This window comes from Paraburkholderia xenovorans (assembly GCF_046030735.1).
GTDB lineage: Bacteria > Pseudomonadota > Gammaproteobacteria > Burkholderiales > Burkholderiaceae > Paraburkholderia > Paraburkholderia xenovorans_A.
The window spans coordinates 1-57,671 of sequence record NZ_JAQQBV010000024.1 but is presented as its reverse complement, the minus strand read 5'-3'; the positions used below and the strand labels follow the sequence as shown (position 1 = coordinate 57,671).

Here is a 57,671-nt window from a genome sequence, read left to right as displayed (position 1 = left end):
ATATCAATCTGAAACTGTGCTTTCCGCAGTGGAGCGAAGCGCATCGCGAAGACGTCGCGCAAAAACATTTCCGCCACGCGATCCGCAGCTACCTCGAGCGCAGCGTGCAATGGTTCGGCTCGGCGAAGAAACTCGAAAAGCTGATCCAGCTCGATAGCGCGATCGATCTGACCGATCCGGATTTGCCGCCCACGCTGTTTCTGGGTTTTCACTTCGTCGGGATTGAAGCCGGCTCGATCTTCCTGAACTATTCGTTGCAGCGCCAATGCGGCTCGCTCTATCAGCCGATGTCGAACCCGGAACTCGAAGAAGTCGCCAAAGCGGCGCGCGCGCGTTTCGGCGCGGACATGGCGAGCCGCGCCGACAGCGCGCGCATCGTGCTGCGCTGGTTGCGCGACAGGAAACCGGTGATGCTCGGCGCGGACATGGACTACGGCGCGCGCAACTCCACGTTCGTGCCGTTCTTCGGCGTACCGACCTGCACGCTGACCGCAGTGGGCCGTCTCGCGAAGGTCGGGCATGCGCAGGTGGTGCCGTTCATCGGCGAAGTGCTGCCGAACTACAAGGGTTACCGATTGAAGGTGTTCAAGCCGTGGGAGAACTACCCGAGCGGCGATGACGACGCCGACGCCCGCCGCATGAACGAGTTCCTCGAAGAACAGATCCCGTTGATGCCCGAACAGTACTATTGGGTGCACAAGCGTTTCAAGACGCGGCCGCCGGGCGAACCGAGTGTTTATTGAGCTGAGCGGTGCAGCGCGGCTCGCAAGGTTGAAAACGCCCGGCATGATCGCCAACGCGAGCGGGAAATAAATCCGCGTTGAACGACCTGCGGGCGCGTCACTTACAATAGCGTGATGAAACTGAAATTCACCAAAATGCACGGCGCGGGTAACGACTTCGTCGTGCTCGACGGCTACACCCAACCGGTCAATCTGACGCCGGCGCAGGTGCGCGCGCTCGCCGACCGGCATTTCGGCGTCGGCGCCGATCAGTTGCTGCTGGTCGAGAAGCCGGGCATCGAGGGCGTCGATTTCAGATATCGCATCTTCAATTGCGACGGCGGCGAAGTCGAACATTGCGGCAACGGCGCGCGCTGCTTCGTCAAATTCGTGCGCGACAGCGGTCTGACCGACAAGCGCAGCGTGCGCGTGCAAGTGCAGAACGGCACGATCACCTTGACCATGCAGGACAACGGCGAAGTGCTCGTCGACATGGGTGCGCCCGTGTTCGATCCGGCGCGTGTGCCGTTCGCCACCAAGGGCCTCGAAGGCCGCCGCGAAGGTGCGGACACGCTCTGGCCGCTCGATGTGAACGGCACCACGCGCTGGATCTCGGTCGTGTCGATGGGCAATCCGCATGCGGTGCAGGTGGTGGACGACGTCGACGAATTCCCCGTGCTGACAGAAGGTCCGGTGATCGAGCGGCATGCCCGTTTCCCGCAGCGGGTGAACGCGGGCTTCATGCAGATCGTCGGTCGTAGCGAGATCCGGCTGCGCGTGTACGAACGCGGCGCCGGCGAAACGCTCGCGTGCGGCACGGGTGCGTGCGCGGCGGTTGCCGCAGGCATTCGTCGCGGGTTGCTGGATGCGCCGGTGCTGGTGCACACGCATGGCGGCAAGCTCACCATCACGTGGGACAACACGCAGCAAGACTCGCCGCTGCTGATGGCAGGCCCTGCCACAACCGTGTTCCAGGGCGAGATCGAACTGGCCGACTGAGCGGCCGGCGCAAGACCCGCTTCGAGGGCCGTTCAATCGGCTTGTCGCTTGCGGATGCAGCAGCAGACGCATAGCTTCGAACCCAAGGCCCGAACCCAGGGCCGATGAACAGCGCCGCCCATCGCAGCGCATTCGCCGGCCGACCGAACTCTTTGACCGATACGCCGCCAGAAGGCGTCGTCCTGTAGTCCTTTAGCCGAAACCATGAACGATCGCGAAGTCGCCGAATATCTGCTCGCCAACCCCGAATTCTTCGCCGAACATGCGGAAACGCTCGCGACGATCCGGCTCGCGAACCCGCATGGCAAAGCCGCGGTGTCGCTGCAGGAACGGCAGATGGAAATGCTGCGCGAGAAGAACAAGCATCTCGAGCGGCGTCTCGCCGAGTTGCTGCGCTATGGTCACGAGAACGACAGCATCGCGTCGAAGTTCAATCGCTGGACCATCCGCGTGCTGGCCGAACGCGATCCGTATGCATTGCCGCGCACCGTCGCCGTCGGTCTGCGCGATATCTTCGACGTGCCGCAGGCCGCGCTGCGCGTGTGGGATGTGGCCGAGCCGTATGCTCAGGCCGACTTCGCGCGCCATGTCGGCGAAGAAGTGCGGATCTTCGCGAACAGCCTGACCACGCCGTACTGCGGCGCGAATACCGGCTTCGAGGCGGCGCAATGGCTCGCGCCGGCGGCAGCGCCCGCAGGCGACGAAGCGGCGGCAAACGGCACGGCCGCGCATGCGACCGAATCGATCGCGTTGCTCGCGCTGCGCGACCCCGAGGGCCAGGAAGAAGCGCCGACATTCGGCCTGCTGGTGATGGGCTCGGCGGACGCCCGCCGCTTCCACGAAGGCATGGCCACCGATTTCCTGACGCAGATCGGCGCGTTGGCAAGCGCGGCGCTGAGCCGTTTGCTGCCGCGTTGATTCGCGCGCCGAGCGCCAAACAAAGCCCATCGTGACCGAAGCCGCCCCGATCGCCGCCTATCTGTCGAATCTCGAACACGAGCGGCGACTCTCGGCGCACACGCTGCGCGGCTACACGCACGAACTCGAAGAACTCCGGCTGCTGGCCAAAGGGCGGCCGCTCGAAAGCCTCACCGCGGTCGACATCCGCGGTGCCGTTTCGCGCGCGCACGCAGGCGGCCTGACCGCGCGCTCGATCAGCCACCGGCTTTCGGCATGGCGCGCGTTCTACCGCTGGCTCGCGGGCCGCGTCGATCTGCCGGCCAATCCTGTCGCCACCGTGCGCGCACCGAAGCAGCCCAAAGCGCTGCCCAAGGCGCTGTCCGTCGACGACGCCACGCGGCTGATGGAAAGCCCGCCGCCCGAGTCGCTCGAAGGGCTGCGCGATCACGCGATGCTGGAGCTGTTCTATTCGTCGGGCCTGCGTCTGTCCGAACTGGTGGGCCTCGACGCCCGTTTCGCCGACGCCGACGGCTACCGCTCCGCCGGCTGGCTCAAGCTCGATTCCGCCGAAGTCGAAGTGCTCGGCAAGGGCAACCGTCGGCGGATCGTGCCGGTCGGCAGCAAGGCGCTCGACGCATTGCGCGCATGGCTCGCGGTGCGCGATCAGATGGTGAAGCACGATCCGCATCCGCTGTTTCTGTCGGTACGCGGCAATCGTCTGTCGCCGAACGTGGTGCGCGATCGGGTCAAGCGCGCGGCGCTGGTCGCCGGCATTCCCGCGAATGTGCATCCGCACGTGTTGCGGCATTCGTTCGCCACGCACGTGTTGCAATCGAGCGGCGATCTGCGCGCGGTGCAGGAACTGCTCGGCCACGCCAGCATCACAGCGACACAGGTCTATACCGCGCTCGATTTCCAGCATCTCGCGCACGTCTACGATCAGGCCCATCCACGCGCCAAAAAACGCGACTGATTCCGCTCGTTGCCGGCGGCTTCATAGTCTCCTCTTTCGCTTCACCCGCCGCGCGCTTCACAAGCCGCGCGGCCTCATGCTCCGCTGATACCCGATGAATACCGTTACGCTCAAACCGTCGAAAGAAAAGTCGCTGCTGCGCCGCCACCCGTGGGTCTACGCGAACGCGATCGATCGCGTCGACGGCAATCCCGCGCCGGGCGCGACCGTGCTGGTGCGCGCGCACGACGGCCGGTTCCTCGCGCGCGCCGCCTACAGCCCGCATTCGCAGATTCGCGCGCGCGTATGGAGCTTCGACGAAAACGAGCCGATCGATCACGCGTTCTTCAAGCGCCGCGTGCAGCGCGCGCTCGCGCATCGCCAGACGATGGTCCACGACACCGGCGCGGTGCGGCTGATTTTCGGCGAAGCGGACGGGCTGCCCGGCCTGATCGTCGATCACTACGTCGCCGAGGACGAAGGCCAGCGCAGCCAGCTCGTGTGCCAGTTCATGGCGGCGGGCGTCGAAGCATGGAAGGACGCGATCGTCGCCGCGCTGACCGGCGCGACCGGCTGCCCGAACGTGTACGAGCGCTCGGACGTGTCGATTCGTCAGAAGGAAGGGCTCGAGCAGATCACCGGCGTACTGGCCGGCGAAGCGCCGTCGGATACGCTGATCGCGAGTGAAAACGGCGTGCGTTATCACGTCGACGTGCGCAACGGCCACAAAACCGGTTTCTACGTCGACCAGCGCGACAACCGTCTGCTGGTGCAGGAACTGGCAAAAGACCGCGACGTGCTGAACTGCTTCTGCTACACCGGCGGTTTTTCGCTCGCGGCGCTGAAGGGCGGCGCGAAGCGCGTGGTGTCGATCGATTCGTCGGGCGACGCGCTGGCGATCGCGCAGCAGAACGTGGCCGCCAACGGTTTCGACGCCGAACGCGCCGCATGGCTCGATGCAGACGCGTTCAAAACGCTGCGCCGCCTGCACGAAGAGGGCGAGCGTTTCGACCTGGTCGTGCTCGATCCGCCGAAATTCGCGCCGTCGCGTGAACACGTGGACCGCGCGTCGCGCGCGTACAAGGACATCAACCTGACGGGCCTCAAGCTGCTGCGCCCCGGCGGCCTGCTGTTCACGTACTCGTGCTCCGGCGCGATCGACTCCGAGCTGTTCCAGAAGATCGTTTCCGGCGCCGCGGCGGACGCGCGCGTCGACGCGCGGATTCTCAAGCGGCTCGGCGCCGGCGTGGATCATCCGCTGCTCACCGCATTCCCCGAAGGCGAATACCTGAAGGGCCTGCTGTTGCAAATCGCCTGATCGCCCATAGTTTCGGAGCTATTTCCGGCATGCACGGCAAGCCTCGAAACGGGCGAAGCCTGGTCCACAAGCGTGGCGGCCAGCGCCGGCTTGACAGATATGTTTCAATATCCGGCTAGGTCGGGCCGCGCGCCGTCAGGCTGCCGCACCCGGCAAACCGGCTTAGCAGAAGCATTTCACAGTGGCTCGCGCCGTGGTTTTCGCGCTGCCCGTCCAATGCTTCACAACCGATCACGCACAGACTCACGTACTTACAGGCGACCAACATGATCCCAGTCACCATCCTGACCGGCTTTCTCGGCAGCGGCAAAACCACCCTGCTCAAGCGCATCCTGAACGAAAAGCACGGCATGAAGATCGCCGTGATCGAGAACGAGTTCGGCGAAGAGAACATCGACAACGAAATCCTCGTGCAGGACACGACCGAGCAGATCATCCAGATGAGCAACGGCTGCATCTGCTGCACGATTCGTGGCGACCTGTCGCGTGTGCTGGCCGATCTGGCCGAGCAGAAGCAGTCCGGCAAACTGGACTTCGATCGCGTCGTGATCGAAACCACCGGCCTCGCGAATCCGGGCCCCGTCGCGCAAACGTTCTTCATGGACGACCAGATCGCCAACGAATTCCTGCTCGACGCGATCATCACGCTGGTCGACGCGAAGCACGCGAACCATCAACTCGACGAACACGAAGTGGTGCAGCGCCAGGTCGGCTTTGCCGATCGCCTGTTCATCACGAAGTCCGATACGGTCGACGAAAAGCACCTCGACGACCTGCGCCACCGCCTGCTGCACATGAACCCGCGCGCGGCGATCAAGATCGTCAATTTCGGCGAAGCGGACATCAAGGAAATCTTCGACCTGCGCGGCTTCAACCTGAATTCGAAGCTCGAGATCGATCCGGACTTCCTCGCCGAAGACGAACACGCGCACAGCCACGCGCATGCGCACGACGAGCACGGCCACACGCACGACGACCACGACCACGCGAACTGCGATCACGACCACGGCAAGTGTGACCACGAAGGCCACGATCACGGGCATCACCATCACCACGCGCATCACGACGACAAGATCAAGTCGTTCGTCTACCGCAACGACCGTCCGTTCGACCCGAACAAGCTCGAGGACTTCCTCGGCGGCATTCTGCAGATCTACGGCGAACGCCTGCTGCGTTACAAGGGCGTGCTATATATGAAGGGCGTGGACCGCAAGGTCGTGTTCCAGGGCGTGCATCAGATGATGGGCAGCGATCTCGCCGCCAAATGGCAGCCGATCGAAAAGAAGACCAACAAGATGGTGTTCATCGGCATCGAACTGCCGCAAGACCTGATCGTCGACGGTCTGGACGCTTGCCTCGTCTGAGCTTTAACCCCGAGCGCTGCAGCGCGCGCGGCACGCGCCGTGCTGCAGCGTCCGAAAGCGGGTTTCGCACTTCAAGCGACGAACTAATCGTCTGTTTAAATTGCCGAAAGGTCGCTGAAATGTCGTGTGTGTGAAAAACGCGTGAAAACCCTGCGTCATTAAAGCGTGCACGACCATCGCTTTTTAGTCGTGCGCGCGTTATATTTTCGGGATATCTACGCGTTGAGGCGGGATTTTCACCAGTTGCGGTGACGGTTTGTGATTCAGTTACAATACGTGCCCACTGGAGAATGACAACGAAATGCCCGGTTAGCGCGCATCCCGCGCCGGGCCTGAAAGGCGCCGGAAAATCTTGTCCGGAGACACGCCGACAATGCCGGCTGGCACTGCCTGAATAAGGTACGCTGCCGGCAAGCAATGCCTCAGGAGCAATTGAGAACCGGTTTCCAGAGGAGTTCGGCCCCGCAACGGCGTAACGACGCCCGGCGCGTGGGCGTGAGGCGCTTTCGCGTCACGACAGTCCATCGTCCGTGCCCGCCTTGGCGCTCAGCGTCCTCGTGGCGCCTTTGCGGGCAATACGAAAGTGCGGGCACTATGTAAGAGTTTTGCCTCACATTGAAGAAGCAAGCCAGATGACGACGAAACGACTCTTGACTGAAGCCGAAATCCTGAAGATGAGCGACAAGGATTACATGAATGAGGATCAGCTCGCTTTCTTCAAGAACAAGCTCGAACAGCTGCAAGCGGACATTCTCCGCAATGCCGGCCAGACGACCGAAAACCTGCGCGAAACAGTAATCGTGCCGGACCCGGCGGATCGCGCAACGATCGAGGAAGAGCATGCGCTGGAACTGCGCACGCGCGACCGCGAGCGCAAGCTGCTGAAGAAGGTGCAGCAATCGATCGCGCGCATCGATTCGGGCGACTACGGCTGGTGCGAAGAAACCGGCGAGCCGATCGGCATTCCGCGTCTGCTCGCACGGCCCACGGCAACCCTGTCGCTCGAAGCGCAGGAACGCCGCGAACTGCGCCAGAAGCTGTTCGGCGACTGAACGCCTGCGGCGCGGCTTCGGCTCCGCGCCCTGTTACGCTGCTTCGTCGAGAGGCGCACGGTGATCTGTGCGCCTTTTTCTTTTGCACGGCGCTTTTCGGTGCGCCGCTCTCCATCACATCCTGCCTCTTAGTTGCGCTGATCCGCGCCGATCTGCGCCGGAATAGAAGTTCGCCGTCAGGCTACGGCAACCTCGCCGCAAGCACTCTCCTACGTTTTTTGTCTTATGCCATTTGCCGGCTCTTGATAAGACCGCGCACGCCCTAAAATAATCCGGACATGCGTTGCACGAGCGCGCGCCGGCCGGTGGGGTTTTCGCGTCGCGTCGTCCGCTTTCAGGATTCATGCGGTAGCGCAGTGCGTTGCCGCGTCCTACCCGTTTTGCAAAGAGGAACGCATATGGAGCAATTTCACGGCACGACGATCGTCTCGGTGCGCCGCGGTGACAAGGTCGCGCTCGGCGGCGACGGCCAGGTGACACTGGGCAACATCGTGATGAAAGGCGGGGCGAAAAAAGTCCGGCGCATCTATAACGGCAAGGTGCTGGTCGGCTTTGCCGGCGGCACGGCCGACGCCTTCTCGCTGCTCGACCGCTTCGAAGCGAAGCTGGAAAAACATCAGGGCAATCTGACGCGCGCGGCCGTCGAGCTTGCCAAAGACTGGCGCACCGACCGCATGCTGCGCCGTCTCGAAGCGATGCTGATCACTGCAGACGCGACCACCACGCTCGTCATCACCGGTAACGGCGACGTGCTCGATCCGGAAGGCGGCATCTGCGCGATCGGCTCGGGCGGTTCCTACGCGCAAGCCGCGGCGATCGCGCTGGCCCAGAACACCGAGATGTCGCCCCGCGAGATCGTGGAGAAGTCGCTCGAGATTGCCGGCGACATGTGCATCTACACGAACCATAACCGCGTCATCGAGACGATCGAGTAAGGACCCACGATGAGCACCATGACCCCTGCCGAGATCGTCTCGGAACTCGACAAACACATCATCGGCCAAGGCCGTGCGAAGAAAGCGGTTGCGGTGGCGCTGCGCAATCGCTGGCGCCGTCAGCAGGTTGAAGAACCGCTGCGTCAGGAAATCACGCCGAAGAACATTCTGATGATCGGACCGACCGGCGTCGGCAAAACCGAAATCGCGCGGCGTCTCGCCAAACTGGCGGACGCGCCGTTCATCAAGATCGAAGCCACCAAATTCACCGAAGTCGGTTACGTGGGCCGCGACGTGGACAGCATCGTGCGCGACCTGATCGAAATCTCGGTCAAGCAGACGCGCGAAACGGAAATGCGCAAAGTGCGAACCAAGGCCGAAGATCAGGCCGAAGACCGCATCCTCGACATCCTGTTGCCGAGCGCGCGGCCGGTCGGCTTCGGCGCGAGTTCGAGCGCCGCGGATACCGTCGACGAAGGCAGCACCACGCGTCAGACGTTCCGCAAGCGTCTGCGCGAAGGCCTGCTCGACGACAAGGAAATCGAACTCGACGTCGAACAGCCGCAAGCCGGCATGGACATCATGGGGCCGCCCGGGATGGAAGACATGACCGAGCAGATTCGTTCGATGTTCGCCAATATCGGCGGCGGCAAGAAAACGCGCCGCAAGCTGAAGGTGAAGGAAGCACTCAAGGTCCTCACCGACGAAGAAGCCGGCAAGATGCTCAACGACGAAGAGGTGAAAACCCGGGCAGTGCAGAACGTCGAGCAGAACGGCATCGTGTTTCTGGACGAAATCGACAAGATCGCGTCGCGCAATGAAGCGGGCGGCGGTGAAGTGTCGCGCCAGGGCGTGCAGCGCGATCTGCTGCCGCTCGTCGAAGGCACCACGATCAACACCAAGTACGGGATGGTGAAGACCGATCACATTCTGTTCATCGCAAGCGGCGCGTTCCATCTGGCCAAGCCGAGCGATCTGATTCCGGAACTGCAAGGCCGCTTCCCGATTCGCGTCGAACTGGATTCGCTGTCCGTGAACGATTTCGAATCGATCCTGGTGTCGACCGATGCGAGCCTCGTCAAGCAATACCAGGCGCTGCTCGCCACGGAAGACGTGCACCTCGAATTCGCCGACGACGGTATCCGCCGTCTCGCCGAAATCGCGTATTCGGTGAACGAGAAGACCGAGAACATCGGCGCGCGCCGTCTGTACACGGTGATCGAAAAGCTGCTCGAAGAAGTGTCGTTCTCGGCGGGCAACCACTCGGGCAAAACCGTGCAGATCGATGCGGCGTATGTGGATCGCGCGTTGAACGAAGTGGCCGAAGACGAGGATTTGTCGCGCTACGTGCTGTGATGGTTGATGTAGCTCACGATTGACCTATAAAAAACGGGCTGCCTCGCGCGAAGAGAATGCGCAAGGCAGCCCGTTTTGCTTTGTTTTGTTTTGCGACCGAGACAGATTCCAGCCGCGCTAATAGCGCCTACTGCTTCACCGGCCGCTTCGCCAGCTTGCGCTGCAAGGTCCGGCGGTGCATGTTCAGCGCACGCGCCGTCGCCGAAATATTGCCGCCGTGTTCGGCGAGCACGCGTTGAATGTGTTCCCACTCGAGACGCGCGACGGACAACGGCGTGGGATGTTCGATCGCTTCCTCCGCCTGCAACGCGCTCGCCTCGCTTTGCAACGCCGACAGAATGGTCTCGACATTCGCGGGCTTCGCCAGATAGTTGTCCGCGCCGTCTTTCACAGCCTGCACCGCTGTAGCGATGCTTGCATAGCCGGTCAGCACCAGCATGCGCGCGTCCGGTTGCAGATCGCGCAGCGGCGCGACGAGCGTGAGGCCGGAGTCGTTGCCGAGGTGCAGGTCGACGGTGATCTGGTTGAACTTGTGCTGGTTCGCGAACCTGATGGCCTCGTCCGCGTTGTGTGCCTCCGTCACCGTATAACCTCGCCGCGTCAGACCGCGGGCGAGGATGCCGGAGAACACCTCATCGTCGTCGATCACCAGAAAATTCTTGTCGGTCATGCCTGTTTCTCCGTGTTGGAAGGCCCAGCGCCTCGTCGGCCCGTGCCGGAAAATTTGCGCGCGGCGAGCGGCAGTTTCAGCAATGCTCGCGTGCCACGCGGTTTGATATCGCTGACATCGGTCAACTCGATCGATCCCTTCAGACGCGCCGCCGCCGAAAAAGCCAGGTAGAGACCCACGCCGTGTCCGCCCTGCGTGCTGTCGACCGGCATCGCGCCGAGCGAACCGCGCAACGTCGACGGAATGCCGGGACCCGCGTCGCATACTTCGAATTCGATCAGGTCGCCGCGCGCAGCGAGCCTGCACGCCAGCGTCACGTGATCGCGGCTCGCGCGCGCGGCGTTGTCGAGCAGGATCGTCAGAATCTGACTGACGGCAACGGTGTCGTCAAGACTGACATCCGGCGGCGGCACGCCGATCCGCTCGAACTTCACATGCGGATGACGCAGGCGCCATTGCTCGCCGAACGACTCGAGCCACTCGCCGACAGGCTGCCGGCTCGTCACGGTCGACGCCCGGCTGCGCAGACGCGCGAGCGCCGACGTGCATAGCGTCATTTGCTGTTCGAGCAATTCCAGATCCGCGCTGTACGGTGCGAGGCCCTGATCGGTGCGCGCGGCGTCGCGCAATTCTTCGGACAACATTGCAATTGTAGACAGCGGCGTGCCGATCTCGTGCGCGACCGTCGCCGCCTGGACGCCGAGCGCGACCGCCCGCTCGTCGTGCAGCAAGCGCTGCTGCGCCTCTCCGAGCGCTGCGTCACGTAGCCGCAGGGCTCGCGACATCCGCGCGACGAACCACGCGATCAGGCCGACGCTGACCATAAAGTTGACCCACATGCCGGCGCGGTAGTAGTCGAACAGATTGGCCGGGTTATCCAGATTGAGCGGCACCGAATCGAAACCGAGCACCGCGTAGCACGCCACGGCGAACACCGCGAGCCACGCCATCAAGTGCCACGGCAGCACCGCGGCGGCAATCGCGAGCGACGGCAGGTACAGCGAAACAAAAGGATTGGTGGTGCCCCCGGAGAGAAACAGCAGCGCGGAGAGCGCGCCGAGGTCGACCCAGATCTGGCCGAACAGTTCGAGATTGGATTCGGGCCGCTGTTGCGACACACGCCACCATGTGAGGCCGTTGAAGATCACTTCGAGCGCGATCACCAGCAGCATGGCGGGCAGCGGCAGATGTACGCCGATAAAAATCTGCACGGCCGCGATCGTCATCAACTGGCCGATGATGGCGAGGCTGCGCAGCCAGAACAGATGACCGAGATTGACCCGGCCGGTGTTGGTTATACGGTGCATGACATCAGTTTACCCGTTCGGAGTTGTCCGACTGCCTTCACGTGGGCGCGTCGATAACATGCAGGCTTTCGACACGCGTTCCCTCTCTCATGCCATCTTTATCAGCTTTCCTCACCTTTCTGCGGCGAGCCGTCGAAGCGCATGACAACGGTGAGTTCGGCGCGAAAGCAAGTTGCCTGGCTGCCGCCGCACAACGCCATCCATTAGACGACTTCGCGCTCGGCTCATTGACCAAAGCGTTGCTCGCGCAGCATCGCCTCGACGACGCCATCGGGCTCGCCGCCATTATTGCCCAACTCCATGCCGACAGCGCGCCGGCGCATTTTCGCTTCGGCTATGCGTTACAGATGGCGAACCGGCATGCGGAAGCAATCACGCCGTATCGACGCGCTCTCGCATTGGATCCGCGCGTGCCGCAGTTGCGCAACAACCTCGCCGGCGCGCTGACGCTCACGGGCGGCGATCTGAAGGAGACGATCGCGCTGCTGGAAAGCACGCTCGCTGAGAATCCCGACGACGGCGACGCGTGGATCAATCTGACGCATGCGTCACGCACGAGCATGAATCTGCCGCGCGCGCTCGAAGCCGGCGCGCAGGCCGTGCGGCGCTCGCCGCGTAGCCCGCTGGCGCACAACAACCATGCGCTGGCGCTACGTGAAGCGCAACGCTGGGACGACGCCGAGCGCGCGGCAAAACGTGCATGTGCGCTGGCGCCTCGCGACGCCGCCATGCAATCCAATCTCGCGATGTTGCTGCTTTTGCGCGGCAACTACATGCACGGCTGGTCTGCGCACGAAGCGCGCTGGGACGGTTCGCTCGAACTGGGCGGCAACCGGCCCGCCATGCCGGCACCGACCTGGCGCGGCGAGTCGCTCGCGGGCAAAACGCTGCTGGTGTGGGGCGAGCAGGGTATCGGAGATGTATTGCAGTTCAGCCGCTATGTCCCGTTGCTCGCAGAACGGGTGCATCGCGAGCGCGGCCGGCTCGTCTGGAATTCGTTTCCGCAAATGGGCGCGCTGCTCGTCCGCAGCGTGGGCGAGCACGTGGACCATTACTGCGCGGGCGGCGGCGTCGATTCCCTGCCGCCGTTCGACTACGAGATTCCGCTGCTGAGCCTGCCGCTCCTGTTCGACACACGCGAGGCGACAATTCCTGCCGCGACGCCGTATTTGCGCGCGGACACGGCGGCCAGCGAAATATGGCGCGCCCGCCTTGCCGACGAACCGAGGCTCAAAGTGGGACTGACCTGGACCGGGAGTGCCGGCCATCAACGAAATCGATTCCGGCGCGTGGGCTGGGAGCGCTACGCGTCGCATTTCGGCGGCATCGAGGGTATCGCGTTCTATTCGCTGCAGCCCGGTGCGGCTGCGGATGTCGCTGCTGCACGCGCCGCCGGTCTGCCGATTACCGACCACACCGCGGAATTCATCACCTTCGACGACACCGCCGCCTTCGTCTGCGCGCTCGATCTCGTGATCACCGTTTGCACGTCCGTCGCGCATCTGAGCGGCGCGCTCGGCCGGCGCACCTGGGTTCTGCTCGACGCGAATCCGCACTGGGTCTGGCTGCTCGACCGGCCAGACTCGCCGTGGTATCCGGCCGCGACCTTGTACCGGCAGCCGGGCTTCGGCCAATGGGACCCGGCGCTCGCCGCCGTCGCGCGTGATCTGGCGGCGCTCGCCGCCCAACATCGCGCGACCTGACTCATCACGCAGCACTTAAAAGGCGCCGGCTTCAGCGCAAATCCGAAGCGCCCGCTCCCGCTCCTGCGACCCGCGCAATCTCCTCGGCCAGACACTCGGGACACAGGCAGCGACCGCCCGGATCGAGCCTGTCGGCCGGCAGTGCCGGGAGCGCGCGGCACCAGCAGTCGAACGGCTGCGCATGCATGCCGCAATCGAACGCGCGACCGCATCGCGGGCAGCGCGCGTCTGGCGTACGGGAAGGGGACGGTTTCATGACGGGCCGGATGATCTCGCTTCAGCCTGATTCGGGTCATGATGCCATGACTGACGGGCAGCGGCGACTCGTCCGTTCGGCCTATTACGTCCCGCACCGGATAGCGGTACGCTGATTGTCTCCGGTCACGGCCGGCCGGCGATTGCGCGGTGCGCAATCCCTGCGCCGCCCGTCGCCGGGACTGGTGTGGAAAACCCTGTTGCAACGCGCCAGTCCTGTACAATTCGCCCTGTTTTAACTGTCCCGTGCCTGAGCCTGCCGCCATGTCCGAGCTTCCCGACCTTTCGCAGATCGCGCCCACCCTGAAGGCTGAAATCCTGGCCGAGGCGCTGCCTTACATTCGTCAGTATCACGGTAAGACCGTGGTCATCAAATACGGCGGCAACGCCATGACCGAGGAGCGCCTGAAGCAAGGCTTCGCGCGCGACGTGATTCTGCTGAAGCTGGTCGGTATCAATCCGGTCATCGTGCACGGCGGCGGTCCGCAAATCGACCAGGCGCTGAAGAAAATCGGCAAGCAGGGCACCTTCATCCAGGGCATGCGCGTTACCGACGAAGAGACGATGGAAGTCGTCGAATGGGTGCTCGGCGGCGAAGTGCAGCAAGACATCGTCACGCTGATCAATCACTTCGGCGGCCACGCGGTCGGCCTCACGGGCAAAGACGGCGGCCTGATCCACGCGCGCAAGATGCTGATGCCGGATCGCGACAATCCGGGCCAGTACGTCGATATCGGTCAAGTAGGCGAAGTCGAGGCGATCAACCCCGCGGTCGTGAAAGCGCTGCAGGACGACGCGTTCATTCCGGTGATCTCGCCGATCGGTTTCGGCGAAGACGGTCTGTCGTACAACATCAACGCGGATCTGGTCGCGGGCAAGCTGGCAGTCGTGCTGAACGCCGAAAAGCTCGTGATGATGACCAACATCCCCGGCGTGATGGACAAGGAAGGCAATCTGCTGACCGATCTGTCGGCGCGCGAAATCGACGGCCTGTTCGCCGACGGCACGATCTCCGGCGGCATGCTGCCGAAAATCTCGTCGGCGCTCGACGCGGCAAAGAGCGGCGTGCGCTCGGTGCACATCATCGACGGCCGCATCGAACACTCGGTGCTGCTGGAAATTCTCACCGAACAGCCGTTCGGCACGATGATCCGCTCGCATTGATTCATGCGTCACATCCGGCGCACGCGGTACACGAAACACGCGTGCCGTGTTTGCCGTGTTTGCCGGACTTGACGAACATGCTGGACTTGACGGGCAGCAGTACCACCGCTCGTTGCATCGCCAATCCTTCGCAGCCGTTGCAGCAAGCGGCTGCTCACGCCTGAACGGCGCCCTCTCATGCGCACTCCCACTTCCCGACGCCGTCGTCCGCAGATCGCAGCGGGCAGTCCGGTCTGGCTGTTCGATCTCGACAACACGCTGCACCGTGCGTCGCATGCGATTTTCCCGGCGATCAATCAGGGGATGACGCAGTACATCATCGACTCACTAGGTGTCGATCTAGACGAAGCCAACCGCCTGCGCACCGGCTACACGCAACGCTACGGCGCGGCGCTGCTCGGCCTCACGCGCCATCATCCGCTCGACCCGCACGACTTCCTGAAAGTCGTGCACACGTTTCCCGATCTCGGCTCGATGATCCGCCACGAGCGCGGCGTCGCGCGTCTGGTCGCGGCGTTGCCGGGCCGCAAGATCGTGCTGACCAACGCGCCGGAGACTTATGCGCGGGCCGTCCTCAAGAAATTGCGCATCGAGCGTCTGTTCGAGCAGGTGATCGCGATCGAACACATGCGCGACCGTCGCCGCTGGCGCGCCAAGCCCGACCACGCGATGCTGCGCAAGGCAATGCGCGACGCACACGTGGCGCTCAAAGACGCGATTCTTGTCGAAGATACCCGTTCGCATCTGAAGAACTACCGGCGGCTCGGCATCCGCACCGTGTGGATCACCGGCCACCTGCCGCGCAAACCGCATGCCGACGGCGTGCCCACGCGTCTACCGGGCACCGGCCGGCCGCACTATGTGGACAAGAGCATTCGTTCGTTAAAATCGCTACGACTGGGCACCCGCTCGGTTCGATTGAAGGGACAGCAGACGGGACGACAGCCATGCAGCCGATCGACAAGCCTGACGAAGCCGTAGCCGAACACGAACCCACGCCCGCCATTGCGCCACGCGCGGCACGCCTGAAACCGGGCGAGCGCCGCGTACACATTCTCCAGACGCTCGCCGCGATGCTGGAGGCGCCCAAAACCGAGAAGATCACCACGGCGGCGCTCGCCGCCCGGCTCGGCGTTTCCGAAGCCGCGCTATATCGTCATTTCGCCAGCAAGGCGCAGATGTTCGAAGGGCTGATCGAGTTCATCGAGCAGACGCTGTTCGGACTGATCAATCAGATCGCCACGCAGGAACCGAACGGTGTGCTGCAGGCGCGAGCCATCGGCTTGATGCTGCTCAATTTCCCGGCCAGGAATCCCGGCATGACTCGCGTGCTGACTTGCGAAGCGTTGGTCAATGAGCACGAACGGCTCACCGAACGCGTCAATCAGATGCTCGAAAGGATCGAAGCTTCATTGAAGCAATGCCTGAGGCTCGCTCAAACGGAAGCCTCCGCTAACCCGAACGCAGAACATGCCGACACAGCGGCGGCCGGAACCACCGCCACCGCCACCGTGCCGCTGCCCGCCGGCTACGATCCCGCGATCCGCGCGAGCCTGCTGTTGAGCTACATCATCGGCCGCTGGCATCGCTATGTACGCAGCGGCTTCGCGCGGCTGCCCGCCGAGCATGCCGACGCCCAACTGCTGCTGATTCTTCAGTAGTCCGCGTGGCCTGCGTGGCGCAACGCGGTCGTCCACGACGCTGCCGCAGCAAGTTTTCCGCTATACTTTGCGCCTGACTGCGGCGGCTCGGCTTATCAGAGGCCGCCACATCAAGAACACCACGCGCCGATTTGCTGACTCGATTGCGGGCGCGTGAACTGCCGGGAACATCGTCTCTCGCGGTTCAATATAAATGCGGCTAAAGAGGTCGTCAGCCGCGCACACCGTAGTTCCTCCGTGCTTCGCCGACGCCGTCTAGCCGCCCTGTATTTGTCAAATGGCGGAATGAATGGAATCGATCGGTATCGTCGCTCCCCAAACAATGCATTTCAGCGAGCCATTGCGCTTGCAGAACGGGACATCGCTCGCCGGTTACGACCTGATGGTCGAAACCTACGGCACGCTCAACGCCACGCGCAGCAATGCGGTGCTGGTGTGTCACGCGCTCAACGCGTCGCACCACGTGGCAGGCGTGTACGCGGACAATCCCAAAGACGTCGGCTGGTGGGACAACATGGTGGGCCCGGGCAAGCCGCTCGACACCAACAGGTTCTTCGTGATCGGCGTGAACAACCTGGGATCGTGCTTCGGCTCGACCGGGCCGATGAGCGTCGATCCGGCCACAGGCAAGCCGTACGGCGCGGCGTTTCCGGTGGTCACCGTCGAAGACTGGGTGAACGCGCAGGCGCGCGTCGCCGATGAATTCGGCATCGCGCGTTTCGCCGCGGTGATGGGCGGCAGCCTCGGCGGCATGCAGGCGCTCGCGTGGAGCATGATGTATCCGGAGCGTGTCGCGCATTGCATCGTGGTCGCATCCACGCCGAAGCTGTCGGCGCAGAACATCGCGTTCAACGAGGTGGCGCGCTCGGCGATCCTGTCGGACCCCGACTTCCACGGCGGCAACTACTACGCGCACAACGTGAAGCCGAAGCGCGGCTTGCGGGTCGCGCGCATGATCGGCCACATCACCTATCTGTCCGACGACGACATGGCCGAGAAATTCGGCCGCTCGCTGCGTCGCGCGGAAGGCGCGGTGGACGCATACAACTTCAACTTCGACGTCGAGTTCGAAGTGGAGTCGTACTTGCGCTACCAGGGCGACAAGTTCGCCGATTACTTCGATGCGAACACCTATCTGCTGATCACCCGCGCGCTCGACTACTTCGACCCGGCCAAAGCCTTCGACGGCGATCTGAGCGCCGCCGTCGCGCACACCACGGCGAAATACCTGATCGCCAGCTTCTCGACCGACTGGCGTTTCGCGCCGGCCCGCTCGCGCGAACTGGTGAAAGCGCTGCTCGACCACAAGCACACGGTGACTTACGCGGAAATCGACGCGCCGCACGGCCACGATGCCTTCCTGCTCGACGACGCGCGCTATCACAATCTGATGCGCGCCTATTACGAACGTATTGCGAACGAGGTGAACGCATGAACCAGCGAGCACTCGATTACCTGGCGCTGCGCCCGGACTTCCGCGCGATCGCCCGCTGGGTCGAACCGCGCGCTACCGTGCTCGATCTCGGCTGCGGCGACGGCTCGCTGCTGTCGCTGCTGAAAGAAGAGCTCGACGTGCTGGGCTACGGCATCGAGATCAACGACGCCGGCGTGCTGGCGTCGACGCAAAACGGCGTCAACGTGATCCAGCAGAATCTGGAAGACGGCCTGCGTCTGTTCGAGGATGCGAGCTTCGATTTCGCGATCCTGTCGCAGACACTGCAAACCATCCATCAGACCGCCGCGATCCTGCGCGAGACGGTCAGAGTGGGCAAGGAATGCATCGTGTCGTTTCCGAATTTCGGCTATTGGGCGCACCGGCTTTCGGTCCTGCAAGGGCGTATGCCGGTGTCGAAGTCGCTGCCGTTCCAGTGGCACAACACGCCGAACGTGCGGGTGCTGACGATCGAGGATTTCGAGGCGCTCGCGCCGGAAGTCGGCATCGAGATTCTCGACCGCGTCGTGCTGCACGACGGCCAGGTGGTGCGGTGGGGCGTGAACTGGCGTGGTAGTCTTGCGGTCTATCGCGTCAAGAAAAGCTAACTCCACTTATCCACATGTCGAACCCGCCGCACGAGGCGCCCGCACTTACCGCTCACGAAGAACATCCCGGCTGGCGCGCGTTCCTGAATACGCGCATGCTGATCTGCGTCTTTCTCGGTTTCACGTCGGGACTGCCGCTGTTTACGCTCGTCTACCTGGTGCAGGCGTGGCTGCGCTCCGAAGGCGTCAATCTGAAGGAAATCGGCCTGTTTGCGCTGATCCAGTTCCCGTACACGTGGAAATTCGTCTGGGCGCCGCTGATGGACCGCTACGTACCGCGTTTTCCGGGCTGGCGTCCGGGCCGGCGGCGCGGCTGGATGCTGGTCACGCAAATCCTCGTGGCGGGCGCGATCGCCACGCTCGGTTTCGTGTCGCCGAAAGATTCGATCTGGACGGTCGCCGCTTTAACCGCGCTGGTCGCGTTTTTTGGCGCGAGCCAGGACATCGTGATCGACGCGTATCGGCGTGAATTGTTGAGCGATACGCAGCAGGGCCTCGGCAACGCGGTTCACGTGAACGCTTACAAGATCGCCGCACTGGTGCCGGGCTCGCTCGCGCTGATTCTGTCCGACCATTTGCCGTGGTCCACCGTGTTCATCGTCACTGCCGCGTTCATGCTGCCGGGCATGGTCATGACACTGGTGGTGCGCGAGCCCGAAGTACACGGCACGCCGCCGAAAAATCTGCGCGAAGCGATCGTGCAGCCGTTTCGCGAATTCATTCAGCGCGACGGCTGGCGCGGCGCGCTGTTCGTGCTCGGCTTCATCTTCCTGTACAAACTCGGCGATACGATGGCGACCACGCTGTCCACGTCGTTCTTTCTCGATATCGGTTTTTCGCGCACGCAAATCGGCGTGATCGCAAAGACCACGGCGTTCGGCGCGAGTCTGGCCGGCGGGATCGTCGGCGGCATCTGGCTGATGAAAATCGGCATCGGGCGCGGGTTGTGGATCTTCGGCATTCTGCAGATGGTGTCCACGTTGGGCTTTGCGTGGCTCGCGCATCTCGGGCCGGCATCGCCGGGGCTCGTTGCGATCTACGACATCGCTGTCTGGTTGAGCCAGGGCACGACGAAGCTGCTCGCGCTCGTCGGCATCGACTGGGCCGTGCAGCTCGAACCGCGTTCGGTCGCACTCGCGCTGGTCTATGGTCTCGAAACTTTCGCCACCGGTTTGACGATGGCAGCGTTCACCGCTTATATCGCGAGCACTACCGATCCACGTTATACCGCCACGCAGTTCGCGCTGTTCACGAGTCTCGCGTCGGTGCCGCGCACTTTGGCGTCGGCGGCGAGCGGCTATGTGGTCGCGCGGATCGGCTGGTTCGATTACTTCATCGTGTGTACCGCGTTGGCCGTGCCCGGCATGCTGCTCCTGCTGCGCATCGCGCCGTGGAGGGCCCGGTCGTGACGCGACGCTTCGTCCGCAACGAGGGTTCTTCGGCCGCTTCGCTCGCAACCGGCCGCGCGATGCTGCACGCGGCAAGTACGATCGGTTGCATGGGGCTCGCGCTGATCATGCCGTTCGACGCGTACGCGACAGCCATGCCGGCAAACGGCAACGGCGCGGGCGTAAGCACGGCGAACGCCGACAGCGCGACTTCGGCCGCGAGCGGCGTCGCGACCAGTGGCGTGAACACCGGCAGCGCCCCTGCCGCAGCGACGCCGCCCTCTTCCCCGACGCCCACGCCTACGACTCCCGCACCGGTCACGGCAAGAACACCCGCAGCCACTTCGGCACCGCCTGCCGCCGTGGCTAAAGCGCCAACGGCCGTTTCGGCACCCGCTGCCGCAACGCCCAACACGCCCGCCTCCGCGTCATACAGTCCGAAGCCGCAGTTGCGCTTCGGCGGTTATCTGGTATTCCGCAATCTGATCCCGTCGCCGATGCTCGAAGCGCAGGCCGCCGAAGAGTTCAACCAGATCGCCTACGGCGCCGAGCACGCAAACCGTCTGTATGCCGACACCGACGCGCACGTCACACGCGTGCATTCGATCGTCGACAAACTGATCCCCTATTCGCTGAAATGGAACGAGCGGGCGAAGAACTGGAAGTGGGACGTGGCGGTCGTGCGCTCGCCCGATATCCGCATGTACTGTCTGCCGGGCGGCAAGATCGTCGTGTACGGCGGCCTGCTCGATCGCGCGCATCTGAACGACAACGAATTGGGTGTGCTGATCGGCCATGAGATCGCTCACGCGTTGCGCGAGCATGCGCGCGAGCGGCTCGGCGAGTTGCAGTCGAGCCAGCTCGATTCGTCCGGTACGATTCCGCAGCTCTTCGGTCTCGCCGATCTGGGCGTGGCGCCGCTCGGCATCGGTTCGCGGCTGCTGGAAATGAAGTACGAGAACACCGACGAAACCGAAGCCGACGTGATCGGCAGCGATATCGCGTCGCGCGCCGGTTTCGATCCCCGTGCGGCGGTGACGCTGTGGGACAAACTGGCCGTCGCGACGCGCAGCGATCGCGACCGGGGTTTCATCTACGTGCATCCGTACACGCCGGCGCGCCGCCAGGACATCATCAAGCGACTGCCGGATATGCTGCCGCTTTACGCTAAGGCCATCGGTACAACGGTCGATGCGTTGCCGGACTATGCCGGCATGGGCCGTCCGCGCCGCCGGACGGTTCAGGTCCAGCAGTGATACAGGCGGCCTGCAGCAGCAGGCACGCCCGCAAAACATCCGCTTACTTCTTGACCTTGTGGTCGTAGTCGACCGTCAACGGCGCGTGGTCGCTGAACTTGATGTCGCGGAACACGTCAGTGCGTTTCGCTTTCCCCGCAATGCCCGCCGTCGCGATCTGATAATCGATGCGCCACCCGACGTTCTTCGCATACGCCTGACCGCGATTGCTCCACCACGTGTACTGCTCGGGGCGCTGATCCAGCGTACGGAACACGTCGACGTAACCCACATCGTCGAACAGCTTCGTCAGCCATGCGCGCTCTTCCGGCAAGCAACCCGAATTCTTCTGGTTGCTCTTCCAGTTCTTGATGTCGATTTCCTTGTGGACGATGTTCACGTCGCCGCACACGATCACTTCGCGCTCTTTCGCGAGTTCCGTGAGATGCGGCATGAACTCGTCCATGAAACGGTACTTGGCTTGCTGGCGCTCTTCGCCGCTCGATCCCGACGGCACGTACACCGAGATCACCGAGAGATTGCCGAAACGCGCTTCGACATAGCGCCCTTCCGGATCGAATTCCTCGCTGCCGAAGCCGATCACGACCTCGTCCGGTTCGTGACGCGTGTACACGCCCGCGCCGCTATATCCCTTTTTCACCGCATGCTGGAAATAGCCGGTGAAACCGTGCGGCGCCATGAATTCCGGCGTCATGTCGTCCTGCGAGCATTTGATTTCCTGCACGCACAGCACGTCGGCTTTCTGTTCGCCGAACCAGTCGAAAAAACCTTTCTTGGCCGCTGAGCGGATGCCGTTCAGGTTGGCGGTAATCACACGCAACATGTCGTTCCTTTGATGTTCGATTCGTTTGTGGAGCAAAGCGCGCCAGGCCGTCGATCACTCGACCTTGACGCCCTTCAGCGATTCTTTGGCAGGCGGATATTCGAGCTTCAGCGCGTCGAACGTGCGCAGCAGCAACTCGGCGACCATCACGTTGCGATGCGTCTTCGAATCGGCCGGAATCACGTACCACGGCGCGTAATCCGTCGACGTCGCGGCGAGCGCGTCGCGATACGCCGCCTGATACCGGTCCCATTGCTTGCGGGCGTCGAGATCGGCGACGTCGAATTTCCAGTGTTTGTTCGGGTCGTCGATACGCGCCTGCAAACGCTCGCGTTGCTCGTCTTTCGAAATGTGCAGCATGCACTTGACGATCGCCGTGCCGCTGTCGGCCAGCAGTTTTTCGAATCCGCGGATGTGCGTGCAGCGTTGCTCGAAGGCCGCGGCATCCAGATCGCCGAGCACGGTCGGCACCAGCAGATCCTCGTAATGGCTGCGATTGAAGATCGTCAGTTCGCCGGCGGCAGGCGCCTGCGCATGCACGCGCCACAGAAAGTCGTGCGCGAGCTCCACCGGCGTGGGCGCCTTGAACGGCACGATGCGCAAGCCGAGCGGATCGACCTCGTGAAACACCGCGCGGATCGTGCCGTCCTTGCCGCTCGTGTCCATGCCTTGCAACACCAGCAGCACGCGGCGCTTCTGCTGCGCGTGCAGGCATTCCTGCAACGTGTCGAGCTTCGCGCCGATCTCCGTCAAACGCGCGCGGTCGCTGTCTTTCGAGCCCGTCGAAAACGGCTTCGTGCCCGGGTCGAAAGCGTCGAGCGAGAATTTGTCGTTCTTTTTTCCGTCGTCGAAATACGGGACGAGGAAATCGTCGAGTTCAGGTTGCTTCGCCATTCGCACTCCGTGATCTGCGTCTAATTGCGTTCGAGCGGGCCCGCAAAATGAAACGGGCCGTTGCCCTACTTTCGTGTCCGGCAACAGCCCGCGGTGGCCGAAGCTTGTGTGCTTCAGCCGTGCTTCGTCAATCCAGTTTCAACTCACAGTTTCAACTCACAGCGTCAACTCAGGACAGCTTCTTCTTCAGCAGTTCGTTCACCTGCGCCGGATTGGCCTTACCCTTGGTCGCCTTCATCGCCTGGCCGATCAGCGCATTGAACGCCTTATCCTTGCCGGCGCGGAATTCTTCGACCGACTTCGGATTCGCGGCCAGCACTTCGTCGATGATCGCTTCCAGCGCGCCGGTGTCCGAGATCTGCTTCAAACCCTTCGCTTCGATGATGCGATCGGCAGCGGCTTCGTCGGTGGCTTTCTCTTCCCAGATCGCGAGGAAAATTTCCTTCGCGATCTTGTTCGAGATCGTGCCGTCGGCAATGCGTTGCAGCAGCAACGCGAGTTGCGCGGACGAAACCGGGCTATCGGCGATGTCGAGGTCTTCGCGGTTCAGTTGCGACGACACTTCGCCCATCAGCCAGTTAGCCGCGACCTTCGCATGCGCGGGGCCGACCTTGACGACGACGGCTTCGTAATACGCGGCCATCGCCTTGCTCGACGTCAGCACGTTCGCGTCGTACGGCGTCAGACCGTATTGCGTGACGAAGCGCTGCTGGATCGCTACCGGCAGCTCGGGCATTTCACCCTTCACACGCTCGACCCACGCCGGCTCGATCACGAGCGGCATCAGATCGGGATCGGGGAAATAGCGGTAATCGTGCGCGTCTTCCTTGCTGCGCATCGAGCGCGTTTCGCGCTTGTCCGGGTCGTACAGACGCGTTTCCTGCACCACCGTGCCGCCGTCTTCGATCAACTCGATCTGACGGCGCACTTCGTACTGGATTGCTTCTTCGAGGAAGCGGAACGAGTTCAGGTTCTTGATCTCGGCACGTGTGCCGAATTCCGCCTGACCGACCGGTCGCACCGACACGTTCGCGTCGCAACGGAACGAGCCTTCCTGCATGTTGCCGTCGCAGATGCCGAGCCACGTGACGAGCGTGTGCAGCGTCTTCGCATAGGCGACCGCCTCGGCCGCGCTGCGCATTTCCGGCTCGGTGACGATTTCGAGCAGCGGCGTGCCGGCGCGATTCAGGTCGATGCCGGTCATGCCCGCGAAGTCTTCGTGCAGCGACTTGCCGGCGTCTTCCTCGAGGTGGGCGCGCGTGAGATTGACGACTTTTTCGTACGCTTCCTTACCGGCCTTTTCATTGGCCGGCACCTGAATCGTCACCTGGCCGCCCTGCACGACGGGAATTTCGTACTGGCTGATCTGATAGCCCTTCGGCAGATCGGGGTAGAAATAATTCTTGCGCGCGAAGATGCTGCGCGGCGCGATCGTCGCGCCGATCGCGAGACCGAACTCGATTGCGCGTTCCACCGCGCCGCGGTTCATCACCGGCAGCGTGCCGGGCAACGCGAGATCGACCACGCAAGCCTGCGTGTTGGGCGCGGCGCCGAACTGCGTGGGCGCGCCCGAAAAAATCTTCGATTTCGTCGACAGTTGCGCGTGGGTCTCCAGACCGATCACGACTTCCCATTGCTTGGTCATGGTGCTCACACTCCTGCCGGTGCTTTGCGATGCCAGTCGGTCGCGCGCTGGAACGCGTCGGCCACCTGCAGCATCCGGGCTTCATTGAAATAGTTGCCGATGATCTGCAGGCCCACCGGACGCTGCGCATTCGCGCCCGCGCCGAAACCGCACGGCACGCTCATGCCCGGCAAACCGGCGAGACTCACCGACAGCGTGTAGATGTCGGCCAGATACATCTGCACCGGATCGTCGCCCTTCGCGCCGAGATCCCACGCTACTGAAGGCGCGACCGGTCCCATGATCACGTCGCACTGCCTGAACGCTTCCTGGAAGTCTTGCGCGATGATGCGGCGGATCTTCTGCGCCTGCAGGTAGTACGCGTCGTAGTAGCCGTGCGACAGCACGTACGCGCCCACCAGAATGCGGCGCTTCACTTCCGGGCCGAAGCCTTCGGCACGCGACTTCTTATACATGTCGAGCAGATCGCGGTATTGCGCAGCGCGATGGCCGAAGCGCACGCCGTCGAAACGCGACAGGTTCGACGAAGCTTCCGCCGGCGCGATCACGTAGTACACCGGAATCGACAGCTCGGTTTTCGGCAGCGACACGTCGACGAGCGTGGCGCCCAGCGCTTCGTATTGCTTCAACGCGGCGTCGATCGACGCGCGCACGTCGTCAGCGAGGCCCGCGCCGAAATACTCTTTCGGCAGGCCGATGCGCAGGCCGGCGAGCGGCTTGTCCGCGGCGTCTTCCTTCCAGTTCTTGCCGATATAGCGCGTGAAGTCTTCGTCTTCGCGTGTGAGGCTGGTGGAATCGCGCTCGTCGAAGCCGGCCATCGCGTTGAGCAGCGTCGCGCAATCCGCGGCGCTCTGCGCCATCGGGCCGCCCTGATCCAGCGACGACGCGAACGCGATCATCCCGTAACGCGATACGCGGCCGTACGTCGGCTTGATGCCGGTGATGCCGGAGAACGACGCCGGCTGACGGATCGAGCCGCCGGTATCGGTGCCGGTTGCGGCGGGCGCGAGACGCGCGGCCACGGCCGCGGCCGAACCGCCCGACGAACCGCCGGGCACCGCTTTCACGTCCCACGGGTTCTGCACCGGACCGAAGTACGAGTTCTCGTTGGACGAGCCCATCGCGAACTCGTCCATATTCGTCTTGCCCACGCAGACCATGCCGGCGTTCTGCAAACGCGCGACCACGGTGGCGTCGAACGGGCTTTCGTAATTCGACAACATTTTCGAGCCGGCGGTGGAACGCCAGCCCTTGGTCACGAACACGTCTTTGTGCGCGATCGGCAGGCCGACCAGCGGGCCGGCGTGGCCGGTGTGCAGCAGCGCGTCGGCGGCTTTGGCCTGCGCGAGCGTCAGGTCGGCGTCGACCTGGATGAAGGCGTTCAGGCTGTTGGCCGCTTCGATCCGCTTCAGATACAGCTGCGCCAGTTCGACGGCCGAGCATTCCTTGGCTGCCAATGCGGCGCGCAGTTCGGTCAAGCTTTTTTCATGCATTGCGTTTTATCCTGGGCTTGATTCGCGAGTCTTGGTCGATCGATTCTCGATCACTTCTCGATCGCTTACTCGATCACCTTCGGCACGAGGTACAGGCCGTCTTGCACGGCCGGCGCCGGGCGCTGGAAGGCTTCGCGTTCGACCGTTTCGGTCACCGCGTCGTCACGCAGACGCAGTGCGACGTCTTCGATCTGCTCGATCGGATGGGCAAGCGGCGCGATGCCGGTGGTATCGACCGCCTGCATCTGCTCGACGAGGCCGAAGAAATCATTGAGCTGGACAAGCGTGTGTTCGGCGTCGGCGTCGGCCAGTTCGAGCCGCGCTAGATGCGCGATACGCTTAACATCGGTCAGGGTCAGAGCCATGCAGTCACCGGAAAATGGGGTGGACCGCCGCAGCGGGGAAAAAAGCATGCTGCGACAGCGGGTTACGACGCTGGAGGACCACCTCGAAAAAGGGGCCAGCGGTGGCAAAAACTGCCACCCGTTTCCTTCAAATCATCCAAAATTATAAGGTATCATTACGCGTTCGACCCAAACCCGGACCGACTGACCCAGGCCTTTCTGAACAATTCACCGAGTTCGTTCAGATTTATGACCGGGTCTTGCACCGGCCTCCGGTAGATTCCCTCGCAGCTTCAAGTTCCTGTGGCGCCGCTTCCGCCCGGTTGAAGCTGTTATTTTTTCCGCTGCCGCCCTGCGCATACGTTGCGAGGCCAGGCCCCAAGCGAGACAGGATTTTTGAATGTTCGGTTTTTTGCGCAGCTACTTTTCCAACGATCTGGCGATTGACCTCGGCACAGCCAACACGCTCATCTACATGCGTGGCAAGGGCATCGTTCTAGACGAACCGTCGGTGGTCTCGATCCGCCAGGAAGGCGGTCCCAACGGTAAGAAAACCATTCAGGCAGTCGGCAAGGAAGCCAAGCAGATGCTTGGCAAGGTGCCGGGCAACATCGAGGCGATCCGCCCGATGAAAGACGGCGTGATCGCCGACTTCACCGTCACCGAGCAGATGATCAAGCAGTTCATCAAAACTGCTCACGAATCGCGCATGTTCTCGCCGTCGCCGCGCATCATCATTTGCGTGCCGTGCGGTTCGACCCAGGTCGAGCGCCGCGCGATTAAAGAAGCCGCGCATGGCGCGGGCGCTTCGCAGGTGTACCTCATTGAAGAACCGATGGCCGCGGCAATCGGCGCCGGCCTGCCGGTGTCGGAAGCAACCGGCTCGATGGTCGTCGACATCGGCGGCGGTACGACCGAAGTCGGCGTGATCTCGCTCGGCGGCATCGTGTACAAAGGCTCGGTGCGCGTAGGCGGCGACAAGTTCGACGAAGCGATCGTCAACTACATCCGCCGCAACTACGGCATGCTGATCGGCGAGCAAACCGCCGAAGCCATCAAGAAGGAAATCGGCTCCGCGTTCCCGGGTTCCGAAGTCAAGGAAATGGAAGTGAAGGGCCGCAATCTGTCGGAAGGCATTCCGCGCAGCTTCACGATCTCCAGCAACGAAATCCTCGAAGCCCTCACCGATCCGCTGAACCAGATCGTGTCGTCGGTGAAGATCGCGCTCGAACAAACGCCGCCGGAACTCGGCGCGGACATCGCCGAACGCGGCATGATGCTCACGGGCGGCGGCGCACTTCTGCGCGACCTCGACCGCCTGCTCGCCGAAGAAACCGGTCTGCCGGTGCTCGTCGCCGAAGACCCGCTGACCTGCGTTGTGCGCGGCTCGGGCATGGCGCTCGAACGCATGGACAAGCTGGGCAGCATCTTCTCGTACGAGTAAGCGAGCCCGTCTCCATGTCAGTAGCGCGGATCAGGCAAACGGCCCTTTGCGGGCCGGTTTGCCGTCGGCTGGGCCTACCAGCCTCCGTGCACTGAACGCGCGTCCCTCGCGCGCCGCCGTCTCACCCAACCGCTCACGCCCCCGGCGCCGACCATGGAATACAGTCCGCCGCCCCTGTTCAAGCAAGGCCCTTCGGCACTCGCACGGCTGGTGTTTTTCGTCGTGCTCGCGCTGGCCCTCTTGATCTCCGACGCACGTTTCAAAACGCTCGAAATCGTTCGCGGCGTGCTCGGCGCGGGTCTTTATCCGTTGCAACGCGCCGCCCTCGTGCCGCGCGACATCTTCATGGGCGCGGCCGACCTCGCCGTGACCAGCGCCACGTTACGCAGCGAGAACGACAAGCTGCGCACCAAAGATCTTCAGTTGTCGCAGCAAGCCAATACGGCCGCCGAACTGGCCGCCGAGAACACGCATCTGCGCGCGCTGCTGCAACTTCAGCAACGCTCCACCACCGAGGCGCTGCCCGCCGAAATCCAGTACGACACGCGCGATCCGTTCACGCAGAAAGTCGTGATCGGCCGCGGCGCGCAGCAAGGCATCCAGAACGGTTCGCCGGTCGTCAACGAAGACGGCGTGATCGGTCAGGTAACGCGCGTGTTCCCGCTGCAAGCCGAAGTCACACTGCTCACGGACAAAGACCAGGCGGTGCCGGTGCAGATCGTGCGCACCGGTTTGCGCAGCGTGATTTACGGCACGCCGAAGGGCGATACGCTCGATTTGCGCTTCGTGCCGATCAGCGCCGACGTGCAAACCGGCGACGAGCTCGTCACCAGCGGCCTCGACGGCGTGTATCCGCCGGGTCTGCCGGTCGCGAAGGTGGTGCGCGTCGACAAGCAGGCCGATACCGCGTTTGCGCGGGTGATCTGCCTGCCGGTCGCGCCGGTGCGCGGCGCGCGTCAACTGCTGGTGCTGCACTATCTGAACAACGTGCCGCCACGGCCGGCGGAAGAGCCGGACGCGGCCACCGCAGCCAAGGACGCAAAAGCGAAGAAAGGCGCGAAGGCAGCGGACAGCAAGACCGCCGCGGATAAAACCGCCGCCGCAGCCAAGCCGGGCGACAAGCCAGCCGAAAAGCCGGCCGACAAAACCCCGCCGGCCAAATCCGCCGCTGCGGAGAAAAAATCCGCCGAGAAAAAGCCCGCCGCCGAAAAGAGCGCGAAGCCGCAGGCCAAACCGGGGGCGCAGCCATGAACCGTCCGCAATACATCCTGCAGCCGGTCAATCCGTACTTCATCTCGTTCAGCCTCGCCGCGGCGTTCCTGCTGAACCTGATGCCATGGGGCCGCCTCGTCGGCGTGCCCGACTTCGTGGCGCTGGTGCTGCTGTTCTGGAACGTACATCAGCCGCGCAAAGTCGGCATGGGCATCGCATTTTTCCTCGGCTTGCTGATGGACGTGCATAACGCCAGCCTGCTCGGCGAACACGCGCTCGCGTATACGCTGCTGTCGTACGGCGCGATTACGATCCACCGCCGGGTGCTGTGGATGTCGCTCGGCGTGCAGACCTTCGCGGTAATGCCGCTGCTGGTGATCGCGCAACTGGTGCCGTTCGTGATCCGTCTGCTGACGGGCGCGGCGTTTCCCGGCTGGGGCTATCTGATCGACGGTTTCGTCGAAGCCGCGCTGTGGCCGGTCGCGAGCGTGCTGCTGCTGATGCCGCAGCGCCGCCCCGCCGATCCGGACGATACGCGGCCGATTTGACGAGGTAACGCGCGAAGTAACACACGAGCGCGAGGTAACACACGAAGTAAGCCGCGCGCCGGCCGTTCTCCTGGAACCCACGCTCCCGGCCCGCGCGACGCGCCTCGCCAGGCGCTTTCATGCCTTCCGGTTCCGGCCGGTTCAGGCGCACACTCATGATGGCCGGATCGCGGCCTTTTGCAGAATCGCATGACCGAATTCAAGGACACCCAGCAACAGCTCTCGAAGTTCCGCCTGCGCGTCGCGGCGGCGGGCCTGTTCGTGTTCGTCTGCTTCGGGCTGATCGGCTTCCGTTTCCTGTTCCTGCAGGTCTGGCACTACAGCAAGTACTCGCTGCAAGCGGACGAAAACCGCATCTCGGTTGCGCCGATCGTGCCGAACCGCGGCATCATCACCGACCGTAACGGCGTCGTGCTCGCGAAGAACTACTCGGCATACACGCTCGAAATCACGCCGTCGAAACTGAACGATTCGCTCGAAAACGTAATCGACACGCTGTCGACGGTGATTTCGATCGACGCCCGCGACCGCCGCCGCTTCAAGAAGCTGCAGGAAGACTCGAAAAACTTCGAAAGCCTGCCGATCCGCACCCGCCTGACCGACGACGAAGTCGCGCGCTTCACCGCGCAGCGTTTCCGCTTTCCGGGCGTAGAAGTGCGCGCGCGGCTGTTCCGCCAATATCCGCTCGGGCCGACCGCGGCGCACGTGATCGGCTACATCGGGCGGATTTCGCAGCGCGACCAGGACCGTATCGACGACGCCAGCGACCAGAACGACAGCGATCCGGATCACTACGATCCGCGTCTCGATGCGAACAACTACAAGGGCACCGACTACATCGGCAAGATCGGCGTCGAGCAGAGCTACGAAACCGAGCTGCACGGCCAGACCGGTTTCGAAGAAGTGGAAGTGACCGCCGGCGGACGTCCGGTGCGCACGTTGTCGCGCACGCAGGCCACGCCGGGCAACAACCTGCAATTGTCGATCGACATCGGTTTGCAGCAGGTCGCCGAGCAGGCTTTCGCGGGGCGCCGGGGCGCGCTGGTCGCGATCGAACCGGCCACCGGCGACATCCTCGCGTTCGTTTCGGCGCCGAGCTTCGATCCGAACTCGTTCGTCGACGGCATCGACCAGCAGACGTGGGACGAGCTGAACAACTCGCCCGATCACCCGCTGCTGAACCGTCCGCTGCACGGCACCTATCCGCCGGGCTCGACTTACAAGCCGTTCATGGCGCTCGCCGCGCTCACGCTGCATAAGCGCACGCCGGGCTGGGGCTTCCAGGATCCGGGCTCGTACACGTTCGGCGGCCACACGTTCCGCAACGACGTGCGCTCGGGCCAGGGCTGGGTCGACATGAACCGCGCGATCGTCGTGTCGAACGACACGTATTTCTACATGCTCGCGCACGATCTGGGCGTGAACAACATCGCCAATTTCATGAAGCCGTGGGGCTTCGGCCAGATCACCGGCATCGATATTTCGGGCGAAGCGAGGGGCATCCTTCCTTCGACCGAATGGAAGCGCAAGGCGTATCGCAAGCCCGAACAACAACGCTGGTACGAAGGCGAAACGATCAGTCTCGGCATCGGCCAGGGCTACAACTCGTTCACGATCCTGCAACTCGCGCACGCCACCGCCACACTCGCGAACAACGGCGTGGTGATGAAGCCGCACCTCGTGCGCGACATCGAAAATCCGATCACGAAAGACACGCGGCCGGTCGTGCGCGATCCGAGCGACAGGATCGCCGTGAAGCAATCGGACATCGACATCATCAAGCACGCAATGGAAGGCGTGGTCACCAACGGCACGGCAGCGAAGCTGTTCATCGGCGCGCCGTATCAGGCGGCCGGCAAGACCGGCACCGCGCAGGTCTATTCGCTGCAGGGCGCGAACTACAAGGGTCACGCGATCGCCGAGCATCTGCGCGACCACGCGCTTTTCATTGCGTTCGCGCCGGTCGAGCAACCGAAGATCGCGCTTGCGCTGATCGTCGAAAACGGCGGCTGGGGCGCGGAGTCGGCGGGGCCGATCGCGCGCCGCGTGCTCGATTACTACCTCGTCGGCAAGAACAAGCCGGGCGCCGAGGCGGCCGCCGTCGCGGCAGCGGCTTCGGCGACGCAGGACGCGTCCGCGCCTGAAGTCGGCGGAGCGCCTGCGCCGCTGGACACGGCGCAACCGGTCAAGGTTGCCGCGGGCTTCACCGCGCTGCCGATGCCAGGTGCGGCTTCCGCGGCGGCAGCGGCTGCGGCCGCGGCTTCTGGCACGGCTTCGGGCGCAGCAGCGGCTTCGGCGCCTGGCGCTGCGGCTGCGGCTGGCGCCACGGCAAGCGGCGCGACAGCGGCATCGGCTGCCGGCAAAACATCGGCTGCGGCGGCTGCATCGGCCGCCGCAAAAACACCGCGCAAATCCGGCGCCCCGCATAAACCCCGCCCCGCCAGCGAGCCGGTTCCGACCGCCGCGGCCCCGTCGCGGGACGACGACATTCAGTCCACGTCGCCACGCCAGCCGGTTTCCGGCGGCATCGACGAGTAAGGAGAAAGGCATGCAATTCGACAAGCGCGCCTGGCTCGATCGCATCAAGCGGATGTTCGCGGGCTTCGACCGCCCGCTCGCGCTGATTGTGTTTCTGCTGTTGTGCGTCGGCATCGTCACGCTGTACAGCGCGAGTCTGGACGTCCCCGGCCGCGTGGAAGACCAGTTGCGCAACATCATGCTGACCTTCGTGCTGATGTGGGCGCTCGCCAATGTGCCGCCCACCACGCTGATGCGCTTCGCGGTGCCGCTCTACACGTTCGGGATCGCGTTACTGGTCGCGGTGGCGCTATTCGGCCTCACGCGTAAAGGCGCGAAGCGCTGGATCAACGTCGGCGTGGTGATCCAGCCGTCCGAGATCCTGAAGATCGCCACGCCGTTGATGCTCGCGTGGTACTACCAGCGCCGCGAAGGCGTGATGCGCTGGTACGACTATCTGGTCGGCTTCCTGATCCTGATCGTGCCGGTCGGCCTGATCGCCAAGCAGCCTGACCTGGGCACGGCGGTGCTGGTGTTCGCTGCGGGTTTCTTCGTGATCTATTTCGCGGGGCTCAGCTTCAAGCTGATCGTGCCGGTGCTGATTGCGGGCGTGATTGCGGTCGGCTCGATCGCGGCGTTCCAGGACAAGATCTGCCAGCCGGAAGTGCAATGGCCGCTGATGCACGACTACCAGAAGCACCGTATCTGTACGCTGCTCGATCCGACGTCCGATCCGCTCGGCAAGGGCTTCCACACGATTCAGGCGGTGATCGCGATCGGTTCGGGCGGCCCGCTCGGCAAGGGCTGGTTGAAGGGCACGCAGGCGCATCTGGAGTTCATCCCCGAGAAGCACACCGACTTCATTTTCGCGGTGTTCTCCGAGGAATTCGGGCTCGCGGGCGGGATCGTACTGCTCACGCTGTACATGCTGCTAATCGCGCGCGGTCTGTATATCGCAGCCAATGGCGCAACGTTGTTCGGGCGATTGCTGGCCGGGTCGCTGACGATGGCGTTCTTCACCTACGCATTCGTGAACATCGGCATGGTGAGCGGGATTCTGCCGGTGGTGGGCGTGCCGTTGCCGTTCATGAGTTATGGAGGCACCGCGCTGACCACGCTGGGGATTGCGGTCGGGCTCATCATGAGCGTCGCGCGGCAGAAGCGGTTGATGCAGAGTTAGGCATCGCGGCCAGGACAAGCCTGATGCAAAAAAGGGCGCTCATCTCATCGATGGAGCGCCCTTTTTCTTTATTGCGGCTTCACTTCCTTCTGATCGCGCAATTGCGCGCTCAGCTGCTGATACTTGAGCTTCGCCGCCGGGTCGCCCTGCGCCGCTGCCGCCGCGTAATACGCGCGCGCCACGTTCAGATTCTTGTCGACGCCGTCACCGCCGCGTTCGTAGAACGAGCCCGCCACATACTGCGCGGTCATGTCGCCACCTTGGGCCGCCTTCTTGTACCAGACGAACGCCTGCTGGTTGTCGCGCGGCGTGCCCCGGCCGTCGAGGAACTGGTTGGCGAGCGCGAGTTCCGCCTGCACGTGTCCCTGCTGCGCGGCCTTCAGGAACCAGCGGTGCGCCTCGACCGGATCGCGGCCGACGAACTCGCCATCGTCGTACATCTTGCCGTACACGTATTGCGCGTGCGACATGTTGGCGTCGGCGGCCTTGCGCAGCCATTTCTTGCCTTCGTCGACATTGGCGGCCGTGCCCTCGCCATTCAGCAGCATCATCGCGTAGTTGAACTCCGCGAGCCGGCTGCCGTGCTCGGCGGCTTTGCGAAATTCGCTCAGCGCCGCGCCGAGATTGCCCGCGTTGTAATCGGCGACCGCGGTTTGCGTTTCCGGGTCGTTCGACTTCGCCACACGGTCCTGCGCATACGCGCTCGCGCCGATCGTCAGCGTCAGCGTCAGCGCCAGAGCCACGCGCATCGCATGCTGCACCCTCCACTTCATGACCTCACCTCCTGCAACGCCTGGCGTGTCGCGCGCAACATCCACATGACGTCCGCGGCCAGTGCGATAAAACGAAATCCGGCGTCGCGGTGCTGTTTCGCACTCGCGGCGTCCATCGCGAAAATACCGGCGGCAATGCCGGCCTTATCGGCAGCGCTGACGATGCGCGTCATCGCCGCCTGTACGTCAGGATGCTTCGAGTCGCCGAGATGACCGAGACTCGCGGCCAGATCGGCCGGCCCGACGAACAGGCAGTCGACGCCCGGCGTCGCCGCGATCTTCTCGACTTCCTGCACGCCGCGCACCGACTCGATCTGCACGATCGCCGATATCTGCGCATTGGCTGTCTGCACGTAGTCGCGGCGCATCCCGTAGGACGCGGCACGAACCACGCCGGCCACGCCGCGTTGACCGTCGAGCGCCTCGGCGGTCGGATATTGCGTCAGACGCACGGCGTGCGCCGCTTCGTCGGCGGACTCGATATTCGGGAACATCAGCGTGCGCGCGCCAGCGTCCAACACGCGCTTGACGAGCCATCCTTCGCTTGCCGGCACTCGCACAACCGGCTCGCTCGGCAGATGCGCGGCGGCGATCGCGCGCAATTGCGACGTGACGTCGGCGCTATCGTTCGGCGCGTGTTCCATGTCGATCAGCAGCCAGTCGAAGCCGGCGTGCGCGAGCGCTTCCGCGGCGGTGTCGCTACCGAGCGAGAGCCACAGGCCGAATAGCGGATCGGCTTCCTTCAGACGCTGCTTGAGGGGATTGGTGAAGGTGCTCATCGCGGGGCTCCGTTGCGAGCGGAATCTTTGCCCGAAGCGCGGAAAAGCACCCCGATAGGGCGGCAGCTCTCGCGGACAGTTTGGCGCGACTGGCCAACGTGTCTGCTGCGGCGCAATGCGGTGACCGGCATGTCTCGCTCCGTAGGGTTGTCGGAGCGATCATACCGTGACAATAACGCGAGGGTTGGGTCGTACGAAAACGCGTGCGGGCGGTTTCGACACGACAGCACGCGGCGTTGGGTGACGGCGCTGTATGGCGCCGCGTGCAAGGCGGCTTTAGTCGCGAACGACGTCGGCCCAGCAGTTCGGCGTCTCGAACAGACGCAGCTTGTGAAGACGCAGATTGACGCCGTAATGCGCGTCGTAGACGTTCGCCAGAATGTCGAACGCGACGGCGGCCAGGTTTTCCACCGTCGGGATCCGATCGAGCACAACGGTCTTATGACCGGCCATGGTTTCGAGGAAGCCGCGCACCTGCGTGTCGCCCTCGTAGACAAGGAACGCGTGGTCCCACTTGTCGACCAGATGCTCGACCGCCAGCGACTTCACGTCGGCGAAGTCCATCACCATGCCGCGATCGGGCGCGCCTTCGGTGTCGACCAGATCGCCTTGCAGCGTGATTTCGAGCACATAGCGATGGCCGTGCAGATTCCGGCACTGGCTGCGGTGATCGGGGATGCGGTGACCCGCGTCGAATTCGAGTTTTCGTGTAATCGTCAGCACGGCAAATCAGGGAATGTTCAGATACTTGTGGGTCTGCATCGACAGGCGCCATTGCGGATGGCGTTTGCACCAGTCGATCGCGAGCTTGGTGTTGATATCGCGCGACGGGCCGTCCATCGGCTGGACGAGGAAATATTCGAAGTCGAGCTTCGCATACTCGGACAGGCGCTGATTGTCCTGCGGGATCACGACCTTCAGCTCATTGCCTTTGGTGACGACGAGCGGCGCGTCGGCCTTCGGGCTCACGCAGATCCAGTCGATCGTTTCGAGCACCGGCAGCGAGCCGTTCGTCTCAATCGCGATTTCGAAGCCGGCGGCATGCAGCGCGTCGACGAGCGGCTGATCGATCTGCAGCATCGGCTCGCCGCCGGTACACACGACGAAACGCTCGCCCTCGCCTTGCGGCCATTGCGACGCGATCATCTGCACCAGCGCTTCGGCGCTGCGGTACTTGCCGCCGTTCTCGCCATCCGTGCCGACGAAATCCGTATCGCAGAAGCGGCAGACGGCCTGCTCGCGGTCTTCTTCGCGGCCCGACCACAGATTGCAGCCGGCGAACCGGCAGAACACGGCCGGACGCCCGGCATTCGCGCCCTCGCCTTGCAACGTGTAGAAGATTTCCTTGACTGCGTACGTCATGCTGCTGTCTGCCTTGTGTCGCTTTCGCTCATTTCAAACCGGCTCCGTGACCTTCTCGCCGGCCAGATACGCTTCGTAGCCGCGCTTGCGCAAACGGCACGCCGGACACTCGCCGCAACCGAAGCCCCACGCGTGCAATTCAGCGCGCTCGCCGACGTAGCAAGTGTGCGTTTCGACGCGCACCAGTTCAACCAGTTCATCGCCGCCCAACTCGTGCGCGAGGCGCCACGTGTCGGCTTTGTCGAGCCACATCAACGGTGTTTCGAGCAGGAAGCGCGTGTCCATGCCGAGATTCAACGCGACCTGCAACGCCTTCATCGTGTCGTCGCGGCAATCGGGATAGCCCGAAAAATCCGTCTCGCACATTCCGCCGACCAGTACCTGCAAACCGCGCCGGTAAGCGATCGCAGCGGCAATGGTCATGAACATCAGATTGCGGCCCGGCACGAACGTATTCGGCAAGCCGCTCGCCGTCGCGTGGATCTCGATCTCGCGCGTCATCGCGGTATCGCTGATCGAACCGAGTACCGACAGATCGATCATGTGGTCTTCGCCGAGACGTTCGGCCCAGGCCGGAAACGCATGCGTTACAGCCTGGCGAAATCCATCGCGGCATTCGAGTTCGACGCGGTGCCGCTGACCGTAATCGAAGCCGAGTGTCTCGACCGTTTCATAACGTTCGAGTGCCCAGGCGAGGCACGTGGCGGAATCCTGGCCGCCGGAAAACAGCACCAGAGCGCTACGTTTAGCGTCGTTGCGGATCACCGTGAAACTCCGTGAATGATGAGTGCCACGTCGCGCTGCGCGAGGTGCGCCATGCAAGCAACGCGGCGCGACGCGTGCCGGCACTGTTGCCGGCCCAAAGCAGTATAGGCCGCGCCTTCTGCATGCAGAGTCGCTGGGCGCTTATACCGTTAATCGTCAGGCGAAGGGTTCGGCGCCTTCTGCTGCGTTGCGATGAGCGGCATAGCGCGCAAGGTGCAGCGTCAGGATACGAAAAAGACTTGCCCGGTGCGGTAGCGTGACCCTCAGAAGAACGTGTCGCGCTCGCATGCAAGTCTTTGAACTGGCGCGATTTTATCACGCGATGCCGAACGCCGCCGAGCGTGCCGACACGTATGCAGCACCGCATGCGCCTCACTCGCGACGACACGCCCAAAAAAGGAAAAGCCCCAGGAATCTTGCGATTTCCTGGGGCTGAATCCTGGTGGCCTGGGACGGAATCGAACCATCGACACGCGGATTTTCAATCCGCTGCTCTACCAACTGAGCTACCGGGCCAACGAAGAACGAAATGATATCAAAGGGTCAGCACTCCGACAAGCCCCTTCTCGAAAAAATCTACGGGGCCGCGAGCCTGACACACGGCGCAATGCCTTACTCACCTTTGTTCTTGCCCAGATCGACGCCCAACTGCTTGAGCTTGCGATACAAGTGCGTGCGCTCGAGACCGGTCTTTTCGGCTACGCGCGTCATGCTGCCGTTTTCGCGCGCCAGGTGATATTCGAAGTACGCGCGTTCGAACGCATCGCGTGCGTCGCGCAACGGAATGTCGAACGAGATCGACGCAGTTTGTGCGGCCAACGCGCCGCTGCCCAGACCATCCGACGACAGCATCGGCAACGCCGCCGCCGATGCAACAGCAGACGCGCTGACCGGCAACGCGGGCTTTGCCGCCGCGCCGCCCGGCGCCGCCGCTGCATTGCCGCGCGCGAGACCTTGCTCGACCGCCTTCAGCAGTTTCTGCAATGCGATCGGCTTCTCGAGGAAGTTGAGCGCGCCGATCTTGGTCGCTTCCACCGCGGTGTCGATGGTCGCGTGGCCGGACATCATGATCACGGGCATCGTCAGTTGCCCTTGCGCGGCCCACTCCTTGAGCAAGGTCACGCCGTCGGTATCGGGCATCCAGATGTCGAGCAGCACCAGATCAGGCGCCTGGCGCAGGCGGAATTCACGCGCTTGCTGCGCGTTCTCCGCCGCCTCCACGACATGCCCCTCGTCGCTCAGGATCTCCGAGAGCAATTCCCGGATGCCCATTTCATCATCTACCACCAGGATGGTTGCCATTTACGCTGCCCTTGTCTGCACTGTTGCTTTTGTCGTTCCCTGCGACGCATTGCCATGCGCCGGCCGCGCCCCTGACCCAGGTGTCGCGGCATCGTCTGCCAGTTGAAGGAAGAGGATCGAAATCTGCGCGCCCTCGATCACATCGCCCGCTTTCATGCGATTGCGGATGTCGATCCGCGCACCGTGTTCGTCGACGATCTTCTTGACCATCGCAAGACCCAAGCCTGTTCCTTTGGCCTTGGTCGTCACGTAAGGTTCGAATGCGCGTGTGAGGATTCGCGCGGGGAAGCCCGGTCCGTTATCCGACACCGTCAACCGCACCGCCACGCGGACTTTGCCTTCCGCGTCGGGGTCTCCGTATTCTACTGTCCTCGTCTCGAGCAACACACGAGGCTGTTCGAGTTCGGCTACCGCATCCTGCGCGTTCTGCAGCAGGTTGTGAATCACCTGGCGCAATTGCGTCGCGTCGCCCTCGATCGCGGGCAGACTCGCGAGTTCCACCTTGATCGCGCTCTTGCCTTCTTCGATACCGTACAGCGTGAGCACCTCGCTGACCAGTTCGTTCAGTTGCAGATGCGCAAGCACGGCGGGCGGCGTGCGCGCGTAGTCGCGGAAATTGTCGACCATCTGCTTCATCGCGGCGACCTGATTGACGATCGTGGTCGCGCCGCGCTTCAACACGTCGGCGTCCGACGGCGACAGCTTGTCGGCGAGCTTCATTTGCAGACGCTCGGCCGACAGTTGGATCGGCGTGAGCGGGTTCTTGATCTCGTGCGCGAGACGCCGCGCCACTTCGCCCCATGCGATCGACCGCTGTGCGGAGATCACGTCGGAGATATCGTCGAACACGACGACATAGCCGGAGGTTTGCATGTCTTCCGCATCGCGATCCGCAGCGGACACGAGGCGCGCGCCGCGCACGAGCAACGTGAGCGGATCGGTCTCGCCGGGCGCCTGAATCGAAAACTGCTGCTGCCAGTGGCCATGGTCGTCGTGACCGTCGCCGCTCGCCGCTTCGCGATCGGCAAACGCCTTGCGCACCATGCCGCCGAACTCGCTCAACACGCCGATCTGTTCCAGCGACGAACCCAGCAACGCCTGAAACGGCTGACGGAAAATCCGCTCGGCGCCGCGATTCGCAGTGGTCAGGCGGAACTGCCGGTCGAACACGAACACGCCCGCGGTCAGGTTCGCGAGAATGCTTTCCAGATACGCCTTCGAATGTTCGAGCGCGATGCGGTTGTTCTCGACCGCCGCGCGCGCTTCGGACAACTGCCGCGTCATCGCATTGAACGACTGCGTGAGAAAACCCAGTTCGTCGCGCGACTTGATTTCGCGCTTCGGCGTGTAGTCGCCCTCGGTCACTTCCTTCGTGCCCTGCGCGAGCAGGAACAACGGCCGCGCGAGCTGATTGCCGAGCGCGAGCGCGAGCATCATTGCGATGAAGGTCGCAAGGAACAGCGCGAGCGTCAGCGTGCCGATATACATCTTGCGCAAGCCGGTGCGGCCCAACGCTTTTTCCTGATACTCGCGATAGGCGCGCTGCACCGCATCGGCATTGCGTGCGAGCGACGGCGAAACCGGCTGCGTGAGTTGCAGGAAGCGCTCGGTGGGTTGCAGCAGCGACGCGTTCGAATCCGGAATGCGCTGCACGACGCGCAGCCTCAGCGCGCCTTTACTGCCGAGCGCGTGCGGATCGCCGTCGACCTCGCCTTCGATCGCCGCGAAACCGCGGCCGCGCGCCTGGTCGATCATCAACTGCGTGGGCAAGTCGTTCGGCACGAGCGTCGCGTAATTGCCGGACGCCTGCGCGACCACGTGCATGTCCGGCGTCGCGCCCGACATGCTGCGGGTAGGCTCGACGATCGTCGCATCCTGCACGCCGAACTGATCGCGCAAACGCAGCAGCGTGAGCGTGGTGCCGGCCGCGTCCGCGCTCGCCAGTTGCTCGGACATCAAGCGCCCCTTGGTCTGCAAATCGGACAGCGATGCGTCGAGCATGCCGCGCCCGAGATTCAGACCTGAAGTGAGCGCGGTTTCGACGTTCACGTCGAACCACGATTCGATACTGCGCGACACGAACTGATACGACACGACGTAAATGATGCCGCCCGGCACCACGCCGACGAGCGCCATGAAGAACGCGAGTTTGGCCAGCAGCCGCGTGCCGAACTTCCCCTTCCTGAGCCGCGCGATGATGATGACGACCAGCGTGGTCACCACCAGCAGGAAGATCAGCGCGACCGCGAGGTTGGCCGCATACAGCCACTGGTAATAACGGTCGAAGAATTCGGTGTTCGCGCTCGCCGCCGCAAGCAGCACGAGCAGCAACACGGCCGTCACGGCGACCGTCGACACCAGCACGCGCAACACGATGCTGCTGACACTGGTGGCGCGGCGTACTTTATTTAGCACGTTCGGTCACCGTAAAGGTAAAGCGCTTCCAGTCCGATTCGAGGTTCCAGTCGCGGTTGTTCACCGCGTCGATCTGGAACGGCTTCGGCATCAGCGCGATATCGAGTTGCATGCGAACAGACGCGTTGTAGGTTTCGCCGCCATGCACCTGATTGCGTTCGATCACATGCCACGACGTGACGTGTTTGATCACCGCGAGCGCATCCTTCAGCGTGCTGAAACCGAGTTGCAAACCGCCCGACGACACGCTCGACACGCGGTACTCGCGTGTGAGCGGCTGGAACGACAGGCGTATGCTTTGCGACACGCTGACCGGCTGTTCGTCGAACCAGTACCAGCGCGGCCGGCTCAGTTCGAAATCGGTCGTGAAGTAAAGCGGGATGCCTTTGTTGACGGCGTCTTCGAGATTGCTGTTCAACTCGAAGTCGAAGCGCGCGTCGAGGCTCCAGCCGGTATTGTCGGCTTGCAGCGACGCACGCTGCACCGCGATCGAATCAGCATGCGCCACGCCGGGAGCGGCAAGCCACACGGCCAGCGCGATCCAGAGCACGGCAGCGAGCCGAAGCGGGAAGAAGCGTTTGATGGTCACCGTTTCTGAAAGCGCGCGTAGAAAAATCCGTCGTGGTCTGAGTTCGAGCCGGCGCTATGTTCAGCGACGAGTCCGGCATGGGAACCGGCCGATGTGTCGGCGGGCGCGCGGGCGACTGAAGGTAGAAGTTGCCCTGGCGCATCCAATCGTACCGCATCCTGGTACTTGTCTCCAAACCACTGCGCCTGCAACTCGCCTTCTTCGGGAAAGATCGAGCACGTAACGTAGAGCAATTCGCCGCCAGGCTTCACGAGCGGCCAGAGCGCGTCGAGAATGCGACGCTGTTCGGCGACCAGCGCCGGAATATCGGACGCGCGACGCAGCCAGCGAATGTCCGGATGACGCCGCACGATGCCCGACGCCGAGCACGGCACGTCGGCCAGAATGCGGTCGAACGGCTGGTCGATGTCGTCGTGCCATTTGGCGGGCGCGCCCGCGTCACCGATCCGCACTTCCGCTTCGAGCTTGAGACGCCGCAGATTTTCGCCGATGCGACGCGCGCGCGACGCATCGCTTTCGAGCGCGACGAGCTGGAGATTGGCGAGTTCGAGCAGATGACCGGTCTTGCCGCCGGGCGCCGCGCATGCTTCAAGCACACGCATGCCGTCGCGCGCGCCGAGCAGTTGCGCGGCGAGTTGGGCGCCTGCGTCCTGAACGGAGACGACGCCGTCGTTGAAGCCCGGAATACGATCGACCGGCATCGGCGTAACAAGCTTCACCGCATGCTCGCCGGCCCGGCTCGCAGGCATGTGATGGTCCTGCAGCAGTTGCAGGTACGCATCGACCGTCGAGCGGCGCGCGTTCACGCGCAGCGTCAGCGGACCTTGCGTATTGCCGGCCGCGAGCACCGCTTGCCATGCGTCGGGCCACGCGGTTCGCACCGCGTCGATCCACCACGACGGGTAGTTCCAGCGCGCCACTTCGTCGGCTTGTGCGGCGGCGAGCAAGGTCTCGCGCTCACGCAGGAAACTGCGCAGCACAGCGTTGACGAGACCCTTTGCAAACGAAAATTCGCGGCGGGCGGCAATCACGCTGACCGCCTGATCGACCACCGTGAACGGCGCGTAGGCGGCGTTCGCTTCATCGTCGACGAGCAGCGCCAGCGCGCATGTGAGCACGTGGCCGACGTGCGGCGGCGGCGCCTTCTTCACCAGCTTCGCGATCAGCCACTCGACGGTAGCGAGACGCCGCATCGTTCGATACGCGATGTCCTGCACCGCACCGCGCGCCGCTGCGACGCTGCCTTCAGGCGCAGACACGAACACGGATTGCAGCGCAGCCGGCAACGCCGCCCCGAGACGCACGGCGCCGACGGCCTGACCTGCGCAGTCGAGCGCGAAACCAAGCGACTCGGGCGCCAGATGCAGGATCGACAGACGGGATTCGCGCGGGCGCGCCGACGAGGAGGCAGAACGCGAAGAAGGCTTTGAAGTCATGAAAGAGACAGAGGCAGGCCGCGCGGTGCGCGCAACGCAAACAGCAGACATTGTAGCGTGGCACGGCATAAGGGCCGCCGGGGGCAGATGACCGTGGGCCGTCGGCTCCCGCTACCTTGAAAAAAGGCGAGCCCGCCGACTCGCCTTTCATGTGTGCCCGCTACATCGCGCGACGCGTTGTTACTCGAAGCGCCCGGTGCGCGCCATTTCCATCAGACGTGCAATGCGCTCCTCCGTGGCCGGGTGCGTGGAGAACAGATTCGCGATGCCGCCGCCCGCCAGCGGATTCATGATCATCATCTGCGCGGTGGCCGGATGCTGCTCGGCCGTGGGGAACGGGATACCGCTTGCATAGCGATGGATCTTGTCGAGCGCCGAAGCGAGCGCCTGCGGGTCGCCGGAAATCTGCGCGCCGCCACGGTCCGCTTCGAATTCCCGCGCCCGCGAAATAGCCATCTGGATCAGCGCGCCGGCAATCGGCGCGAGCAACGCAACCGCGATGCCCGCAATCGGGTTAGTCGGACGACCGTTTTCGTCGCGGCTGCCGAAGAACATCGCAAAGTTAGCCAAAGCGGAAATCGCGCCCGCCATCGTGGCCGAGACGGTGGAGATCAGAATGTCGCGATGCTTGACGTGCGCCAGTTCGTGCGCCATCACGCCGCGCATTTCGCGCTCGGACAACACGCGCAGGATGCCGGTGGTGGCCGCCACCGCCGCATGTTCCGGATTACGGCCGGTGGCGAACGCGTTCGGCGCGTCTTCGTTGATCAGGTAGACGCGCGGCATCGGCAAGCCGGCACGCGTGGACAGCTCGCGCACCATCCGATAGAACTGCGGCGCGCTGTTTTCGTCGACTTCCTGCGCGTTGTACATGCGCAGAACCATCTTGTCCGAGAACCAGTACGAAAAGAAATTCATCCCAAGGGCGATCACGAGCGCGATCGTCATGCCGCGCGACCCGCCGATCATCCCGCCGATCACAATGAAAAGGGCCGTGATCGCGGCCATCAACATCGCGGTTTTGACCCAATTGAACATGTCTGCTACTCCTTGCCCTGACGCGGGTTCATATCTGCTATCTGCGCCGCGCGATCGCGGCGCCTGATTGTAAGCTAATTGTTAGATATGGGCGCGTGAGGAAAATTCAATCATCTCGATGCGGTTGCGAGCTTGATGCCCAAGCCGACAAAAGCGCTCCCCACGCCTCGATCCAGCCACTTCTTCACCGACGGCTTGCCGGAGAAGCGCCGCGTCACGCTGCCGGCGATCCACGCGACAAAGCTGTTCCACACCATGCTCATCACGACGAACACAACGCCGAGCGTGAGGAACGCCAGCGCTTTACGATCACTGCCCGCGGTGACGAACTGCGGAAAGAAGGAGACGAAGAACAATACGACCTTCGGATTCAGCACGTTGGTCCAGAAGCCTTGCAGGAACAACTGACGCAGTGACTTCGGCGCGCCGGCCGCACGCGCGTCGCCGGCTGCCTGATCGGCCTCCGGTTTGGCGAAAACCAGACGCACGCCCAGATAGATCAGATAAATCGCGCCGACGAACTTGATGACCGTGAACGCGGTGGCCGACGCGGCCAGCAGCGCCGTCAAACCAAACGCGCAAGCGAGCGAGTGCACGCAGCAGCCCGCCGAGATGCCGAGCGCCGACATCAGACCCGCGCCGCGGCCCTGTGCGACGCTGCGCCCGACGATATAGGCCGTGTCGGGACCGGGCGTCACGTTCAACAAAAAGACCGCGACGACGAAAAACTCGAAATGGGTGATGCCGAACATGGGAAACCTCTGGGCGGGCTATTGCATGGGGAATTCTAACGCGCCACGAGCAGGTAAAGCGGCCTCTAGAACATCGGCCGAACGGACGATGTTCAACGCGTAACGCAGCGGTTATTTTTCCTCAGGAAGCTGGAACCGCTGCCCCGCAACGAGCGTCGCGCCGGCCAGAAATTCGCGCACCGGCAAGCGCTTGCCGCCGGGTTTCTGCAACTGCGTGACACGCAGCGCATCTTCGCCGCAGGCCACGATAACACCTTCGGGCGAAACGTCGACGATCATGCCCGGCGCTTCATTGCGTTGTGCGTTCACCGGCACTGCCGCCCAGAGTTTGATCGAGGTGCCGTCTTCCAGTGTGCTCACGCCGCCGGGGAATGGGTCGAACGCGCGGACCTGGCGCGCGAGCACGCCGGCCGGCTTGCGCCAGTCGAGCGCGGCCTCGTGCTTGCCGATCTTTTCGGCGTATGTGGTGCCGTGTTCCGGCTGCGGCGTTGCCGCGAGCTTGCCGCTGCGCTCGAGTTCGATCAGTGCTTCGACGATCAGCTTCGCGCCTTCGAGCGCCAACCGGTCGTGCAGGGTGGCGGTGGTGTCGTCGGTGGAAATGGGCGTGCGGGCTTCGGAAATCATTGCGCCCGTGTCGAGGCCCACGTCCATCTGCATCAGCGTGATGCCGGTTTCGGCGTCGCCCGCTTCAATCGCGCGGTGGATCGGTGCCGCGCCGCGCCAACGGGGCAGCAGCGACGCGTGAATGTTGATGCAGCCATGCGGCGCGATGTCGAGCACTTCTTGCGGCAGGATCAGCCCGTAAGCGGCCACGACCATCACATCGTGTGGCGTGGCGCGCAGTTGTTCGATGGCGGCTGCGGCTTCAGCGGGATATTTGCCCGCACGGCGCAGCGAAGGCGGTTGCGCGACCTCCAACCCATGCTCCTGCGCGTAGCGCTTCACCGGACTCGCCTGCAATTTCATACCGCGCCCGGCGGGACGGTCGGGCTGGGTCAACACGAGCGGCACCGGAAAACCGGCCTCGTGGATCGCGGCCAGCGCGGCCGCGGCGAACTCCGGCGTACCGGCAAAAATGACGCGCAACGAATGACTCATGTACGGGGGCAGTAGGCGGGGTGAACGCGCATTACATCGCGTGGGCGAGCTTCTTCATCTTGCTCTTGATGCGCGTCTGCTTCAGCGACGACAGATATTCGACGAACACGCGGCCCATCAGGTGATCCATCTCGTGCTGGATGCACACGGCGAGCAGGCCTTCGCAGTCGAGCTCGAAGGTTTCGCCCTTTTCGTTCAGCGCGCGCACGCGCACTTTCTCGGCGCGCTCGACGTTGTCGTAAATGCCCGGCACCGACAGGCAGCCCTCTTCCGACAGCTTCTTCTCGTCGCTCGACCAGATGATTTCCGGATTGATGAACGCGAGCAATTCGTTGTGATCGTCCGACACGTCGATCACGATCACGCGCTCATGCACGTCGACCTGAGTTGCGGCAAGGCCGACGCCCGGCGCGGCGTACATGGTCTCGGCCATATCGGCGACGAGGCGGCGGATACGGTCGTTGACCGCTTCGACCGGCTTCGCGATCTTGTGCAACCGTTTGTCCGGGTAATTGAGGATATTCAGTAAAGCCATGATCTTAAAGTGATTTTTAGGCGCCGCCAGCCGGTGGAAGACTCGCGTTGGCCATTCGGCCAGGTTGTGGGCTTGCCGCGTTACGCACAGGATAGATGGTGTCGAACCGGTTCGATTCAACGCGCCAGATGCGCCAAACGACGAGCCCGCGCGGGTAGGCGCGGCGCTGGAGTTATTTCGGATGATGAAAATTTTAGCATGGCGCCTGCCTGCCCGCTGGCCCCTGTAAGGATCGATAGCAATGCACACCTTGCCTGCAACTGAGCTTGAACTGGCCGCGTGGCTGCGGCTCTCGCTCGCGCCCGGCCTGAAACCGGCCGCGCTGCGCCTCCTTCTCGTCGCGTTCGGATTGCCGCAAGCGCTCTTCGAGCAGTCGTTCGACGTGCTGGCCGGCGTCGCAGGCGAGGTTGCCGCTCGCGCGGCACTCGCCCCGCCTGGCGAAAGTTTCGAAGCGCAGCTTGCCGCGGTGCTCCAGTGGCGCGAGGTACCTGGCAATCACGTCGTGACGCTCGACGATCCGGCCTATCCGTCCGCGCTGCTCACCATGCCCGATCCGCCGCCGCTGCTATATGTAAAGGGCCGCCTGGAGCTGTTGCACACCAACGCGATCGCACTCGTCGGCAGCCGCAGCGCCACGCCGCAAGGAGTCGAAGACGCGGAGCGTTTCGCCCGGGACATTTCGGAAGCCGGCGTGACCGTGGTGTCGGGACTCGCGCTCGGCATCGACGGCGCCGCGCATCGGGGCGGCCTCGCGGGCGTCGGCGGTACGGTAGCGGTGATCGGCACCGGCGCGGACCTCGTCTACCCGGCGGCACATCACGCGTTGGCGCGGCAGATCGCGGCGCAAGGCGCGATCCTCTCGGAATGGCCGCTCGGCACGCCAGCACGCGCCGCCAATTTTCCGCAGCGCAACCGTCTGATTGCGGGGCTGGTGAGCGGCGTGCTGATCGTCGAGGCCGCCATGCGTTCGGGCTCACTGATCACCGCCCGGCTTGCCAATGAAATGGGACGCGATATTTTCGCGCTGCCCGGTTCCATTCACGCGCCGTTGTCGCGCGGGTGTCATCGGATGATCAAGCAAGGCGCGAAACTCGTGGAAACGCCTGACGACGTGCTGGAAGAGCTAGGCTTTTCCAGAAGGCCGGCGGCACCGGCGACGGACCACGCGCGCTCCGCCGCCGCGCAGACCGCCCTTTGGGACGACAGCGTCGTCCAGCACGCATCGGCGCAGCGCCCGGGTGCCGCAACGCGTTCAGCAGAGATCTCCGTCGAAGGCCGGAAACTGCTCGCAGCGCTCGGTCACGCACCCGCTACGCTTGAAATTCTTGCCACTCGCACCGAGATGGAGGACGCGGCGTTGCAAGCCGCGCTGCTGCAACTCGAACTCGCCGGCCAGATCACCGCGCTGACCGGCGGACGCTTCATGCGGGCCAATCCCGGCTAACCCGGATTGATCGCGGTCGACCACCGCTTACGGGCGGCCATGCTACATTCGCGCCAAAGCACCTGATAAAAGTACGAAGGAACCACCATGCCCGCGCTGAACCTCGACACCGACCAGGACCGGATTGCCGAGCGCGTCAACGAATCCGACACGCTGTTCGTTGCCTGCCTGTGCGCGGAGTGGTGCGGCACGTGCCGTGAATATCGGGACGCATTCGATCAATTAGCCGACAAGCATCCGGAAATCTGTTTCGCATGGATCGACATCGAAACCCATGCTGATCGATTCGACGATCTCGACGTCGAGAATTTCCCGACGATTCTGATCGAAGACTCGGTAACGACACGCTTTTTCGGCACGGTATTACCGCAGGCGGCGATTGTGGAGCGGATGTTGTCCGACCTGACCGCCGTGCCCGGCATCAGCGGAGCGCCCAAGCTGCGGCCCGCGTTGACAACGGCGGACTGAATCGTCGGACGGTCCGTGCAGCGTTGCGGCACGGGCGTTGCAAGCGGTGCACCGCGTGTTTGCCATAGCTTGCTCAATGCTCGAACGCGCAATTATGATGGCGCGCTTTTTATGCACTTGACACGTCACTTTCATGGCGTGTGCTATAAAGCGGTCGTTAATGGGTCGCCAAGGTCGCAAACGAGGGCGGCGCTGAAAAAAAGCGCGCTCAAGACCATCAACCCGGATTTACCAACCTCAATCGAGTCATGTCCAAAGCACTGATCATCGCCGAAAAGCCTTCCGTCGCGAACGACATCGCGCGCGCTTTGGGCGGCTTTACCAAGCATGACGAATACTACGAAAGCGACGACTACGTCCTTTCCTCGGCAGTCGGCCACCTGCTGGAAATCGCCGCGCCCGAAGACTATGAAGTCAAACGCGGCAAGTGGAGTTTCGCCAATCTGCCCGTCATCCCGCCGCATTTCGATCTGAATCCGATCGCAAAAAGCGAGTCGCGCCTGAAAGTGCTGACCAAGCTGCTCAAGCGCAAAGACATCGACCGGCTGATCAACGCATGTGACGCGGGGCGCGAGGGCGAGCTGATTTTCCGCCTGATCGCGCAGCACGCGAAAGCGAAGCAACCGGTGCAGCGTCTGTGGCTGCAGTCCATGACGGCCGGCTCCATTCGCGACGGCTTCGCCCGTCTGCGCAGCGACGAAGAAATGCAACCGCTCGCCGATGCGGCGCGCTGCCGTTCGGAAGCGGACTGGCTGGTCGGCATCAACGGCACGCGCGCGATGACCGCGTTCAACAGCAAGGGCGGCGGCTTTTTCCTGACCACCGTCGGCCGCGTGCAGACGCCGACGCTGTCGATCGTCGTCGAACGTGAAGAAAAGATTCGCCGCTTCGTGCCGCGCGATTACTGGGAAGTGAAGGCGGAGTTCGTCTGCGCGGCCGGTTTCTACGAAGGCCGCTGGTTCGATCCGAAATTCAAGCGCGACGAGTTCGACCCGGAAAAGCGCGACTCGCGTTTGTGGGCGCTGCCCGCCGCCGAGACGATCGTCGCGGCCTGCCGCGGCCAGATCGGCAAGGTGACGGAGGAATCGAAGCCGTCCACGCAACTGTCGCCGGCGCTGTTCGACCTGACCAGCCTGCAGCGTGAGGCCAACGGCCGCTTCGGCTTCTCGGCCAAGAACACGCTCGGTCTCGCCCAGGCGCTGTACGAAAAGCACAAGGTGCTGACCTATCCCCGGACCGACGCGCGCGCGTTGCCGGAAGACTATATGGATACGGTCAAAGAGACGCTGGGCATGCTCAAGGAGAGCAACAACTATCTCCCGTATGCGAAGCAGGTGCTGGACAAGGGCTGGGTGAAGCCGAACAAGCGCATCTTCGACAACTCGAAGATCAGCGATCACTTCGCAATCATCCCGACGCTGCAAGCGCCGAAGAACCTGTCCGAGCCGGAACAGAAGCTTTACGACCTCGTCGTGAAGCGCTTCCTGTCGGTGTTCTTCCCGGCTGCCGAATATCGCGTCACCACGCGGATCACGGAAGTGGTCGGTCATCACTTCAAGACCGAAGGCAAGGTGCTGGTCGAGCCGGGCTGGTTGCAGGTGTATGGCCGCGAAATCAGCGGTGAAGACGCGAACCTCGTGCCGGTGCAGAAGGACGAGAAGGTCAAGACCGACAAGATTGCCGCGCAGCAACTGGTGACCAAGCCGCCGGCGCGCTACAACGAAGCGACGTTGCTGTCGGCGATGGAAGGCGCGGGCAAACTCGTGGAAGACGACGAGTTGCGCGAAGCGATGGCGGCCAAAGGACTCGGCACGCCGGCCACGCGCGCCGCGATCATCGAAGGGTTGCTCGGCGAGAAATACCTGATCCGCGAAGGCCGCGATCTGATTCCGACCGCCAAGGCTTTCCAGTTGATGACGCTGTTGCGCGGCCTCGGCGTGAAGGAATTGACCGCGCCGGAATTGACCGGCGAGTGGGAGTACAAGCTCTCGCAGATGGAGCGTGGCAATTTGCCGCGCGACGCGTTCATGCAGGAAATCGCCCGCATGACGCAAACCATCGTCAAGCGCGCAAAGGAATACGACTCCGACACGATCCCCGGCGACTACACGACGTTGCAGACGCCGTGTCCGAACTGCGGCGCTCAGGTGAAGGAAAACTACCGTCGCTTCGCGTGCACCAAGTGCGAGTTCTCGATCTCGAAGATTCCAGGCGGACGTCAGTTCGAAATTCCAGAAGTCGAAGAGTTGTTGCAGAACAAGACGATTGGGCCGCTGTCGGGTTTCCGCAGCAAGATGGGCCGGCCGTTCTCCGCGATCCTGAAGCTGTCGCTCGACGACGAGATCAAGAACTACAAGCTCGAATTCGACTTCGGTCAGGATTCAGGCGGCGAAGACGGTGAACCGCCTGACTTCTCCGATCAGCAATCGGTCGGTGCATGTCCGAAGTGCAAGGGCCGCGTGTTCGAGCACGGTATGAGCTACGTCTGCGAGAACTCGGTCGCGAATCCGAAGACCTGCGACTTCCGCTCCGGCAAGGTGATCCTGCAGCAGGAAATCGCCCGCGAACAGATGGCGAAGCTGCTCGAAGAAGGACGCACCGATCTGCTGACGAACTTCAAGTCGTCGCGTACCGGCCGCAACTTCAAGGCGTTCCTCGTCAAGCAGAGCGACGGCAAGATCGGCTTCGAATTCGAGAAGAAGGAACCGTCCGCGAAAACCGCCGCCAAGACGGCCGCGGCGAAGTCGGCAGCCAAGGCCGCAGCGCCGGAATCGGATGACGACGACACAACGGTCGCCGTGAAAGCGGTGCCTGCGGCGAAAAAGGCCGCGGCGAAAAAAGCGCCCGCAGCCAAAAGCGCAGCAACGAAGACCGCCGCAGCCAGGAAAGCGCCGGCCAGGAAGACCGTCGCTCGGAAAACAGGTTCGTAGACGCAGAACGCGGTTAGCCGGGCGGGTCAGGGTCTGGAAGGCAACCAGCTTCCACCCGTCCCGCAATCGACACTCGAAATAGCAGTTCACAAAAAAGGCGCAGTCACTTCACGTGACTGCGCCTTTTTATTTGCCCACCGCACTGCACGCGCTTAAAGCGGCGCGCGCCGCCCCTCACTTCACAGCGGCGACAAAGCTGTCGGCCGTGGACGATTCGTCGGCTTGGCCAAGGTCGTCGGCACCGGCGACAATTCGCTGTCCAGAAGGCGTGACAGCGGCTCAGCGCCGTCGAACGCTTCCGGCGGCATCGTCTCCGCGGAATCGAGCGCCGAGGCCGGCGCGGGGTGCACCAGACCGTCCTTGATCCACTGTTCGCCCAGCAGGCTGTTCGGCGTCTGGCTGAAATGCTCGACCAGATGATCGATGAACGTGCGCACCTTGGCCGGCAAATGACGGCGGCTCGGATACGCAATGTTGATCTCGACCTGCGGCAAACGAAACTCGCCGAGCAAACGCACAAGGCGGCCACGCGTCATATCGCGGCCGATCAGATAACTCGGCAGAATCGCGATGCCCATGCCGAGCAGCGCGAACTGCCGCAGCATTTCCGTGTTGTTCGCCACGATCACGTTGGACGGACGCACGCGCACTTCGCCCTCAGAACCGGTGAACACGCGCTCGTCGCCCCAGTACTCGGACGGCAGGCTCAGGCACGGATGCTCGAGCAGATGCTCGGGACGCGTCGGCATGCCATGCTTTTCGAGGTAGGCGGGCGTCGCGCACACGGTCATGCAACCGGTGGTCAGACGCCGCGTGACGATGCTCGCGCTGCGCATCTGCCGGGTCACCACCACGCCCACGTCGAAGCCTTCTTCGACCAGATCCACCTGACGGTCGACCAGCGTGACATCGGGAATGACTTTCGGGTAGCGCTCCGCGTACGTCTGGAGCACCGGTGCGAGGTTGTGCAGACCGAACACGACCGGCGCCACTATGCGTAACGTGCCGACCGGTTCGTGATTGCGTGCGACCACCATCTGCTCGACGTCTTCCAGTTCGTCCAGAATCTGGCGCGCGCGCTCGAGATAGACCTGACCCGATTCGGTCAGCGACAAGCTGCGGGTGGTGCGGTTGAGCAGTCGCGTACCAAGACGGCCTTCGAGGTCGGCAACGTGACGGGTGGCAACTGCGTTGGAAATATCCATCGCGCTAGCAGCGCGGGCAAAACTGCCGAGATCCGCCACTCTGACGAAAACTCGCATCGACTGCAAATGATCCATAAGACAACTCCTGCCGTGTTACAGCTTCCTGACAATCGGGGAAAACCAGCGAAGCGAACTTGGAATTCTCCTACGACTCGCGAAATCGTGCAGAAGTTGCCCGCCAAAGCGGAAATTTTGTCGAAATTTGTCCGGTTTTATTTTCCAGTACCGCCCTCGCTGGCTCATTATCCCAACAAACGCAACAATCTGCTGCAACGCAGCTTGCACTGTCTTTTTTGTTCGAACAGACGCAACGGTGCGGCGATGGTCGTCGGAGTGAAAAATAGTGAGCGCGTATCGCCCGGATAATGAAAAAACCGCCCGAAGGCGGTTTCTTTTGATAGTGAACACTCACATGATCAGGCGGTGAGTTTCCCTTCGAGTGTGCGTTTAGCCTCTGCAAGCGCCGGCGGCAGGCCTTGTTGCAGCGTGTCAAACAACTCGGCATGCAGCGCGAGCTCGTCGCGCCAGGCGGCATCGTCGACCGAAATGACCTGCTCGAATTGCTCACGGCTGAAGTCCAGCCCGTTCCAGTCGATGTCTTCGTAATGCGGCGACACGCCGAATGCATGCTCCTCGCCTTGCGCCGAGCCCTCGATGCGCCCCACCATCCAGTTCAGCACGCGCATGTTTTCGCCGAAGCCCGGCCACACGAACTTGCCGTCCGCGCCCTTTCGGAACCAGTTCACGCAGAAGATCTTCGGCAGCTTCGCGTTGAGCTGTTCGAGCCGCTCGCCGGTTTTCAGCCAATGGCCGAAGTAATCGCTCATGTTGTAGCCGCAGAACGGCAGCATCGCGAACGGGTCGCGCCGCACCACGCCTTGCTGGCCCGCCGCCGCCGCGGTGGTTTCCGAGCCCATGGTCGCGGCCATGTACACGCCCTCGACCCAGTTGCGCGCCTCGGTGACAAGCGGCACGGTGGTCGAGCGGCGCCCGCCGAAGATGAACGCGTCGAGCGCGACGCCCGCCGGATTCTCCCAGTCGGCATCGATCGACGGACACTGCGCAGCCGGCGCCGTGAAGCGCGCGTTCGGGTGCGCCGCCTTGCGGCCGCTTTCCTTCGCGCTGGCGGGCGTCCAGTCCTTGCCCTGCCAGTCGATCAGATGCGCGGGCGGTTCCTCGGTCATGCCTTCCCACCAGACGTCGCCGTCGTCGGTGAGCGCGACGTTCGTGAAGATCACGTTTTCCTTCAGCGTCGCCATCGCGTTGAAGTTGGTCTTTTCGCTCGTGCCCGGCGCGACGCCGAAGTAGCCGGCTTCCGGGTTGATCGCGTAGAGGCGGCCGTCCTTGCCCGGTTTGATCCACGCGATGTCGTCGCCGATCGTGGAGATTGTCCAGCCGTTCAGCCCCTGCGGCGGGATCAGCATCGCAAAATTGGTTTTCCCGCACGCCGACGGAAACGCCGCCGCGACATGATGCTTGCGCCCTTGCGGCGACGTCACGCCGAGAATCAGCATGTGCTCGGCGAGCCAGCCTTCGTCGCGGCCCATCGTCGATGCAATACGCAGCGCAAAGCATTTCTTGCCGAGCAGCGCATTGCCGCCGTAGCCCGAGCCGTAGCTCCAGATTTCGCGCGATTCGGGGAAATGGACGATGTATTTGGTCGAATTGCACGGCCACGGCACGTCTTTCGCGCCGGCGGCAAGCGGCGCGCCTACCGAGTGGACGCACGGCACGAAGTCGCCGTCTTCGCCCAGCACGTCGTACACCTTGCGGCCCATGCGCGTCATGATGCGCATGTTCGTGACCACATACGGGCTGTCGCTCAGTTCAACGCCGATGTGCGCGATCGGCGAGCCGAGCGGACCCATCGAGAACGGCACGACGTACATCGGGCGGCCGCGCATCGCGCCCTCGAACAGGCCGTCGAGCGTCGAGCGCATCTCGGCGGGGGCGATCCAGTTGTTGGTCGGGCCCGCGTCTTCGCGACGCTGCGAGCAGATGAAAGTGCGGTCTTCGACGCGTGCCACGTCCGACGGATCGGACCACGCGAGATAGGAATTCGGACGTTTGGCGGGATTGAGTTTTTTGAGGGTGCCGGCTTCGACCATCTGCGCGCACAGGCGGTCGTACTCTTCCTGCGACCCATCGCACCAGACGATCCGATCGGGCTGGGTCAACGCGGCCACGCGCTGAACCCACTCGATCAGTTTGCGATTTTTGACCCACGCTGGCGCCCCTGTGGACGCCTCGATAGCGGGCTGTCCTTCGAATGAGGGATGATTCATCGACCTGTCTCCGTTTTGATAGAAATAGAAAAACGGTACAAGCCCAATAGACGCTGCGCGCGAGAGGCGCTCATTCATCACGCCGATATGCCTGCTTGCGGCGCGCGATCCTGCAGGTCTTGATGGGCTACACACAGCCCGTTACGGGGTTGCGGCCGCCGGCGGCTTCTGCAACCGTCTGTAAAGCGGCTTGCCTCAACACGCAACAAACTGTTAAAAACGATGTCAATCGGCCTTGCCGTGGCGTCCTCGTTCTACGCGGGAGCTTCTACGGTAAGGCATTCACTACGACCGGCATGTGGCCCAGGTCACATGGTGGGACAGTCAGCTTAACACTCGGTTCCGCACCGCGATGGTGCGCTGCAAGACACATACCATGAAGATTGCCATCCTCGACGATTACCAGGACGCCGTTCGCAAGCTCGACTGCTTTCAATTGCTCGCCGACCATGAGGTCAAGGTTTTCAACAACACCGTGCGCGGTCTCGGCCAGCTGGCGAGCCGTCTCGCCGAAGTCGACGCGCTCGTGCTGATCCGCGAACGTACCCGCATCAACTCCCAACTCCTCGACAAATTGCCGCGTTTGCGCATGATCAGTCAGACGGGCAAGGTCTCCAGCCACATCGATCTGGGCGCCTGTACCGAGCGCGGCATCGCCGTGCTGGAGGGCACCGGCTCGCCGTACGCGCCGGCCGAGCTGACGTGGGCACTCATCATGGCCGCTCAACGGCGGATTCCGCAATACGTAGCAAACCTTAAGCAAGGAGCCTGGCAGCAGTCGGGGCTGAAGACGTCGGCGCTGCCGCCGAACTTCGGTTTAGGGCAGGTTTTGCGCGGACAGACGCTGGGGATCTGGGGTTACGGCAAGATCGGCCGGCTTCTGGCCGGTTACGGCAAGGCGTTCGGCATGAACGTGCTGATCTGGGGCCGCGAGCATTCGCGCGAAGCAGCACGCGCCGACGGCTATGGCGTCGCCGAAAGCCGCGAAGCGCTATTCGAGCAGAGCGACGTGCTGTCGCTGCACCTGCGTTTGCACGACGACACGCGCGGCATCGTCACGCAGGAAGATCTGATGCGGATGAAGCCGACCGCGCTGCTCGTGAATACGAGCCGGGCCGAGCTGCTCGAAGAAAACGCGCTGGTGAACGCGCTGTCGCACAACCGTCCGGGGATGGTTGCGATCGACGTGTACGAAAGCGAGCCGATTCTGCAGGGCTACAGCCTGTTGCGCATGGAGAACGTGATCTGCACGCCGCATATCGGCTATGTGGAACGCGAGAGTTACGAGCAGTACTTCACCGCGGCATTCAACAATATTCTGGCTTTCGACGCCGGCGATACCGCGAGCGTGGCGAATCCGGAAGCGTTGCAGGGTGGGCGCCGGCGGTAGGCTGCGCGGCCTCCCTGCCTGTTAGCGCGCCTCGCGCGCGCCCGCTTCCAGCAGATCCGGGATCCGTTCGAGGAACGTCTCGCCGTCGGCGCGGCCGAGGTTGTACGCGTGCACCATCTGCGACGGACTCGTGTAATCCCAGCTCGAAATCGGCACCTTGCGCGACGGCTGCACGTAAAGCCGTTGCTGCACGCCGTGCGGCACGACGAACATCTGCGGTCGCGGGTAAATACGCGTGACCATTATCAGCACGTTGCCGGGCACATCGGCGTCGAGCGCGCCGACCGGCACGTTGTCCACCATCCCGCCGTCCAGCACCGGCCGGCCGTTGCGCCGCAGAACCGGCGTGAACGGCGGCGTACTCGACGATTGCAGGATCAGATCGGCGAGATCCTCGACCGTCGCGCAATCCTGCGCGCGCACGAATTCCGGATGAAAGCCGAGCGTCTGACCCAGCGTGGGATGCAGCGTCTTGCGCACGTATTTTTCGATGTTGTACGCGATCAGCCCTGCCGCGACCGCACTGCGCGCGCCGAGCCAGCGCGGCAGGTGCGAGACGCCGATGCGGATTTCCGGTGCGCCGGCAAGCGTCGAGAATTTATCGCCGTAGATGTCGAGCAACGCCTGACGGTAAATCCGGTAGTGCGGGAAGACCGACTCGCCGCGCAGCAGGTTGCCCCAATAGGCGTTGCGGGTGTTGTGGCGAAGCGCGTCTTCGTAATAGCGCATTACCCAGTCGGAATCGCGCGTGTAGAGCATGCACGCAGTGGCGGCGCCGGCCGAAATGCCGGTGATGACCCGCGGACGAATATGCAACTCCGGTTGCACCACGTCCCAGAACCCCGCTTGCCACCAGCAGCGATTGCCGCCGCCGGCGAATACGACCTGATCGAACATCGCGGGGTTTTCCTTTCCTTTGTCTGGTTGGCGGGCCGTTCAGGCCGGCTTAGTCGAGCAGCGCGTACGTCGTGGTGGCGTGGACGGCCATGTTGCCGGACTCGTCGAATAATTCAACTTCGCCGAATACCAGATTGCGGCCCATACGCAGCACGCGCGCGGTGATCGTCACGTCGCCCTTGCGGACCGCGCGCATGAAGCTGATGTTGAGCGAGACCGTGCTCATCGGTTTGAAACCGCCGAGGGCCGCGGAAATGGCGACGATCATCGCCGTATCGGCCGCCGCCATGAAGACCTGGCCGCAGATCACGCCGCCCGAATGACGCAGGCCTCCGGAGAACGGCAGCCGCAGCGTCGCGCTTTCTTCGTCGACCTTGACCGGTGTGAGCGTCAGCGCGCGCACCCACGGCGCGAGGATGCGGTCGAGCAACTCGATAATCTCTTTTTCATCCATGGTTGCCCTCGGTCGGATGTCGCGCGGCGCTTTGTGCGCTTTCTGCGGCTGGGGTGTCCGCGACATGATACCGGGACGCCGCTCGCAACGGCTTGCCGGCGGCAGCGCGGCGACCGAGGACGTACTCGACCCGGTTGTCGCGGATTTTTTTAAGAAATCTGCTAAAGGGACTTGGCAAGCCTGGAAAGTTATTGCATAATTTCGCTTCTGTTGGGGGCGTTAGCTCAGTTGGTAGAGCAGCGGACTCTTAATCCGTAGGTCGAGTGTTCGAGTCACTCACGCCCCACCAAAGAAATCAAGCACTTAGCCCAGTCCTCGTGACTGGGCTTTTTGCTTTCCGGGTTTCGTGTAACCGCTATGTAACCAGATTGGATCAAAACAAATCCATGTCGATCTGACTGACGGCTCCGGCGTATCGAGCCCCTAAATTCACCTCAATCGAGTTCTCCACTCGATGGCTTTCAAGTGACCGATGGTCGGCTGAAAGCACCGTGCCATCTCATCATCGCGCGCAGTGTGTGTGATGTCGCGTCACCGCTCCCCAAGGGGTAAGCTTTTCACATTGTCGTTCACGACATCTTGCAGACGCGATCAACAACGATGAGATCCTGC

At 63.2% G+C, this 57,671-nt stretch carries 51 protein-coding genes and 2 tRNA genes (1 of these 53 running past the window's edge); 27 read left to right on the top strand and 26 right to left on the bottom strand.

Features of this window, described 5'->3' with window-relative positions; genetic code table 11:
- From PQQ51_RS22715 to hslU, 9 genes are all read left to right on the top strand, one after another.
- Positions 1-743: the 3' portion of a lipid A biosynthesis lauroyl acyltransferase gene (locus PQQ51_RS22715; protein WP_408499069.1), read on the top strand. The gene continues 142 nt to the left of window position 1, outside the view; the window shows 743 of its 885 coding nt (coding positions 143-885); the start codon falls outside the window, past its left edge; its stop codon occupies positions 741-743.
- Positions 744-857: 114 nt separating this feature from the next.
- Positions 858-1,721 (top strand): diaminopimelate epimerase, encoded by an 864-nt coding sequence (dapF, locus tag PQQ51_RS22710; RefSeq protein WP_408499068.1) that lies wholly within the window; start codon positions 858-860, stop codon positions 1,719-1,721.
- A gap of 204 nt (positions 1,722-1,925) precedes the next feature.
- Positions 1,926-2,639, top strand: coding sequence for a DUF484 family protein (locus PQQ51_RS22705; protein ID WP_408499067.1), 714 nt, complete (start codon positions 1,926-1,928; stop codon positions 2,637-2,639).
- A gap of 31 nt (positions 2,640-2,670) precedes the next feature.
- Positions 2,671-3,594: a tyrosine recombinase XerC gene (xerC, locus tag PQQ51_RS22700; RefSeq protein WP_408499066.1), complete on the top strand. Its 924-nt coding sequence runs from the start codon at positions 2,671-2,673 to the stop codon at positions 3,592-3,594.
- A gap of 94 nt (positions 3,595-3,688) precedes the next feature.
- On the top strand, positions 3,689-4,891 hold the full coding sequence (locus PQQ51_RS22695; RefSeq protein ID WP_408499065.1) for a class I SAM-dependent rRNA methyltransferase: 1,203 nt from the start codon (positions 3,689-3,691) through the stop codon (positions 4,889-4,891).
- A 266-nt stretch (positions 4,892-5,157) separates the two neighbouring features.
- Positions 5,158-6,255, top strand: a complete 1,098-nt coding sequence (locus PQQ51_RS22690; protein WP_408499064.1) for a CobW family GTP-binding protein — start codon at positions 5,158-5,160, stop codon at positions 6,253-6,255.
- Positions 6,256-6,887: 632 nt separating this feature from the next.
- The gene (gene dksA, locus PQQ51_RS22685; RefSeq protein WP_012431412.1) at positions 6,888-7,307 is read left to right on the top strand and encodes an RNA polymerase-binding protein DksA; all 420 of its coding nucleotides are present in this window, start codon (positions 6,888-6,890) and stop codon (positions 7,305-7,307) included.
- A gap of 398 nt (positions 7,308-7,705) precedes the next feature.
- The gene (gene hslV, locus PQQ51_RS22680; RefSeq protein ID WP_105511655.1) at positions 7,706-8,242 is read left to right on the top strand and encodes an ATP-dependent protease subunit HslV; all 537 of its coding nucleotides are present in this window, start codon (positions 7,706-7,708) and stop codon (positions 8,240-8,242) included.
- 9 nt (positions 8,243-8,251) lie between these two features.
- Positions 8,252-9,598 carry an ATP-dependent protease ATPase subunit HslU gene (gene hslU / locus PQQ51_RS22675; protein WP_408499063.1) on the top strand — a complete coding sequence of 449 codons (1,347 nt, stop codon included), beginning with the start codon at positions 8,252-8,254 and terminating at the stop codon, positions 9,596-9,598.
- A 127-nt stretch (positions 9,599-9,725) separates the two neighbouring features.
- On the opposite strand, the gene PQQ51_RS22670 is transcribed toward hslU, so the two are convergent.
- Positions 9,726-10,268, bottom strand: a complete 543-nt coding sequence (locus PQQ51_RS22670) for a response regulator transcription factor (protein WP_408499062.1) — start codon at positions 10,266-10,268, stop codon at positions 9,726-9,728.
- Complete coding sequence (locus tag PQQ51_RS22665) at positions 10,265-11,575, bottom strand: ATP-binding protein (RefSeq protein WP_408499061.1); 1,311 nt, start codon at positions 11,573-11,575, stop codon at positions 10,265-10,267. Before PQQ51_RS22665 ends, PQQ51_RS22670 begins: the two co-directional genes overlap by 4 nt.
- A gap of 89 nt (positions 11,576-11,664) precedes the next feature.
- Between PQQ51_RS22665 and PQQ51_RS22660 the strand changes: the two genes are divergently transcribed.
- Positions 11,665-13,278, top strand: coding sequence for a tetratricopeptide repeat protein (locus PQQ51_RS22660; RefSeq protein WP_408499060.1), 1,614 nt, complete (start codon positions 11,665-11,667; stop codon positions 13,276-13,278).
- 31 nt (positions 13,279-13,309) lie between these two features.
- On the opposite strand, the gene PQQ51_RS22655 is transcribed toward PQQ51_RS22660, so the two are convergent.
- A complete protein-coding gene (locus tag PQQ51_RS22655; protein ID WP_408499059.1) occupies positions 13,310-13,534 on the bottom strand; it encodes a cysteine-rich CWC family protein in 225 nt (74 codons plus the stop codon).
- Positions 13,535-13,797: 263 nt separating this feature from the next.
- Between PQQ51_RS22655 and argB the strand changes: the two genes are divergently transcribed.
- The 7 genes from argB (at position 13,798) to PQQ51_RS22620 (ending at position 21,042) form a co-directional block, all read left to right on the top strand.
- A complete protein-coding gene (gene argB / locus PQQ51_RS22650) occupies positions 13,798-14,697 on the top strand; it encodes an acetylglutamate kinase (protein ID WP_007179687.1) in 900 nt (299 codons plus the stop codon).
- A 177-nt stretch (positions 14,698-14,874) separates the two neighbouring features.
- Entirely contained in the window at positions 14,875-15,678 is an 804-nt protein-coding gene (locus tag PQQ51_RS22645; protein ID WP_408499058.1) for a pyrimidine 5'-nucleotidase, read from the top strand.
- Positions 15,645-16,358, top strand: a complete 714-nt coding sequence (slmA, locus tag PQQ51_RS22640; RefSeq protein WP_408499057.1) for a nucleoid occlusion factor SlmA — start codon at positions 15,645-15,647, stop codon at positions 16,356-16,358. The genes PQQ51_RS22645 and slmA overlap by 34 nt, the downstream gene beginning before the upstream one ends.
- A 289-nt stretch (positions 16,359-16,647) precedes the next feature.
- A complete protein-coding gene (gene metX, locus PQQ51_RS22635; RefSeq protein ID WP_408499056.1) occupies positions 16,648-17,793 on the top strand; it encodes a homoserine O-succinyltransferase MetX in 1,146 nt (381 codons plus the stop codon).
- Positions 17,790-18,398, top strand: coding sequence for a methionine biosynthesis protein MetW (gene metW, locus PQQ51_RS22630; protein WP_408499055.1), 609 nt, complete (start codon positions 17,790-17,792; stop codon positions 18,396-18,398). Before metX ends, metW begins: the two co-directional genes overlap by 4 nt.
- 14 nt (positions 18,399-18,412) lie before the next feature.
- Positions 18,413-19,807: an AmpG family muropeptide MFS transporter gene (locus PQQ51_RS22625; protein ID WP_408499054.1), complete on the top strand. Its 1,395-nt coding sequence runs from the start codon at positions 18,413-18,415 to the stop codon at positions 19,805-19,807.
- Positions 19,789-21,042 (top strand): M48 family metallopeptidase, encoded by a 1,254-nt coding sequence (locus PQQ51_RS22620; RefSeq protein WP_408499053.1) that lies wholly within the window; start codon positions 19,789-19,791, stop codon positions 21,040-21,042. Before PQQ51_RS22625 ends, PQQ51_RS22620 begins: the two co-directional genes overlap by 19 nt.
- 43 nt (positions 21,043-21,085) lie before the next feature.
- Here PQQ51_RS22620 and PQQ51_RS22615 read toward each other — a convergent pair whose 3' ends face one another.
- The 5 genes from PQQ51_RS22615 to gatC form a co-directional block, all read right to left on the bottom strand.
- Entirely contained in the window at positions 21,086-21,865 is a 780-nt protein-coding gene (locus PQQ51_RS22615; RefSeq protein WP_408499052.1) for an exodeoxyribonuclease III, read from the bottom strand.
- A gap of 54 nt (positions 21,866-21,919) precedes the next feature.
- Positions 21,920-22,759: a PPK2 family polyphosphate kinase gene (locus PQQ51_RS22610; RefSeq protein ID WP_408499051.1), complete on the bottom strand. Its 840-nt coding sequence runs from the start codon at positions 22,757-22,759 to the stop codon at positions 21,920-21,922.
- 169 nt (positions 22,760-22,928) lie between these two features.
- On the bottom strand, positions 22,929-24,404 hold the full coding sequence (gene gatB, locus PQQ51_RS22605; RefSeq protein WP_408499050.1) for an Asp-tRNA(Asn)/Glu-tRNA(Gln) amidotransferase subunit GatB: 1,476 nt from the start codon (positions 24,402-24,404) through the stop codon (positions 22,929-22,931).
- 5 nt (positions 24,405-24,409) lie between these two features.
- Positions 24,410-25,897, bottom strand: coding sequence for an Asp-tRNA(Asn)/Glu-tRNA(Gln) amidotransferase subunit GatA (gene gatA, locus PQQ51_RS22600; protein ID WP_408499049.1), 1,488 nt, complete (start codon positions 25,895-25,897; stop codon positions 24,410-24,412).
- Between the two features lie 65 nt (positions 25,898-25,962).
- Positions 25,963-26,262, bottom strand: a complete 300-nt coding sequence (gatC, locus tag PQQ51_RS22595; protein WP_095417749.1) for an Asp-tRNA(Asn)/Glu-tRNA(Gln) amidotransferase subunit GatC — start codon at positions 26,260-26,262, stop codon at positions 25,963-25,965.
- Between the two features lie 379 nt (positions 26,263-26,641).
- Here gatC and PQQ51_RS22590 point away from each other — a divergent pair, with 379 nt between their 5' ends.
- From PQQ51_RS22590 to rodA, 5 genes are all read left to right on the top strand, one after another.
- A complete protein-coding gene (locus PQQ51_RS22590) occupies positions 26,642-27,685 on the top strand; it encodes a rod shape-determining protein (RefSeq protein WP_004189550.1) in 1,044 nt (347 codons plus the stop codon).
- Positions 27,686-27,838: 153 nt separating this feature from the next.
- Positions 27,839-28,936 carry a rod shape-determining protein MreC gene (mreC, locus tag PQQ51_RS22585; protein ID WP_408499048.1) on the top strand — a complete coding sequence of 366 codons (1,098 nt, stop codon included), beginning with the start codon at positions 27,839-27,841 and terminating at the stop codon, positions 28,934-28,936.
- A complete protein-coding gene (mreD, locus tag PQQ51_RS22580) occupies positions 28,933-29,445 on the top strand; it encodes a rod shape-determining protein MreD (protein WP_408499047.1) in 513 nt (170 codons plus the stop codon). The genes mreC and mreD overlap by 4 nt, the downstream gene beginning before the upstream one ends.
- Positions 29,446-29,634: 189 nt before the next feature.
- Positions 29,635-31,983 (top strand): penicillin-binding protein 2, encoded by a 2,349-nt coding sequence (gene mrdA, locus PQQ51_RS22575; RefSeq protein WP_408499046.1) that lies wholly within the window; start codon positions 29,635-29,637, stop codon positions 31,981-31,983.
- Positions 31,984-31,993: 10 nt separating this feature from the next.
- Positions 31,994-33,142, top strand: coding sequence for a rod shape-determining protein RodA (gene rodA, locus PQQ51_RS22570; protein ID WP_408499045.1), 1,149 nt, complete (start codon positions 31,994-31,996; stop codon positions 33,140-33,142).
- Between the two features lie 68 nt (positions 33,143-33,210).
- Here the strand turns inward: rodA and PQQ51_RS22565 are convergent, their stop codons facing one another.
- The 14 genes from PQQ51_RS22565 to def all read right to left on the bottom strand — a co-directional run bounded on the left by PQQ51_RS22565 (position 33,211) and on the right by def (position 45,986).
- Positions 33,211-33,915, bottom strand: coding sequence for a tetratricopeptide repeat protein (locus PQQ51_RS22565; RefSeq protein WP_408499044.1), 705 nt, complete (start codon positions 33,913-33,915; stop codon positions 33,211-33,213).
- Positions 33,912-34,694, bottom strand: coding sequence for an HpcH/HpaI aldolase family protein (locus tag PQQ51_RS22560; RefSeq protein ID WP_408499043.1), 783 nt, complete (start codon positions 34,692-34,694; stop codon positions 33,912-33,914). The genes PQQ51_RS22565 and PQQ51_RS22560 overlap by 4 nt, the downstream gene beginning before the upstream one ends.
- A gap of 276 nt (positions 34,695-34,970) precedes the next feature.
- The gene (gene queD / locus PQQ51_RS22555) at positions 34,971-35,414 is read right to left on the bottom strand and encodes a 6-carboxytetrahydropterin synthase QueD (protein ID WP_408499150.1); all 444 of its coding nucleotides are present in this window, start codon (positions 35,412-35,414) and stop codon (positions 34,971-34,973) included.
- Between the two features lie 9 nt (positions 35,415-35,423).
- On the bottom strand, positions 35,424-36,056 hold the full coding sequence (queE, locus tag PQQ51_RS22550; protein ID WP_408499042.1) for a 7-carboxy-7-deazaguanine synthase: 633 nt from the start codon (positions 36,054-36,056) through the stop codon (positions 35,424-35,426).
- Between the two features lie 33 nt (positions 36,057-36,089).
- Entirely contained in the window at positions 36,090-36,821 is a 732-nt protein-coding gene (gene queC, locus PQQ51_RS22545; protein WP_408499041.1) for a 7-cyano-7-deazaguanine synthase QueC, read from the bottom strand.
- A 440-nt stretch (positions 36,822-37,261) separates the two neighbouring features.
- Positions 37,262-37,337, bottom strand: a tRNA-Phe gene (locus tag PQQ51_RS22540).
- A 96-nt stretch (positions 37,338-37,433) separates the two neighbouring features.
- The gene (gene esaR / locus PQQ51_RS22535) at positions 37,434-38,123 is read right to left on the bottom strand and encodes a response regulator transcription factor EsaR (protein WP_408499040.1); all 690 of its coding nucleotides are present in this window, start codon (positions 38,121-38,123) and stop codon (positions 37,434-37,436) included.
- Positions 38,124-40,538, bottom strand: coding sequence for a sensor histidine kinase (locus PQQ51_RS22530; RefSeq protein ID WP_408499039.1), 2,415 nt, complete (start codon positions 40,536-40,538; stop codon positions 38,124-38,126).
- A complete protein-coding gene (locus PQQ51_RS22525; RefSeq protein ID WP_408499038.1) occupies positions 40,528-41,127 on the bottom strand; it encodes a DUF4390 domain-containing protein in 600 nt (199 codons plus the stop codon). Before PQQ51_RS22525 ends, PQQ51_RS22530 begins: the two co-directional genes overlap by 11 nt.
- Positions 41,124-42,563 carry a 16S rRNA (cytosine(967)-C(5))-methyltransferase RsmB gene (rsmB, locus tag PQQ51_RS22520; protein WP_408499037.1) on the bottom strand — a complete coding sequence of 480 codons (1,440 nt, stop codon included), beginning with the start codon at positions 42,561-42,563 and terminating at the stop codon, positions 41,124-41,126. Before rsmB ends, PQQ51_RS22525 begins: the two co-directional genes overlap by 4 nt.
- A 180-nt stretch (positions 42,564-42,743) precedes the next feature.
- Positions 42,744-43,601 carry a zinc metalloprotease HtpX gene (htpX, locus tag PQQ51_RS22515; protein ID WP_093634626.1) on the bottom strand — a complete coding sequence of 286 codons (858 nt, stop codon included), beginning with the start codon at positions 43,599-43,601 and terminating at the stop codon, positions 42,744-42,746.
- A gap of 110 nt (positions 43,602-43,711) precedes the next feature.
- Entirely contained in the window at positions 43,712-44,353 is a 642-nt protein-coding gene (locus tag PQQ51_RS22510; protein ID WP_408499036.1) for a LysE family translocator, read from the bottom strand.
- Positions 44,354-44,464: 111 nt separating this feature from the next.
- On the bottom strand, positions 44,465-45,451 hold the full coding sequence (gene fmt / locus PQQ51_RS22505) for a methionyl-tRNA formyltransferase (RefSeq protein ID WP_408499035.1): 987 nt from the start codon (positions 45,449-45,451) through the stop codon (positions 44,465-44,467).
- Positions 45,452-45,482: 31 nt separating this feature from the next.
- Positions 45,483-45,986 carry a peptide deformylase gene (gene def, locus PQQ51_RS22500; RefSeq protein ID WP_408499034.1) on the bottom strand — a complete coding sequence of 168 codons (504 nt, stop codon included), beginning with the start codon at positions 45,984-45,986 and terminating at the stop codon, positions 45,483-45,485.
- 241 nt (positions 45,987-46,227) lie between these two features.
- Here def and dprA point away from each other — a divergent pair, with 241 nt between their 5' ends.
- The 3 genes from dprA to PQQ51_RS22485 all read left to right on the top strand — a co-directional run bounded on the left by dprA (position 46,228) and on the right by PQQ51_RS22485 (position 50,828).
- Positions 46,228-47,430: a DNA-processing protein DprA gene (dprA, locus tag PQQ51_RS22495; protein WP_408499033.1), complete on the top strand. Its 1,203-nt coding sequence runs from the start codon at positions 46,228-46,230 to the stop codon at positions 47,428-47,430.
- An 87-nt stretch (positions 47,431-47,517) separates the two neighbouring features.
- Positions 47,518-47,898, top strand: coding sequence for a thioredoxin family protein (locus PQQ51_RS22490; protein ID WP_408499032.1), 381 nt, complete (start codon positions 47,518-47,520; stop codon positions 47,896-47,898).
- Positions 47,899-48,146: 248 nt separating this feature from the next.
- Positions 48,147-50,828: a DNA topoisomerase III gene (locus tag PQQ51_RS22485; protein WP_408499031.1), complete on the top strand. Its 2,682-nt coding sequence runs from the start codon at positions 48,147-48,149 to the stop codon at positions 50,826-50,828.
- A 179-nt stretch (positions 50,829-51,007) separates the two neighbouring features.
- Here the strand turns inward: PQQ51_RS22485 and PQQ51_RS22480 are convergent, their stop codons facing one another.
- Together PQQ51_RS22480 and PQQ51_RS22475 are read right to left on the bottom strand one after the other, a co-directional pair.
- Positions 51,008-52,108, bottom strand: coding sequence for a LysR family transcriptional regulator (locus PQQ51_RS22480; protein ID WP_408499030.1), 1,101 nt, complete (start codon positions 52,106-52,108; stop codon positions 51,008-51,010).
- A 341-nt stretch (positions 52,109-52,449) separates the two neighbouring features.
- Positions 52,450-54,318, bottom strand: a complete 1,869-nt coding sequence (locus PQQ51_RS22475) for a phosphoenolpyruvate carboxykinase (GTP) (RefSeq protein ID WP_408499029.1) — start codon at positions 54,316-54,318, stop codon at positions 52,450-52,452.
- Between the two features lie 376 nt (positions 54,319-54,694).
- On the opposite strand from PQQ51_RS22475, the gene PQQ51_RS22470 reads away from it, so the two are divergent.
- Entirely contained in the window at positions 54,695-55,708 is a 1,014-nt protein-coding gene (locus PQQ51_RS22470) for a D-2-hydroxyacid dehydrogenase family protein (protein WP_408499028.1), read from the top strand.
- A 21-nt stretch (positions 55,709-55,729) separates the two neighbouring features.
- Here PQQ51_RS22470 and PQQ51_RS22465 read toward each other — a convergent pair whose 3' ends face one another.
- The gene (locus PQQ51_RS22465; RefSeq protein WP_408499027.1) at positions 55,730-56,605 is read right to left on the bottom strand and encodes a patatin-like phospholipase family protein; all 876 of its coding nucleotides are present in this window, start codon (positions 56,603-56,605) and stop codon (positions 55,730-55,732) included.
- Between the two features lie 49 nt (positions 56,606-56,654).
- Positions 56,655-57,059: a PaaI family thioesterase gene (locus tag PQQ51_RS22460; RefSeq protein WP_408499026.1), complete on the bottom strand. Its 405-nt coding sequence runs from the start codon at positions 57,057-57,059 to the stop codon at positions 56,655-56,657.
- Positions 57,060-57,272: 213 nt separating this feature from the next.
- Between PQQ51_RS22460 and PQQ51_RS22455 the strand changes: the two genes are divergently transcribed.
- Positions 57,273-57,348: transfer RNA gene (locus tag PQQ51_RS22455), tRNA-Lys, on the top strand.
- Positions 57,349-57,671: the final 323 nt, after the last annotated feature.

Coding starts and splice junctions, on each gene's coding strand:
- dapF (WP_408499068.1), top strand. CDS start 858: ATGAAACTGAAATTCACCAAAATGCACGGCGCGGGTAACGACTTCGTC.
- PQQ51_RS22705 (WP_408499067.1), top strand. CDS start 1,926: ATGAACGATCGCGAAGTCGCCGAATATCTGCTCGCCAACCCCGAATTC.
- PQQ51_RS22695 (WP_408499065.1), top strand. CDS start 3,689: ATGAATACCGTTACGCTCAAACCGTCGAAAGAAAAGTCGCTGCTGCGC.
- PQQ51_RS22690 (WP_408499064.1), top strand. CDS start 5,158: ATGATCCCAGTCACCATCCTGACCGGCTTTCTCGGCAGCGGCAAAACC.
- dksA (WP_012431412.1), top strand. CDS start 6,888: ATGACGACGAAACGACTCTTGACTGAAGCCGAAATCCTGAAGATGAGC.
- hslV (WP_105511655.1), top strand. CDS start 7,706: ATGGAGCAATTTCACGGCACGACGATCGTCTCGGTGCGCCGCGGTGAC.
- hslU (WP_408499063.1), top strand. CDS start 8,252: ATGAGCACCATGACCCCTGCCGAGATCGTCTCGGAACTCGACAAACAC.
- PQQ51_RS22670 (WP_408499062.1), bottom strand. CDS start 10,268: ATGACCGACAAGAATTTTCTGGTGATCGACGACGATGAGGTGTTCTCC.
- PQQ51_RS22665 (WP_408499061.1), bottom strand. CDS start 11,575: ATGCACCGTATAACCAACACCGGCCGGGTCAATCTCGGTCATCTGTTC.
- PQQ51_RS22660 (WP_408499060.1), top strand. CDS start 11,665: ATGCCATCTTTATCAGCTTTCCTCACCTTTCTGCGGCGAGCCGTCGAA.
- PQQ51_RS22655 (WP_408499059.1), bottom strand. CDS start 13,534: ATGAAACCGTCCCCTTCCCGTACGCCAGACGCGCGCTGCCCGCGATGC.
- argB (WP_007179687.1), top strand. CDS start 13,798: ATGTCCGAGCTTCCCGACCTTTCGCAGATCGCGCCCACCCTGAAGGCT.
- PQQ51_RS22645 (WP_408499058.1), top strand. CDS start 14,875: ATGCGCACTCCCACTTCCCGACGCCGTCGTCCGCAGATCGCAGCGGGC.
- slmA (WP_408499057.1), top strand. CDS start 15,645: ATGCAGCCGATCGACAAGCCTGACGAAGCCGTAGCCGAACACGAACCC.
- metX (WP_408499056.1), top strand. CDS start 16,648: ATGGAATCGATCGGTATCGTCGCTCCCCAAACAATGCATTTCAGCGAG.
- metW (WP_408499055.1), top strand. CDS start 17,790: ATGAACCAGCGAGCACTCGATTACCTGGCGCTGCGCCCGGACTTCCGC.
- PQQ51_RS22625 (WP_408499054.1), top strand. CDS start 18,413: ATGTCGAACCCGCCGCACGAGGCGCCCGCACTTACCGCTCACGAAGAA.
- PQQ51_RS22615 (WP_408499052.1), bottom strand. CDS start 21,865: ATGTTGCGTGTGATTACCGCCAACCTGAACGGCATCCGCTCAGCGGCC.
- PQQ51_RS22610 (WP_408499051.1), bottom strand. CDS start 22,759: ATGGCGAAGCAACCTGAACTCGACGATTTCCTCGTCCCGTATTTCGAC.
- gatB (WP_408499050.1), bottom strand. CDS start 24,404: ATGACCAAGCAATGGGAAGTCGTGATCGGTCTGGAGACCCACGCGCAA.
- gatA (WP_408499049.1), bottom strand. CDS start 25,897: ATGCATGAAAAAAGCTTGACCGAACTGCGCGCCGCATTGGCAGCCAAG.
- gatC (WP_095417749.1), bottom strand. CDS start 26,262: ATGGCTCTGACCCTGACCGATGTTAAGCGTATCGCGCATCTAGCGCGG.
- PQQ51_RS22590 (WP_004189550.1), top strand. CDS start 26,642: ATGTTCGGTTTTTTGCGCAGCTACTTTTCCAACGATCTGGCGATTGAC.
- mreC (WP_408499048.1), top strand. CDS start 27,839: ATGGAATACAGTCCGCCGCCCCTGTTCAAGCAAGGCCCTTCGGCACTC.
- mreD (WP_408499047.1), top strand. CDS start 28,933: ATGAACCGTCCGCAATACATCCTGCAGCCGGTCAATCCGTACTTCATC.
- mrdA (WP_408499046.1), top strand. CDS start 29,635: ATGACCGAATTCAAGGACACCCAGCAACAGCTCTCGAAGTTCCGCCTG.
- rodA (WP_408499045.1), top strand. CDS start 31,994: ATGCAATTCGACAAGCGCGCCTGGCTCGATCGCATCAAGCGGATGTTC.
- PQQ51_RS22565 (WP_408499044.1), bottom strand. CDS start 33,915: ATGAAGTGGAGGGTGCAGCATGCGATGCGCGTGGCTCTGGCGCTGACG.
- PQQ51_RS22560 (WP_408499043.1), bottom strand. CDS start 34,694: ATGAGCACCTTCACCAATCCCCTCAAGCAGCGTCTGAAGGAAGCCGAT.
- queE (WP_408499042.1), bottom strand. CDS start 36,056: ATGACGTACGCAGTCAAGGAAATCTTCTACACGTTGCAAGGCGAGGGC.
- esaR (WP_408499040.1), bottom strand. CDS start 38,123: ATGGCAACCATCCTGGTGGTAGATGATGAAATGGGCATCCGGGAATTG.
- rsmB (WP_408499037.1), bottom strand. CDS start 42,563: ATGACTTCAAAGCCTTCTTCGCGTTCTGCCTCCTCGTCGGCGCGCCCG.
- htpX (WP_093634626.1), bottom strand. CDS start 43,601: ATGTTCAATTGGGTCAAAACCGCGATGTTGATGGCCGCGATCACGGCC.
- PQQ51_RS22510 (WP_408499036.1), bottom strand. CDS start 44,353: ATGTTCGGCATCACCCATTTCGAGTTTTTCGTCGTCGCGGTCTTTTTG.
- fmt (WP_408499035.1), bottom strand. CDS start 45,451: ATGAGTCATTCGTTGCGCGTCATTTTTGCCGGTACGCCGGAGTTCGCC.
- def (WP_408499034.1), bottom strand. CDS start 45,986: ATGGCTTTACTGAATATCCTCAATTACCCGGACAAACGGTTGCACAAG.
- dprA (WP_408499033.1), top strand. CDS start 46,228: ATGCACACCTTGCCTGCAACTGAGCTTGAACTGGCCGCGTGGCTGCGG.
- PQQ51_RS22490 (WP_408499032.1), top strand. CDS start 47,518: ATGCCCGCGCTGAACCTCGACACCGACCAGGACCGGATTGCCGAGCGC.
- PQQ51_RS22485 (WP_408499031.1), top strand. CDS start 48,147: ATGTCCAAAGCACTGATCATCGCCGAAAAGCCTTCCGTCGCGAACGAC.
- PQQ51_RS22480 (WP_408499030.1), bottom strand. CDS start 52,108: ATGGATCATTTGCAGTCGATGCGAGTTTTCGTCAGAGTGGCGGATCTC.
- PQQ51_RS22475 (WP_408499029.1), bottom strand. CDS start 54,318: ATGAATCATCCCTCATTCGAAGGACAGCCCGCTATCGAGGCGTCCACA.
- PQQ51_RS22470 (WP_408499028.1), top strand. CDS start 54,695: ATGAAGATTGCCATCCTCGACGATTACCAGGACGCCGTTCGCAAGCTC.
- PQQ51_RS22465 (WP_408499027.1), bottom strand. CDS start 56,605: ATGTTCGATCAGGTCGTATTCGCCGGCGGCGGCAATCGCTGCTGGTGG.
- PQQ51_RS22460 (WP_408499026.1), bottom strand. CDS start 57,059: ATGGATGAAAAAGAGATTATCGAGTTGCTCGACCGCATCCTCGCGCCG.